General features: G+C 65.3%; 49 protein-coding genes (1 of these 49 running past the window's edge). 20 read left to right on the top strand and 29 right to left on the bottom strand.

The window, feature by feature from the left end; all coding sequences use genetic code 11:
• A protein-coding gene (locus tag Q5H94_RS20040; protein WP_304563036.1) for a DUF4136 domain-containing protein crosses the window boundary here: on the bottom strand, window positions 1-44 show its 5' portion. 586 nt of this gene lie to the left of the window's left edge; 44 of the gene's 630 nt are visible here — the first part of the coding sequence; it begins with the start codon at window positions 42-44; its stop codon lies off the left edge, out of view.
• A 187-nt stretch (window positions 45-231) separates the two neighbouring features.
• Between Q5H94_RS20040 and ykgO the strand changes: the two genes are divergently transcribed.
• Both ykgO and Q5H94_RS20030 read left to right on the top strand, forming a co-directional pair.
• A complete protein-coding gene (gene ykgO / locus Q5H94_RS20035) occupies window positions 232-357 on the top strand; it encodes a type B 50S ribosomal protein L36 (RefSeq protein ID WP_069205031.1) in 126 nt (41 codons plus the stop codon).
• 11 nt (window positions 358-368) lie between these two features.
• Window positions 369-974 carry an HAD family hydrolase gene (locus Q5H94_RS20030; RefSeq protein ID WP_304563035.1) on the top strand — a complete coding sequence of 202 codons (606 nt, stop codon included), beginning with the start codon at window positions 369-371 and terminating at the stop codon, window positions 972-974.
• Between the two features lie 40 nt (window positions 975-1014).
• On the opposite strand, the gene Q5H94_RS20025 is transcribed toward Q5H94_RS20030, so the two are convergent.
• The 5 genes from Q5H94_RS20025 to Q5H94_RS20005 all read right to left on the bottom strand — a co-directional run bounded on the left by Q5H94_RS20025 (window position 1015) and on the right by Q5H94_RS20005 (window position 6205).
• Window positions 1015-1470, bottom strand: a complete 456-nt coding sequence (locus Q5H94_RS20025) for a MarR family winged helix-turn-helix transcriptional regulator (protein ID WP_304563034.1) — start codon at window positions 1468-1470, stop codon at window positions 1015-1017.
• A 31-nt stretch (window positions 1471-1501) separates the two neighbouring features.
• Window positions 1502-2785, bottom strand: coding sequence for a homogentisate 1,2-dioxygenase (gene hmgA / locus Q5H94_RS20020; protein WP_304563033.1), 1284 nt, complete (start codon window positions 2783-2785; stop codon window positions 1502-1504).
• A 145-nt stretch (window positions 2786-2930) separates the two neighbouring features.
• Window positions 2931-3986, bottom strand: a complete 1056-nt coding sequence (gene hppD, locus Q5H94_RS20015) for a 4-hydroxyphenylpyruvate dioxygenase (protein WP_304563032.1) — start codon at window positions 3984-3986, stop codon at window positions 2931-2933.
• Between the two features lie 131 nt (window positions 3987-4117).
• Complete coding sequence (locus Q5H94_RS20010) at window positions 4118-5173, bottom strand: glycosyltransferase family 2 protein (RefSeq protein ID WP_304563031.1); 1056 nt, start codon at window positions 5171-5173, stop codon at window positions 4118-4120.
• A 57-nt stretch (window positions 5174-5230) separates the two neighbouring features.
• Window positions 5231-6205 carry a UDP-glucuronic acid decarboxylase family protein gene (locus Q5H94_RS20005; RefSeq protein ID WP_304563030.1) on the bottom strand — a complete coding sequence of 325 codons (975 nt, stop codon included), beginning with the start codon at window positions 6203-6205 and terminating at the stop codon, window positions 5231-5233.
• 388 nt (window positions 6206-6593) lie between these two features.
• Here Q5H94_RS20005 and Q5H94_RS20000 point away from each other — a divergent pair, with 388 nt between their 5' ends.
• Together Q5H94_RS20000 and Q5H94_RS19995 are read left to right on the top strand one after the other, a co-directional pair.
• Window positions 6594-7733 carry an acyltransferase family protein gene (locus Q5H94_RS20000; RefSeq protein WP_304563029.1) on the top strand — a complete coding sequence of 380 codons (1140 nt, stop codon included), beginning with the start codon at window positions 6594-6596 and terminating at the stop codon, window positions 7731-7733.
• Window positions 7734-8015: 282 nt separating this feature from the next.
• Window positions 8016-10856 carry a glycosyl hydrolase gene (locus Q5H94_RS19995; RefSeq protein WP_304563028.1) on the top strand — a complete coding sequence of 947 codons (2841 nt, stop codon included), beginning with the start codon at window positions 8016-8018 and terminating at the stop codon, window positions 10854-10856.
• Here the strand turns inward: Q5H94_RS19995 and Q5H94_RS19990 are convergent, their stop codons facing one another.
• The 7 genes from Q5H94_RS19990 to Q5H94_RS19960 all read right to left on the bottom strand — a co-directional run bounded on the left by Q5H94_RS19990 (window position 10857) and on the right by Q5H94_RS19960 (window position 18694).
• Window positions 10857-11090: a hypothetical protein gene (locus Q5H94_RS19990; RefSeq protein ID WP_304563027.1), complete on the bottom strand. Its 234-nt coding sequence runs from the start codon at window positions 11088-11090 to the stop codon at window positions 10857-10859.
• A 177-nt stretch (window positions 11091-11267) separates the two neighbouring features.
• Window positions 11268-11867 carry a sugar transferase gene (locus Q5H94_RS19985; protein ID WP_304563026.1) on the bottom strand — a complete coding sequence of 200 codons (600 nt, stop codon included), beginning with the start codon at window positions 11865-11867 and terminating at the stop codon, window positions 11268-11270.
• A gap of 202 nt (window positions 11868-12069) precedes the next feature.
• Window positions 12070-12321 carry a hypothetical protein gene (locus tag Q5H94_RS19980; protein WP_304563025.1) on the bottom strand — a complete coding sequence of 84 codons (252 nt, stop codon included), beginning with the start codon at window positions 12319-12321 and terminating at the stop codon, window positions 12070-12072.
• 80 nt (window positions 12322-12401) lie between these two features.
• A complete protein-coding gene (locus Q5H94_RS19975) occupies window positions 12402-13478 on the bottom strand; it encodes a cell wall hydrolase (RefSeq protein WP_304563024.1) in 1077 nt (358 codons plus the stop codon).
• 74 nt (window positions 13479-13552) lie between these two features.
• Window positions 13553-14932 (bottom strand): HlyD family type I secretion periplasmic adaptor subunit, encoded by a 1380-nt coding sequence (locus Q5H94_RS19970; protein WP_304563023.1) that lies wholly within the window; start codon window positions 14930-14932, stop codon window positions 13553-13555.
• Window positions 14932-16704: a type I secretion system permease/ATPase gene (locus Q5H94_RS19965; RefSeq protein ID WP_304563022.1), complete on the bottom strand. Its 1773-nt coding sequence runs from the start codon at window positions 16702-16704 to the stop codon at window positions 14932-14934. The genes Q5H94_RS19970 and Q5H94_RS19965 overlap by 1 nt, the downstream gene beginning before the upstream one ends.
• A gap of 109 nt (window positions 16705-16813) precedes the next feature.
• Window positions 16814-18694: a glycosyl hydrolase gene (locus Q5H94_RS19960; protein ID WP_304563021.1), complete on the bottom strand. Its 1881-nt coding sequence runs from the start codon at window positions 18692-18694 to the stop codon at window positions 16814-16816.
• A 300-nt stretch (window positions 18695-18994) separates the two neighbouring features.
• Here Q5H94_RS19960 and Q5H94_RS19955 point away from each other — a divergent pair, with 300 nt between their 5' ends.
• Both Q5H94_RS19955 and Q5H94_RS19950 read left to right on the top strand, forming a co-directional pair.
• The gene (locus Q5H94_RS19955) at window positions 18995-20251 is read left to right on the top strand and encodes a flippase (RefSeq protein ID WP_304563020.1); all 1257 of its coding nucleotides are present in this window, start codon (window positions 18995-18997) and stop codon (window positions 20249-20251) included.
• A gap of 92 nt (window positions 20252-20343) precedes the next feature.
• Entirely contained in the window at window positions 20344-21558 is a 1215-nt protein-coding gene (locus tag Q5H94_RS19950; protein WP_304563019.1) for an acyltransferase family protein, read from the top strand.
• Between the two features lies 1 nt (window position 21559).
• Here the strand turns inward: Q5H94_RS19950 and Q5H94_RS19945 are convergent, their stop codons facing one another.
• The 7 genes from Q5H94_RS19945 to Q5H94_RS19915 form a co-directional block, all read right to left on the bottom strand.
• The gene (locus Q5H94_RS19945) at window positions 21560-21778 is read right to left on the bottom strand and encodes a hypothetical protein (protein WP_304563018.1); all 219 of its coding nucleotides are present in this window, start codon (window positions 21776-21778) and stop codon (window positions 21560-21562) included.
• Between the two features lie 140 nt (window positions 21779-21918).
• Window positions 21919-23031 (bottom strand): acyltransferase family protein, encoded by a 1113-nt coding sequence (locus tag Q5H94_RS19940; protein WP_304563017.1) that lies wholly within the window; start codon window positions 23029-23031, stop codon window positions 21919-21921.
• Window positions 23032-23044: 13 nt separating this feature from the next.
• Window positions 23045-24526 (bottom strand): UbiA family prenyltransferase, encoded by a 1482-nt coding sequence (locus Q5H94_RS19935; protein ID WP_304563016.1) that lies wholly within the window; start codon window positions 24524-24526, stop codon window positions 23045-23047.
• The gene (locus tag Q5H94_RS19930) at window positions 24523-24945 is read right to left on the bottom strand and encodes an EamA family transporter (RefSeq protein WP_304563015.1); all 423 of its coding nucleotides are present in this window, start codon (window positions 24943-24945) and stop codon (window positions 24523-24525) included. The genes Q5H94_RS19935 and Q5H94_RS19930 overlap by 4 nt, the downstream gene beginning before the upstream one ends.
• On the bottom strand, window positions 24942-26069 hold the full coding sequence (locus tag Q5H94_RS19925; protein WP_304563014.1) for a hypothetical protein: 1128 nt from the start codon (window positions 26067-26069) through the stop codon (window positions 24942-24944). Before Q5H94_RS19925 ends, Q5H94_RS19930 begins: the two co-directional genes overlap by 4 nt.
• A 75-nt stretch (window positions 26070-26144) precedes the next feature.
• Complete coding sequence (locus Q5H94_RS19920; RefSeq protein WP_304563013.1) at window positions 26145-27257, bottom strand: glycosyltransferase family 4 protein; 1113 nt, start codon at window positions 27255-27257, stop codon at window positions 26145-26147.
• The gene (locus Q5H94_RS19915; RefSeq protein WP_304563012.1) at window positions 27258-28160 is read right to left on the bottom strand and encodes a glycosyltransferase family 2 protein; all 903 of its coding nucleotides are present in this window, start codon (window positions 28158-28160) and stop codon (window positions 27258-27260) included. It lies immediately after the preceding gene.
• Window positions 28161-28255: 95 nt separating this feature from the next.
• On the opposite strand from Q5H94_RS19915, the gene Q5H94_RS19910 reads away from it, so the two are divergent.
• Window positions 28256-29455 (top strand): glycosyltransferase family 4 protein, encoded by a 1200-nt coding sequence (locus Q5H94_RS19910; protein ID WP_304563011.1) that lies wholly within the window; start codon window positions 28256-28258, stop codon window positions 29453-29455.
• Here the strand turns inward: Q5H94_RS19910 and Q5H94_RS19905 are convergent.
• The 4 genes from Q5H94_RS19905 to Q5H94_RS19890 all read right to left on the bottom strand — a co-directional run bounded on the left by Q5H94_RS19905 (window position 29452) and on the right by Q5H94_RS19890 (window position 34195).
• Window positions 29452-30435: a glycoside hydrolase family 26 protein gene (locus tag Q5H94_RS19905; protein ID WP_304563010.1), complete on the bottom strand. Its 984-nt coding sequence runs from the start codon at window positions 30433-30435 to the stop codon at window positions 29452-29454. The genes Q5H94_RS19910 and Q5H94_RS19905 overlap by 4 nt on opposite strands.
• 67 nt (window positions 30436-30502) lie before the next feature.
• Window positions 30503-32179, bottom strand: coding sequence for an FAD-dependent oxidoreductase (locus Q5H94_RS19900; RefSeq protein WP_304563009.1), 1677 nt, complete (start codon window positions 32177-32179; stop codon window positions 30503-30505).
• A gap of 19 nt (window positions 32180-32198) precedes the next feature.
• Window positions 32199-33029 (bottom strand): aldo/keto reductase, encoded by an 831-nt coding sequence (locus Q5H94_RS19895; RefSeq protein WP_304563008.1) that lies wholly within the window; start codon window positions 33027-33029, stop codon window positions 32199-32201.
• A complete protein-coding gene (locus Q5H94_RS19890) occupies window positions 33029-34195 on the bottom strand; it encodes a glycosyltransferase family protein (RefSeq protein ID WP_304563007.1) in 1167 nt (388 codons plus the stop codon). The genes Q5H94_RS19895 and Q5H94_RS19890 overlap by 1 nt, the downstream gene beginning before the upstream one ends.
• 162 nt (window positions 34196-34357) lie before the next feature.
• Between Q5H94_RS19890 and Q5H94_RS19885 the strand changes: the two genes are divergently transcribed.
• The 11 genes from Q5H94_RS19885 (at window position 34358) to Q5H94_RS19835 (ending at window position 48644) form a co-directional block, all read left to right on the top strand.
• Complete coding sequence (locus Q5H94_RS19885) at window positions 34358-35722, top strand: hypothetical protein (protein ID WP_304563006.1); 1365 nt, start codon at window positions 34358-34360, stop codon at window positions 35720-35722.
• A 290-nt stretch (window positions 35723-36012) separates the two neighbouring features.
• Entirely contained in the window at window positions 36013-38568 is a 2556-nt protein-coding gene (locus Q5H94_RS19880) for a pre-peptidase C-terminal domain-containing protein (protein WP_304563005.1), read from the top strand.
• A gap of 93 nt (window positions 38569-38661) precedes the next feature.
• Complete coding sequence (locus Q5H94_RS19875; RefSeq protein WP_304563004.1) at window positions 38662-38925, top strand: spike base protein, RCAP_Rcc01079 family; 264 nt, start codon at window positions 38662-38664, stop codon at window positions 38923-38925.
• A 119-nt stretch (window positions 38926-39044) separates the two neighbouring features.
• Window positions 39045-40313, top strand: coding sequence for an SGNH/GDSL hydrolase family protein (locus Q5H94_RS19870; RefSeq protein ID WP_304563003.1), 1269 nt, complete (start codon window positions 39045-39047; stop codon window positions 40311-40313).
• Between the two features lie 201 nt (window positions 40314-40514).
• Window positions 40515-41162, top strand: a complete 648-nt coding sequence (locus Q5H94_RS19865; protein WP_304563002.1) for a transglutaminase-like cysteine peptidase — start codon at window positions 40515-40517, stop codon at window positions 41160-41162.
• An 86-nt stretch (window positions 41163-41248) separates the two neighbouring features.
• Window positions 41249-41836, top strand: coding sequence for a polysaccharide biosynthesis/export family protein (locus Q5H94_RS19860; RefSeq protein WP_304563001.1), 588 nt, complete (start codon window positions 41249-41251; stop codon window positions 41834-41836).
• A 152-nt stretch (window positions 41837-41988) separates the two neighbouring features.
• The gene (locus Q5H94_RS19855; protein WP_304563000.1) at window positions 41989-42366 is read left to right on the top strand and encodes a hypothetical protein; all 378 of its coding nucleotides are present in this window, start codon (window positions 41989-41991) and stop codon (window positions 42364-42366) included.
• A gap of 71 nt (window positions 42367-42437) precedes the next feature.
• Window positions 42438-43733 carry an outer membrane beta-barrel protein gene (locus Q5H94_RS19850; protein ID WP_304562999.1) on the top strand — a complete coding sequence of 432 codons (1296 nt, stop codon included), beginning with the start codon at window positions 42438-42440 and terminating at the stop codon, window positions 43731-43733.
• Between the two features lie 28 nt (window positions 43734-43761).
• Window positions 43762-45939, top strand: a complete 2178-nt coding sequence (locus tag Q5H94_RS19845; protein ID WP_304562998.1) for a GumC family protein — start codon at window positions 43762-43764, stop codon at window positions 45937-45939.
• 42 nt (window positions 45940-45981) lie between these two features.
• The gene (locus tag Q5H94_RS19840) at window positions 45982-47163 is read left to right on the top strand and encodes a glycosyltransferase family 4 protein (protein ID WP_304562997.1); all 1182 of its coding nucleotides are present in this window, start codon (window positions 45982-45984) and stop codon (window positions 47161-47163) included.
• 59 nt (window positions 47164-47222) lie between these two features.
• Entirely contained in the window at window positions 47223-48644 is a 1422-nt protein-coding gene (locus Q5H94_RS19835; protein WP_304562996.1) for an alkaline phosphatase family protein, read from the top strand.
• A 6-nt stretch (window positions 48645-48650) separates the two neighbouring features.
• Here the strand turns inward: Q5H94_RS19835 and Q5H94_RS19830 are convergent, their stop codons facing one another.
• Both Q5H94_RS19830 and Q5H94_RS19825 read right to left on the bottom strand, forming a co-directional pair.
• Entirely contained in the window at window positions 48651-49808 is a 1158-nt protein-coding gene (locus tag Q5H94_RS19830) for a glycosyltransferase (protein WP_304562995.1), read from the bottom strand.
• Window positions 49809-49875: 67 nt separating this feature from the next.
• Window positions 49876-50988 (bottom strand): glycosyltransferase, encoded by a 1113-nt coding sequence (locus tag Q5H94_RS19825; RefSeq protein WP_304562994.1) that lies wholly within the window; start codon window positions 50986-50988, stop codon window positions 49876-49878.
• Between the two features lie 205 nt (window positions 50989-51193).
• Between Q5H94_RS19825 and Q5H94_RS19820 the strand changes: the two genes are divergently transcribed.
• On the top strand, window positions 51194-52546 hold the full coding sequence (locus Q5H94_RS19820; RefSeq protein WP_304562993.1) for an O-antigen ligase family protein: 1353 nt from the start codon (window positions 51194-51196) through the stop codon (window positions 52544-52546).
• On the opposite strand, the gene Q5H94_RS19815 is transcribed toward Q5H94_RS19820, so the two are convergent.
• The 3 genes from Q5H94_RS19815 to Q5H94_RS19805 form a co-directional block, all read right to left on the bottom strand.
• A complete protein-coding gene (locus tag Q5H94_RS19815; RefSeq protein WP_304562992.1) occupies window positions 52521-53150 on the bottom strand; it encodes a hypothetical protein in 630 nt (209 codons plus the stop codon). The genes Q5H94_RS19820 and Q5H94_RS19815 overlap by 26 nt on opposite strands.
• Window positions 53147-53512 (bottom strand): hypothetical protein, encoded by a 366-nt coding sequence (locus tag Q5H94_RS19810; RefSeq protein ID WP_304562991.1) that lies wholly within the window; start codon window positions 53510-53512, stop codon window positions 53147-53149. The genes Q5H94_RS19815 and Q5H94_RS19810 overlap by 4 nt, the downstream gene beginning before the upstream one ends.
• A 108-nt stretch (window positions 53513-53620) precedes the next feature.
• Entirely contained in the window at window positions 53621-54463 is an 843-nt protein-coding gene (locus Q5H94_RS19805) for a methyltransferase domain-containing protein (protein WP_304562990.1), read from the bottom strand.
• A 581-nt stretch (window positions 54464-55044) separates the two neighbouring features.
• Here Q5H94_RS19805 and Q5H94_RS19800 point away from each other — a divergent pair.
• Window positions 55045-57671, top strand: a 2627-nt coding sequence (locus Q5H94_RS19800; protein ID WP_304562989.1) for an FG-GAP-like repeat-containing protein, incomplete at its 3' end; no start/stop codon positions are given.

The following is a 57671-nucleotide window of genomic DNA, read 5'->3' as shown; positions in this document are numbered from 1 at the left end:
CTCGCCGCCGTCAAACCCAGAGCGAGCGCATGGAGTGCCTTCATTGCCGTAATCCCTATATGCCGTAGCGACTGTTACCCTGCCGAAACGCTTGTCAGGCAAATGGGGTCCGTGTGTCGAGTGCGGCCCGTCGCACGCATTTTCCGCCTCGCCAGGTTGACTTCGGCGGCCCCCGACTATAGGCGGCAGCCTCTTTTTCCGAACCACCAGAAACGTAGAAGCGAATCGATCATGAAGATCCGCAATTCCCTGAAGTCGCTCAAGGACCGGCATCGCGACAACCGCGTGATCCGCCGCCGTGGACGCACGTACATCATCAACAAGACCAACCGCCGCTTCAAGGCCCGCCAGGGCTGAGCAGTCGCGCGGTGCCGAATGTCGTCATTTTCGACGTCGGCAACGTCCTGTATGATTGGAACCCCCGGTTCCTCTACGAGCGCCTGATCGCGGACGATCGGGCGCTCGATGCGTTCCTGCGCGACGTCGCGACGAAAGAATGGCATTTCCAGCACGACGCCGGGCGGCCGTTCGCGGAGACGTCGGCGGAGCTGGCCGCCTTGTATCCTCACTATGAGGATCTGATCGCCGTGTGGGGCCCGCGCTTCACGGAGCAGCTCGGCGACATGCTGCCGGGGATGCGCGAGATCGTCACCGAGCTCGATGCGCGCAGCGTGCCGCTCTACGCGATCACCAATTTCTCGGGCGAGTTCTGGGGGCCGTTCCGCGCCCGGGAGGCCGATATCTTCGACCGCTTCCGCGATGTCGTCGTCTCCGGCGACGAGAAGATCGCCAAGCCCGATCCCGCCATCTATCACCTCGCGCTCGCCCGCTTCGGCGTGGCGGCGGGGGATGCGGTGTTCATCGACGACCGCGCCGACAATGTCGAAGCGGCCGATGGCGTCGGCATCCGCGGCGTGCTGTTCGAGGATGCGGCGAAGCTGCGGGGCGTGTTGAGCGGGTACGGGCTGCTCTGACTCTAAAAGCCCCTCCCCTTCAGGGGAGGGGTTGTTGTGGTCACTTTTTCCCTTCGATCTCCAGCGCGACCTTGTCGATGCGGCGGAGCATCTTGAGGAAGCTGCGCACCTGATCCTGCTCGAAACCGCCGAAGATGCGCGCTTCCAGCTCCAGTGCTTTCGGCGCGACCTGGCGGTAGAGCTGCGCCCCCGTCTCGGTCAGGCGCAGCAGGTGCGAGCGACGGTCGCCGGTGTTGGGCACCCGATCGATCAGGCCGCGTCCGACCAGCGCGATGGCGGCGCGGCTGACCGTCACCTTGTCCATCCGCGTGCTCGCGCCGATTGCCTGCTGCGTGATGCCGTCGCCTTCCGCGATCACCGCGATCAGCCGCCATTCGGGGATCGTGAGGCCGAAAAGCGCCTGATACGCCCGCGCGATCCGGTCGCTGACGAGGTTCGACGTGTAGGACAGACGATAGGGAATGAAGTCGTCGAGTTTCAGCGCGGTCTTGGACATACCAATCGCCTAGATGTCATTTTCAGCCACATCAAGGATTTGGCAGTACCGCTTTCGGAAAGCCCGACCATGCCGCATCGTAATCTTGTTGCGCGTGCGTGAGTCCGAAGGCGGTCGGGCGATAGGGCCAGCAGCTTTCGACCATGAATGCCATCGTGTCCTCGATCTTGTGCGGGGCGAGTGCGGCATCGCTGGCCGCCTGCCAGCTCGCGACATCGGGGCCGTGCCCGGCCATCAGATTGTGCAGCGAGAGGCCGCCCGGCGCGAAGCCATCGGCCTTGGCGTCGTACGCGCCGGTGATGAGGCCCATCGCTTCCGACATGACGTTGCGGTGGAACCAGGGTGGGCGAAACGTGTCCTCCGCCACCATCCAGCGCGGCGGGAAGATCACGAAATCGGCATTGGCGCGGCCGGGCACGTCGCTGGGCGAAGTCAGGACGGTGAAGATCGACGGATCGGGATGATCGAAGCTGACCGTGCCGATCGTGTTGAAGCGCGCGAGATCGTAGCGCCACGGCGCGAGGTTGCCGTGCCAGGCGACGACATCGAGCGGCGAATGATCGAGCGTCGTCGTCCACAGGCTGCCGAGCGATTTCTGGACGAGTTCGAAGGGAGCGTCGATGTCCTCGAAGGCGGCAGCGGGCGTCTCGAAATCGCGGGGGGAGGCGAGGCTGTTCGATCCGATCGGGCCGAGATCGGGCAGGCGGAAAAGGGCGCCGTGATTCTCGGCGATATAGCCGCGCGCGGCGCCATCGGGGAGCAGCGCGCGGAAACGCACGCCGCGCGGGATCAGCGCGATCTGGCCGGGGGCGATATCGACACGGCCGAGTTCGGTGAGGAGGGTCAGGCGGCCCTGCTGTGGAATGAACAGCAACTCGCCATCGGCATCGACGAAGGCGCGGGCAGTCATGTCGGCATTGGCAGCGTAGAGGTGGACGGCGACGCCCTCGAGATCGGCCGGGTCGCGGTTGGCGAGCATCGTCGTGATGCCGTCGATCAGATCGGTGGGTGCGGTGGGGTCGGCAATCGGCGACCAGCGCAGGCGATTGGGGGCGAGGGGCGCCGTGTCGGTGCCGGGGGCGAACAGCTTTGCGCCCTCGTAGCGGGTGTAGGGCGGATGCTCGGCGCTCGGTCGCAGGCGGTAGAGCCAAGAACGCCGGTTTTCATGGCGCGGCGCGGTGAAGGCGGTGCCCGAGAGTTGTTCGGCGTAGAGGCCGAAGGCGGGGCGCTGCGGCGAGTTGCGGCCAACGGGGAGCGCGCCGGGTACGGCCTCTGTCGAGAAATGGTTGCCGAAGCCGGTCTGATATTGGGTCACGGCCGCGCCTTCCTCCCAACGTCACCCCGGACTTGTTCCGGGGTCCAAGGCTCCGCGAGCGCATCGCAAGAGCCTCTTGCCGGCACGTTTGCGGCACCATGGATCCCGGAACAAGTCCGGGATGACGGATTGAGGTGCAGCGCGGTCACTTCTCAACCGTCACCACACCCCGGCGAATCTGGTCCAGCTCGATCGACTCGTACAGCGCCTGGAAATTGCCGTTGCCGAAGCCCTCGTTGCCCTTGCGCTGGATGATTTCGAAGAAGATCGGGCCGAACATATTTTCGGTGAAGATCTGCAGCAGAATGCCTTCGCGCTCGACGTCGCCGTCGATGAGGATCTTGTTCTTCTTCAGCCGGTCGAGATCCTCGCCGTGGCCGGGCACGCGCGTGTCGACCAGTTCGTAATAGGTGTCGATCGTATCCTGCAGTTTCACGCCGCGTGACCGCAGCGTCTCGATCGTCGCGAAGATGTCGTCGGTGGTCAGCGCGAGGTGCTGGATGCCTTCGCCATTATATTCGCGGATGAATTCCTCGATCTGGCTCGTGTCGTCCTGGCTCTCGTTGAGCGGGATGCGGATGGCATGATCGGGCGCGATCATCGCCTGGCTGAACAGGCCGGTCGCCTGGCCCTTGATGTCGAAGAACTTCTGCTCCTCGAAACCGAACAACGTGCGGTAGAATTCGCTCCACACCCGCATCTGCCCGCGCCGGACGTTGTGGGTGAGGTGATCGAGCAGGTCGAGGCCGACGCTGTTCGCCGCCTCCCTCTCGCGCCATCCGGGAAACTCGGCCCAGTCGGCGTAGAGATCGATGCCGTCCTGAATGAAATAGAGGTAGGAGCCGCCGATCCCCTGAATGACGGTATCGTCCTCTTCCGTGGGCTTGGCGCCGTTGGCGAGCGCCCATTCCATCGCCTTGGCCGGGTCGGCGACGCGGAACGCCATAGCGGATGCCGAGGGGCCGTGCTCACCGCGGAAGGCGGCGACGCGGCCAGCCTCGTCGCGATTGATCATCATGTTGATGCGGCCCTGCTTGTAGCGGGTCACGTTCTTGGTCGGGTGGCGATGCGTCGCCGTAAAGCCGAGCTGTTCAAGCTGCTTCCCCATGCCCTCGGGATCGGGCGAGGTGAATTCGACGAACTCGAAGCCGTTGAGGCCGAGCGGGTTGGGGTTCGAAGCGGGCGCGGTATCCTGTTTCATATGATACTATGTAGGGATTTGGTGGAAGCGTGTCAAAGCCATACCGTCGCCCCGGCGGATGCCGGGTCCGCCGAGTTTTAGCCAATGGTTTGCCATAAACACAGCGGCCCCGGCCTCCGCCGGGGCGACGATCAAGCGACCCGCCGCACGGTATTGCGCATCCCCCCGACGATCCGCGACAGGATCAGCTCGTCGAAGCTCGCGTATCCCAGCCCGAGGTGATCGGGCCGCACACTTGCCGTCTCGATCAGCCCCAGCGCTCCCGTCCGCAACCCGATCCGCCCCACCCGCGCCCAGCGGCGGGCGGTTTCCCAGCGCAGCAGCTTGCGGCTGAGCGCATCGGGTCGGCGCGTCTCGATGAAATGCGTCTGCAGCTTCACCAGCGTCTCGCCGAGCCGTTGCAGCGTCGCGCGGTCGGGGATCGGCTGCTGGCGCATGATGTAGAGCGTGACGAGCTCAGCCATCTCGTCGGCCGCATCGCCGAAATCGGGGCGGTGCGCGTCGGCCAGCACGCGGATCGCGCAGGCGCGGACCTCGTCGGCACGGCTCTGGGACAGGCTGCCGCGCACGCGGCGATAGGTCATCAGCTCCTCGTCGAGCCGCGCGATCGTGCCGTGGCGGGCGATGCGGTGGTAGAGGTCGTAGTCCTCCGCGCAGATCAGCTCGGGCCGCATGAACACGCCCATCGCGCGGGCGGCATCGGCGCGCATCATCACCGAGGACCAGACGAGCGGATTCTCGATCTTGAGCAGCCATTCGATCACGCTCGGCGTGGTGACGGGCGCGAGCGTCGGCGGCAGGATCGCGCCGTCGTCGAGGATATCGGCGGCGGTGCCGAGCAGCACCGTCTCCGGGTTCGTGTCGAGATAGGCGACCTGCTTGGCGAAGCGCGTCGGCTTGCAGAGGTCGTCATGGTCGAGCGCGGCGATATAGCGCCCGCGTGCCTGCGCGAAGGCGGCGTTGCGGGCGAGGACGACGCCGCCATTCTCCGCCTGCCGGGTCACGCGGATGCGGGAGTCACCGATCGCTTCCACCACCGCGATGCTGTCGTCGGCGGAGCAATCGTCGACGACGATCAGCTCCCAGTCGGTGAAGGTCTGCGCCTGCAACGAAGCGATCGTCTCCGGCACGAGCGACGCGCCGTTGTAGATCGCCATCAGGACGCTGATCGTGGGGGGCGTTGCCATGCCGCGACTTATGCGGGCGCGGCGCCTAAAAAGGCGTTACGCGGGGAACGTCCCGGCTCAGACCGCGATGCGCTCGGTCAGCAGCCGGTCGAAATAGGCGATCGTCTTGCCGAGGCCCTCGCGGAGCTGGATCTTGGGCTCCCAGCCGAGATCCTCGCGGGCGCGCGTGATATCGGGCTGGCGCTGCTTGGGGTCGTCCTGCGGCAGCGGCTGATAGGTGAGCTTCGACTTGGAGCCGGTCAGCTCGATCGCCAGTTCCGCCAACTGCTTGATCGTGAACTCGTTCGGGTTGCCGATGTTGACGGGGCCGATCGTCTTGTCCTGATTCATCAGCGAGAGGAAGCCGTCGATCAGATCGTCGACATAGCAGAAGGAGCGCGTCTGCGAGCCGTCGCCGTAGATGCTGATATCCTCGCCCTTCAGCGCCTGGATGACGACGTTGGAGACGACGCGGCCGTCCTTCGGGTGCATGCGCGGGCCATAGGTGTTGAAGATGCGCACCACGCGGATGTCGACGCCGTGCTGGCGGTGATAGTCGAAGAACAAAGTCTCCGCCGCGCGCTTGCCCTCGTCGTAGCACGAACGGATGCCGATCGTGTTGACATGGCCCCAATAGCTTTCGGGCTGTGGGTGGACGAGCGGATCGCCGTAGACTTCGCTGGTCGAGGCCTGGAAGATTTTCGCCTTCACGCGCTTGGCAAGGCCGAGCATGTTGATCGAGCCGTGGACGCAGGTCTTGAGCGTCTGCACCGGATCGAACTGATAATGCACCGGCGAGGCGGGGCAGGCGAGGTTGTAGATCTCGTCCACCTCGACCACCAGCGGCGAGGTGATGTCGTGGCGCAGCGCCTCGAAGCGCGGATTGCCGAGCAGATGCTCGATATTGGAGCGGCGGCCGGTGTAGTAATTGTCGACGCACAGCACTTCCTGGCCCGCGTCGAGCAGCCGCTCGCACAGGTGCGAGCCGAGGAAGCCCGCGCCCCCGGTCACGAGAATACGCTTGCGGAAGAGATCCTTGTCGTCGCCAGACATGCGGGAATTATACCTTCTGTAAGCCGAGGACCGGCCGGGGCGAGCGCGGTTTGGGAGAGGACCGGAATAGTGTCAACGGCGCATATGGCCGGTGCGGGCCTGACGCGGCCTGGCGAGGTCCGGTGCCCCTATCGTCCCGCGCCGGCACAATGCGTACCATCTTGGCACAGCGCCCAATAGCTGGCAGCCTCCGCCGCGACCCTTCGGACTCGCGCATGAGACGATGCTGCGCGCAATACTTGAAGGGTGTGAACGCACGCAAAATCGTGAATCGGCGTTCCAACGACCAGGCGTCACCCATGCCGCCGCTTAGATAAGGGGATCAGCGATGAGTAGTCTCGCTAGCAGTAACGGAAAAACCGGATCCAAACAAATACTCGGCATAGATTTGCTGAGATTTTTCGCGGCGGCGTTCGTGGCGCTGTATCATCTTGCCTTCTACAATCGCGTCGGGCCGGAGATGCAGGCCAATCCGCTGATGGCGCATTTCAATGTCTATGAGGGCCTGACGCCGTTCTTCAACACCGGCTGGATCGGCGTGCAGATCTTCTTCGTGATCAGCGGCTTCGTGATCGCCTACACCGCCTTCGGCCGCACGCCCGGCGCGTTCCTGGAAAGCCGCGTCGCGCGGCTCGTGCCCGGTGTCGCGGTCTGCGCGACGGCGATCGTCCCCGTCATGCTGCTGAGCGGCGACGGCCTCGGCGAGACGATTCGTGCCTATCTGATGTCGCTCGCCTTCTGGCCCACCGGCCCGTGGGTGACGGAGACGTTCTGGACGCTGCCAATCGAGGTGATCTTCTACGCCACGATCTTCATGCTGATCCGCTTCCGCCGTATCGACAAGCTCGAATGGCTCGCGATCGGTATCGGCAGTGCCAGCGCGCTCGGTTGGGTCGCCTATTGGGTGACGATGGCGCCCGGCGTTCCCGGTGTGCTGCACCAGCTCGTGTCGCTCGGCCTGATCCGCGTCGGGCGGTTCCTGCTGCTCGAACATGGCTGCTTCTTTGCGCTCGGCGTGCTGATGTGGCTGATCGCGGTGCGCGGCGTTACGCGGCTCCGTGTCGTCATGGCGACGCTGATGTTCGCCGCCGGCACGCTGCAAGTGGTGGCCGAGGCCTATCGCGCCGCCGCCTGGGCCAATTACGAGGCCGCACCGCTCACGGCCGCCGCCATCTGGGTCGTGGCGATGGGGGCGCTGATCGTGTCGATCGCCGCCAACGGGCCGATCAACCGCGTGCTCGGTGCGCACGCGCGCACCATACGCACGCTCGGGCTCATCACCTTCCCGCTGTATCTGCTGCACCAGCCGTTCGGCACGCTGATCACGGGCACATTGCTCGCGAGCGGTGTGGCGCCCGGCATGGCGCTGGTGGCGGGGCTGGTGGCAGTGATGCTGCTTTCGTACCTGGTGGCCGAACATACCGAACCGCTCGCGCGTCGTGGCGTGATGCGTGGTATGACGGCGCTCGCCGCGGTGCCGATCCCGGCGATCTTCCAGCCTGCACGGACCCGCACCGCGCTGCGCTGACCGTCTGCGAACCGTCGATTCCGAAAAGGCCGGTCGTGTGCTTATGCGCGCGGCCGGTTTTTCGTTTCGTCTGCAATATAGTATTTATACGGAGGCTATTCGCACTCTATAGGTATTTTATCGAAGTATATATCCTGCAACATTGTAGTAAATGTGGTTTAACTTCATCGATTGAGGGTTTATAGTCGCAACAAAGATAAAAGTTCGATTGTCCGGGGGCGGATCGAACTGCGATAAAAGTGTTTCGATACACCCTTGCCTTTATATTGTGGGGCGAGAAACGTGAAAACATCTTTGTTTGTCGGCAACACAGTTGCCGAGCTTACCAACGCGCGAAGCTGGCTCGGAGAGGATCTCCGCAACATCACCGTGTTCGGCAACAACAGCAATTGGGATGCGCTGAAAAGCTCGCTCAACTACGTCTACAACGTCTTCAAGGGCCAGAATGTCGACCACATCTGGTCGGTGCCGCTGATCGTCCAGGGCGCGACGCTGAGCAACGCGGTCGCCGGCGATTACGACGCACAGTATCTTGCCATCGCCAAGCAATTCGCCGCGAACCTGACCACCGACGACCAGATCTACATCCGGCTCGGCTGGGAATTCAACGCCAGTTGGTTCCCTTGGTCGGCGATCGGCCAGCCCGAGACGTATGCGGCTGCTTTCCGCCACGTCGTCGACGTCTTTCGCTCGGTCTCCGACAAGTTCGTGTTCGAATGGAATCCGAACGCGGGCAATTTCGGCGTCAATCCCGAGCTCGCCTATCCGGGCGACAAGTATGTCGACGTGATCGGCATGGATTTCTACTACAACACCCAATATCAGGGCACCGATCCGGTCGCGGCGTTCCAGAAGTTCGTGACCATGAGCTACGGCCTGCAATGGCAGCAGGATTTCGCCGCGCTCCACCAGAAGCCGACCGCGATCTCCGAATGGGGCGTCAACACGCCCAACGCCGCGCCCTTCGTGGAACTCGCCGCCAAGTGGTTCGAGGATCACGGGATGTTGTTCCAGAATTACTGGAACTCGAACTCGGCCTATACCGGCATGCTCAGCGGCGGCCAGTATCCCGGTGTCGGCGATATGTTCAAATCGCTGTTCACCGGCCCCGACAACGACACGGCGATCGTCGTGCCCAAGGCCATTGCCGGCACGCCGGGAACGGTGATCGGCACCGACGGTGCCGACCGGCTCGATGGCGGTACGGCAAGCGACCATATGTACGGTGGGCGCGGCGACGATACCTATGTCGTCGACAGCGCAAACGACACCATCACCGAATATTTCAACTCCGGCACCGACACGGTCGAGGCGAGCGTGAGCTATACCCTGCCGTCGCTGGTCGAGGTGCTGCGGCTGACGGGCACCGGATCGCTCAACGGCACCGGCAACTCGATCGACAATGTCCTCTACGGCAACGGCGGCAACAACGTCCTGCGCGGCGAGGGCGGCAATGACGTGCTCGATGGCGGTGGCGGTCGCGACCTGCTGTACGGCGGCACTGGCGACGACACGTATCGCAACGTCGATGCGGGCGATACGATCGTCGAATATGCGGGCGAGGGGACCGATACGGTTGAATCGACCATCGACTACACGCTCGGCGCCAATCTCGAGAATCTGACGCTGATCGGCAAGGCGTTGAGTGGCCACGGCAACGCGCTCGACAATGTCATCACCGGCAACGCGCTGAACAACAACCTCGCGGGCGGGAGCGGTAACGACAAGCTCTACGGCATGGCCGGCAACGACCGCCTCGCTGGCGGGGACGGCAACGACATTCTCGACGGCGGCACCGGCATCGATCGGCTCGACGGCGGCAATGGCGACGACACCTATTATGTCGACAATGCCGCCGATCAGGTGATCGAATGGTATAATTTCGGCCTGGGTGGCACCGACACGGTGATCTCGACCGTGTCCTATGCACTGCCGATCAACGTCGAGAAGCTCGTGCTGGCAATGGGCGCTGGCGACATCAACGGCACCGGCAGCGCCGGCGACAACACGATCACCGGCAATGAGGGCAACAACGTCATCAATGGCGGCCAGGGCGCGGACACGATGCTCGGCGGCCTCGGCGACGACACCTACTATGTCGATAACGCCGGCGACGTGGTCACCGAATGGGCCAATGCCGGCAACGACAGCGTCATCTCCAGCATCAGCTACACGCTGACCAACAATCTCGAGAACCTGACGCTGACCGGAATTGCGAACATCAACGCGACGGGCAACGGCCTCAACAACCATATCGTCGGCAATGCCGGCAACAATGTGCTCGACGGCGGCTATGGTGCCGACATCCTCGAGGGCGGTGCCGGCAACGACACCTACATCCTCGATGCGACGGCCGACGTGGTGATCGAGCAGGCCAATGCCGGCATCGATACGGTGATGACCGGCCATGCCTACACGCTGGGTGCCAATGTCGAGAATCTGGTGCTCACCGGCACCTATTCGGTCAACGGCACCGGCAACGCGCTCGATAACGTCATCACCGGCAACAGCGGCGTCAACTGGCTGCAGGGCGGCGATGGCAACGACACGCTGTACGGCATGGACGGCAACGACACGCTGACCGCGGGCAACGGCAACGACATTCTCGATGGCGGCACCGGCGCCGACAAGATGGACGGCGGTGCGGGCGACGACACCTATTATGTCGACAATATCGGCGACGTCATCGTCGAGTGGAGCAACGCCGGTTACGACCGCGTCTACAGCTCGATCGATCTGACGCTGGGCAACAATTTCGAGGCGCTCACGCTGACCGGCAACGCCGTGCGCGCGACCGGCAATGGGCTCGACAACGTCATCGTCGGCAACGCGCTGGCCAATGTCATCGACGGATCGTGGGGCGCCGACACGTTGACCGGCGGCGGCGGGGCGGATCGCTTCGTGTTCGGTGCATCGAGCGGTCGCGACACGATCACCGATTTCGGCGTGGGCGGGGCGGATTCGCTCGATCTGTCCTATTGGCTCGCCGCCGGGCGCATGCCGGTGGTCAGCTACGACGGGCGCGACACGTTGATCCAGCTCGACGGATCGAACAGCATCAAGCTGCTCGGCGTGGACCCGTCACACCTGCAGGGCGACGTGACCGGATACCATTTCGGGTGATCAGGCGATCGCGACGATCAGTTCGACGATCAGCGACCACAGGATGAGGCTGACGATCGCCGAGAACGCCAGCGCCGGTAGGTTCAGGTCGGGGTGCGGGCGGACCATGTCGCCGGTCGCGGCGCCGCGCTGTTCGGCTGGTCCGCGTACGGGGGCGGGCGTTGCGGCGCGCTCCCGTGCCAGTTCGCGCAGCCGCGCCATGCTCGCCGCGCCGGATCTTGCATTGTGCTTCACCCGATCCTCTCCAGGCAGGGTCGTCCTTGCTCGCGCCCGCCCCGGCGGGGCCGCTTTACGAGAACTGAAGTAATGCGTGGCAACGGACGGATGTTCCCGTGTGACAGGAGGGAGGAAAGGCCGGTTTGCGTTGAAAGGAAAGGCAAATCGGGCGTGCCGGTACTCCGGCGCAGGCGATCAGTAGGAGCCGCGCGCCATCAGGACCGAGGGAACGGTCATCAGCAGGATCTTCACGTTGAGACCCAGCGACTGCGAGCGCGCATATGCGACATCGAGCGCGACGCGGCGGCGATAGCAGACGTTGTTGCGGCCGCTGACCTGCCACAGGCCGGTGATGCCGGGCCGCACGCTCGAATAATTGACGATGTAGCGGCCATAGCGAACCGCCTCGGCTTCGACGATCGGACGCGGGCCGACGATGCTCATGTCGCCGCGCAGGACGTTCCAGAGCTGCGGCAGCTCGTCGATGCTGCTCATCCGCAGGAAACGGCCGATCGGCGTGATGCGCGGATCGACCTTCAGCTTCTGGTCGAGCGCCCATTCGGCGCGCGCCTCCGGCGATTCCGCGAGGATCTTGGTGAGGCGTGCCTCGGCATCCATCACCATCGACCGGAACTTCAGGCAGCGGAACATCTTGCCGCCGCGGCCGATGCGGCGCTGGCCGAACAGGATCGGGCCGGGATCGGCGAAATAGACGATCGCCGCGGTCAGCATAAGCAATGGCGCAAGACAAAACAGCGCAACAGAACTGATGACAATGTCGAGCGCGCGGATCATCGCAGCAGAATCCGCGATCGCGCGGACCCAGTTCTTTCGCGGTGCGGGGGAGCGGACGGGCCCGGGTTGGGCGGCGACCTTCAGCTCACTGAAAGCGATCGACATTCGCACCCTTTTTGCTGTCCGCGTTGTTGCGTTGCAGCATTAATGCCACGTTAGGCTAAATTACTCAAGCGGCGCGGGCGGTGAAACGCCGCGTTATTCAGATGACTTGTATCAACATGACACCAATTGCGGCCCAGAGGAACGCCGAACCACCCACAATGAGGCCGACGCGCACCAGGATCGGATAATGGCCGACGTCCGGTTCGGGAAATTCGCCGGCTGCGAGTCGCGCTTGCAGGGCATGAACGGGCGAGTCGACCGGGGACATCGCCATGTCGGCAACGCGCAGCGCCGCGCGCTGATCGGCAGCGGAGGGCTGGAACATCTTGAACTTGCGCTGCGACGACACCGGCACTCTCCCGTAACGACATGACGGTGTAGGCGGAGCTTGCTTTCCGAAACGTAAAAATACCTGCGCGACCGGCCAGGTTATTCGAGAATCGGCAGGCGGCGGCGCGGCTCTGCGCGCGGGGCGGGAAAGGCGCGCGTCGGCGTTGGGGAAGGCGTCGGCTGCGGTGCCGCACCGGGGGCGGGGGTCTGTGTCGCGGATGGCATCGCGAAGCCGCCCGGCGGCGGTGCCGGCGGCAGGTCGATTTCGCTCGAGATCGCGGGCATCGCCGCATTGCCGACCGCCGGCGTGTTGGCCGCCGCCGCCAGCATCGCGTTCGCGCTCCACAGCAACGCCATCTGCGGCACGTCTGGCTCGATCTCCGCATAGGGATTGGCGAAGGCGGCGGTGGAGCTCCACCCGTCGGCACCGGTATAGAAGATATGCTGGCCGATCACCGCCAGCTTGACCAGCGTCGGCTGCCAATAGGGCGCGACGTAATTGGCATGATAATGCGTGGCGCGGCCGACCGTGACGTTGACGTGGCCGTACAGCGCCTGGCTCGCGATCTGGTGTACCGCCGCCCAGATCTTCGGCTCGGGCTTGCGGGCCATCGATCCGTCGCAGGTGAAGCTGAACTGGCAGCCGGTGGCGCGCTCCGACCCCTGGAACACCACGCCGCAGACCGTCTTGGGATAGGCGAAATGGCGGACGCGGTTGAGGATCACCTGCGCTACGCCGCGCTGGCCCTCGGCGGGCTCATACGCTGCCTCGTAGTAGATCCCCGCCGCGAGGCAGTCGGTCGCGCGCGCGATCGAGAGCGGATCGGCCTTGCCGAGCGCGAACGGCGCGGCCGGCGGCTTCGGCCCGAGCGAGACGGGAATCTTCGCGTTGTAGAGGATCGCCTGCTCGCGCGTCAGCGGCTGGAGCTTCAGCGGTTCGGCAAGCTCCTGCAATTCCTTGCTGAGATCCTCCAACTGCGGTGGCCGCGCCTCGCCGTTCGCCGGCCGCGCCTTGCTGTCGACGACGCCTTCGACGGCACGATAGGTCGGCGGAACCAGCATCCAATATCCGAGCGCGGCAACCCCGATCAGCAGCGCCAGCATGACAGCGACCAGCGCGAGCACTTCCGGGCGTGCGCGCACTTCGCTCCATTCGGGCATTTTCAACTTGGCCATCGGGCCACTTCCTAGTGCCTCCGTTCGCAAATGCAAAAGAAGCTGGGATGCCGGTCGGTTAGGCCGAACACCGCTTACTGCTCGTGCATCGCCCCGCGGAAGGTCTGGGTGATCGGTTCGATCAGATACTGCAGCGCGGTGCGCTCGTGCAGCGTCACCATCACCTGCGTCTCGTTGCCGGGGCGCAGCTTGCCGGCGGGGCCGGCGGCGTCGGACAGCCGCTTGAGCTCCTTCGTCGGCACCTTCACTTCCATCGTGTAGTAGAACTGGCCGGTGCGCTGGTCGTTGAAGCTGTCGGCGGAGACGCGCGTCACCTCGCCGTCGATCTCCGGGATGTTGCGGCCGTGCGTCGCCGCCAGGTGCAGGCGCGCCCGCTGGCCGGGGCGGATCTGGTTCGCGTCCTGCGGGCGGACGCGCGCCTCGACCACCAAGGCGTCGTCGCGCGGCACAACTTCCATCAGCGTTTCGCCGGGTGCTGCGACGCCGCCGACGGTGTGGACGGCAAGGCCGACCACGGTGCCGGTCGCGGGCGCGCGGATCTGCGTGCGGGCGAGCTGCGCGCGCGCGGCGGCCCATTGCGGCAATGCCGACTGCAGCTCCGTCTGCGCCTCGCGCAGGCGCTGGGCGATATTCTCGGCGCGCGTGTCGGCGGCCTGCACCATGCTCAGTTTGGTCTCGCCGATCGCGCCGCGCAGCCGCGCCTCCTCGGTGCCGATCGTGCCGGCGGTGCCGTCGAGTTCGGCGGCGTCGCGCTCCATCTGCAGCACGCGGTTCTTGGAGGCATAGCCCTTCGCGGCGAGGTTGCGCACCGCATCCAGCTCCTTCGCGAACAGTGCGCGCTGGCGCTCGGTCGCGCCGCTGCGCACCTGGAAGCCGTTGATCTGCTGGCCGATCTGCGCCGCGCGCGAGCGCAGCACCGCCTGTTCGGCTCCGGCCGCGCTGCGGCGCGCGCCGAGCTCTACGCGCTGGAGCGCCAGCGCCCGGTCGGCGAGCGCGCGGTCGGCGGCATCGAGCTTCGCGAAGTCGGCGGGCGCGTGTATCTCACCCTCGCCGAGCTGTTCGGCCTCGAGTCTGGCGATCTCCGCCTGCAGCCCGATCACGCGCGCGGCGAGCGAGCGTTCGTTGCCGCTCGCCTCCGCGGTCGACATCTGGACGAGGAGCTGCCCCGCGCGGACCTGCGAGCCTTCGTGTACGAAGAGGCCGGAGACCATGCCCTGCTGCATCGTCTGCACCTTCTGGCGCTCGCCCGAGACCTTGACCGTGCCGCTCGCCGATACCGCCGCGTCGAGCGGGGTGAACGCCGCCCAGCCGACGCCGAGCACGAAGAACCCGGCGATGAAGATGCCGCCGAGCATCAGCTCGCGGCGCGGATCGCCGGCGGTGCGCGCCTGCGGCAGTTGCGGCAGCCGCGGCATGCCCCAGAGGGGGGAGGGCTGAAGCACGGTATCACTCATCATGCGCTCTTGTGATTGGCGAGGACGGTCGCGAGGGGATTGTTCTTCTCGGTGACGACGGGGCCGAAGCGCACGACGCGCCCTTCGTTCAGGATCAGCACCTTGTCGACCGACGCGATCAGGTCGCCGGTGTGCGCGGCGACGATAACGGTGGTGCCCTGGCGCTTGAGCGTCAGCAGCAACTGGATCAGCCCGTATTGCGCATCGGCATCGAGATGCGCGTTGGGCTCGTCGAGGATCAGCACGCGCGGATCGCCGTAGAGCGCGCGGGCGAGCGCGACGCGCTGCGTCTGCCCGGCCGACAGCCCGGTGCCGCCGAGGCCGATGCGCGTCTCGTATCCCTGCGGCAGCCGCACGAAGCTGTCATGCGCGCCGATCAGCTGGGCCGCGCGGATCACCGCCGTATCGATGTGCGCCGGATCGGCACCGAGATCGCCCGCAAAGCGCGAGATGTTCTCCTTGAGCGTGCCGGGGAACAGCACGAATTCCTGCGGCATATAGCCGATGTGGCGCGCGATCTGCGCCTCGTCCCAATCCCAATAGGAAGCGCCGTCGTAGCGCACCCAGCCGCGCGCCGGCGCGACCGCGCCGGACAGCGCGCGCAGTAGCGTGCTCTTGCCCGAACCGCTGCTGCCGATCACGCCGATCAGCTCGCCCGGATTGACCGTGAAGGCGACGTTGGCGAGCGCGACGCGCTCGGTCTCGGCGGTCAGCACGGTGAGATGTTCGACATCGACGCGGCCTGTGGGGACGGGGAGGCTGGTCGACGGCGCATCGACCACCGTATCGAGGATCACGTCGATCTTGCGGCGCGCTTCCCACGCCTGGAGCAGCCCGCGCGAGGCGCCGACGATCTGTTCGATCGGCTGCACCGCCTTGCTCAGCAGCAGCGAGGCCGCGAACACCGCGCCGCCCGAGATCTCGCCCTTGACGGCGAGATAGCCGCCGACCGCCAGCGCGACCGATTGCAGCGCGAGGCGCACGAATTTGATGATGCCGACGTGATTGCCCGTCGACAGGCTGGCGCTGGTCTGGATCGCGTTGCTGCGGCCGCGTTCGCGCAGCTGGCGGGCGACCATCGCCTCGCGCATGCCGAGCGCACGCACTTCGGCGGCATAGGCGGTGATCTGCGACTGGTTGGCATAGGCGACCGATGCCGCCTCGTTGGCGGCGAGCACCGCCGAATGGGTAGACCGCTCGTTGCTCCAGGCGAGCAGCAGCAGGATCACGCTGGCGACGACGCACAGCGCGCCGAGCAGCGGATGGATGAGGAACGCGACGCCGGTATAGATCAGCGCCCAGGGGCCGTCGAACACCGCCAGAACGCCCGCGCTGCCCATGCCCTGGCGCAGCGTGTCGAACTGGCGCAGCGCGTCGGCGCGCTGGATGCGGCTGAAACCGGCCTGTGCGAACACCGCCGACATCACCCGCGATGCCAGCACGTCCTCCATCCGCGCGCTGACGCGGACGAGCAGGCGCGAGCGCAGCCAGTCGAGCGCGCCGAGCGTTGCCAGCGTCAGCAGGCAGACCGCGGTCAGCGCGACCAGCGTCGGCACGCTGCCCGATCCCAGCACCCGGTCGTACACCTGCATCATGAAGATGGTCGGCGCGAGATTGAGCAGATTGAGCAAGGCGCTGAACAGCGCGATGCCGATCAGGTGCGAACGGCAATGCGCGAGGGCGGCGCGAACCGCGCTATGCGCCGCACCGACCGGTTGGGCACCGCGCCTGCCGCCGCCGGCCGTGCGGGAAGGGGGACGGAAATGCTGCAACGAATATGCTCCTGGGAACGCCTCGATCGACGCCGCCAGGGCTATATGGCAAACTCGCTAACGCATGCTTAACCATGCGCCCGCTTCGGCCCGATTTAAGAACGCCTTATCAACGCGATACCAGCGGCGGCCGAGATTTGTACGGATGCCCCGCCGGAAGCAGGGATTCGAGCCCGAACTTGTAGGCCGCCCAGCCGAACAGCCGATTGACTTCGTCCTGCGACGGCACGCGGCTCAACACCACGATCGCCTGCACGTCGCCGCGCCAGAATTGCGTCGTGCCGATGCGCATACCGACATAGCCGCTCATCGCGCGCGTGTTCTGCGGGCCGGTCAGCCGCAGGTAATCGGGCGCGCCGCCGTTGAACCACAGCCGCGACCCCGGATTGCCGCCGCTGTCCAGGGCCCATAGCGCCATCGCGCTGTTCTGCCGCCACGACAGCGCGCCGGTATGATCGTTCCCCGCGCCGTAGAGCGTGCCGCGGATGGGGCCGTAGAAACTGCTGTTCAGCCCGCGCAATCCGCCCGCCACGGTGTCGCCGAACGAAAAGGCATAGGCATCGCCGTTGGCATCCTTGTCGAGAAACCCGACCGCGAGGATCGTCGAACCCGAACTGCCCGCGGGCAGGCCCGACGAGGGCGTGATCAGCCGGTCGTCGGTGCCGTCGAAGCGCAACGCCGCGCGGCCATTGCGTCCTAGCGGCAGGAATGTCGGTGCCTGTCCGGGGGCGGTATTGTTGGCCCATTTCTGCCAGCCCGACAGATCCTCCCACATCGCCGTCTCGCCCTGCGCGGTCAGCCGCGTGGCATCGGCGCGTGCCTTGGCGGACGTCGACGCATCGTACCAGCGCACCAGCGCACCGCCGATATTGGCGGGGGTCCAGCGCTTGAACTCGGTGATGAACTGCGCCGCGCCATTGGGGTATTGCCCGCCGGAAAGCTGGTCGGTCTTGCCGGAATTGCTGTCCCAATAGCAGGAATACAGGTAATTCTGATCGCGCAGCCACGCCGCGAACAGCCGGATGTACGTCGGCACGTCGGCATTCGCGCCCCATTCGTCGATTGCGTATTTCTTGCCGTGCGCCTTGGCGAAATCGACCTGCCACTGCATCCCGTAGCGCGCGTTCTTCTTGTAGTTGAACGCGGTGAGCTCGGTGTTCGAGCCCGAAAGGTCGAACTGCTTGTCCATGTAGACGTCCATGCCGACCACATCGACGACATCATCACCGGGATAGGAAAGCTCGGGATTCACGAGCTGGCCGGACACGTAGTAGGTATGATTGGGGCACCAGACGAACTGGAACTTGCCCGATACGGCGCGGAACAGGCTGACGACGTGGCGGAAGGCGTCGATATAATCCTGTTCGTGGCCGACCGACGACCACGCCTGCGACGCCCGGGTCAGGTTGAATTCCCAGCCGATGCGGATGAAGAAATAGGGTGCCGTCGGGTTGCCATCGACGATCGCCTGCGCGGCCTGGGTGAAATGGATGTCGCCCGCGCCGTCCGCCGTTGCGCGCAGCGAGCCGTTGCTCGGGCACAGCGGGATGCCGATATTATAGGTGCGCCCGCCATGCGCGGAGGAACTGCCCACGGCGCTCGCCGCCATTTGCTGATAGCTCGCGCGATTGAGAAAGGTCAGCACGATATCGAACGGCCCGCCGAACCAGCGCTCCGACGTGGTGAGCACGCCGCCGGGCGGATATACGCCGAGATAGCCGCTGCCCGTCGGGCCCGCCGGCAGCACCTGCGCCGCCGTTGCCAGCGCGCGAGCGGACGCCGTCGCGCTCTGCGAACCGGCTGCGTCCGGGGCATACGGCGCGTCGGCGGCACCCGGCTTTTCCGTGCCGCCGGGGACGAAGGTCAGGCCGGTGTCGCTGCTCTCACCGAGCAGACCCAGATAGCTCGCCGCGCTCGCCACCCCGATCGTCCCCGCGGCTGCCCCACCAAGCAATATGCTGCGGCGCGATACGCGTGATTCGCCGCTCACAGCGCATTTCCTGCACAGCAAGTCTCAAGAAAAAAGTGCGCACGTACCCCTTCAGTGACACTAATCATGCCGCTGTCTCCGTCCCTGTTGCCCGGATGTGCTTAAGGCTGATGTAAATCGTTTAGTTGAGTCGAGTTATGTCCATTTTGGACTGCATCCGTAACGTTCGTTTTATTTACGGGAGGCCGTGCCCATTTTGGGGTGGGCCGATCGGGCGACGGGGTGGACGGCCGCGCGGCAGGCGGGCTTGCGGCAATGCAGCATCGCCGGTAGGACGATCTGCACAGCCGGGGGCGAGTGGTGAAACTTTTCCGTAATATCATCCACTTGTTCATCTGGCAGGGCAGCACGTATCTGATCCCGCTGATCGTAACCCCGTATCTCACCCGGACGCTCGGCATCGGCGGCTATGGTGTTTTCGGCTTCTCGCTCGCGGTAACGACCTACGGGATGCTGCTCACCGACTGGGGTTTCAACCAGTCCGCCGCGCAAAAGGTCGCGCGCGCGGAAGACGATCCAGAACAGCTTCGGATTCTTTTCTGGAACACGATGGTCGCGCGTGTCGGCCTCGCCATACTGGCGATGATCCTGCTGATGATCGTCACGCTGACGGTGCCGATGCTCCGCGCGATCTGGCCGGTATTGCTGGCCGCGAGCCTGGTCATCGTCTCGACCGCTTTCAGTGCCAATTTCTTCCTGCAGGGCATGCAGAAGATGGGTGCTTTCGCGATCTCCGCGCTGATGGGGCGGCTGGCGATCATCCCGCTGATGCTTTTCTTCGTGCATACGCCGCAGGATGTGATGATGGCCGCGCTCATCCAGAACGGCACGCAGATCATCTCGGCGGTCACCTCGATCGTGATCGCCGCGCGGATCGTGCCGCTGTTCCCGATGCGCATCGACGTGCGCGGTGCCTTCGGGGAGATCGTTGACGGCTGGCACCTGTTCCTCAGCCAGTTCTCGGTCAGCCTCTACACGCAGGCGAATGCCGTCGTCGTCGGCTTCGTCGCGGGCACCAATCAGGCCGGTCTGCTCACCGCCAGCCAGAGGATTTCGCAAGCGTTTCAGCAGCTTGTGACGCCGATCAACATGGCCGTCTATCCGATGGTCAACCGGCTCAGCCATTCCGATCCGCCGGCGGCGGTGCGGCTGATGTTCCGCGTGCTCGCGGGGCAGGCGGCTTTCTCCGCGCTGCTCAGCCTCGGCATGTTCCTGGTGTCGCCCTATATCGTGCCGATCTTCCTCGGCCACAATTTCGCGGCGGCGACACCCGTGGTGCAGATGCTGTCGCTGTTACCGTTCTTCGCCGGCGTGTCGAACGTATTGGGCGGCAACATGCTGCTGCCGCTGGGCCTGCGCGGGCCGTTCATGTTCTCGCTGATGGCATCGGGCGCGGTCAATATCTGCCTGTTGTTCCTGCTGACTCCGACTTACGGAGCCTATGGCGGCGCGGTTTCGGCGGTGCTGACGGAGATATTCCTCTGCGTTGCGATGGGCGGTGGGCTGATTGCCAATCGCGCGGTATTCACCCGCATGCGCGCAGGCGAGCGTCCCTGAGCGACACAAGCGAAATTTAATCCGAAATTGACGTGATTTGATGTACTCCATAGGCGTATGCTGCGTCGCAGCAGCGGGTGTGGGGTTTTTCGATGGTCCGTGATCGTTTCGTCGTGCTGGACAGCTGGCGGGGCATCTGCGCGATCATCGTCGTCATCTTCCATTATCCCGGCCTCTCGCACCTGTTCGAAAGCGACTTCATCCGGCACGGCTGGCTGTTCGTCGATTTCTTCTTCGCGCTCAGCGGCTTCGTGATCGCCCACGCCTATCAGGACCGATTGCGCAGCAAGCGCGAAGTGGCGGCCTTCGCGGTCCGCCGGTTCGGGCGGGTCTGGCCGCTCCATATCGCCGTGCTGATTCCGTTCGTGATCCTGGAACTGGCGAAGCTCCACGCCGTCAGCGACGGCCTGTCCGCCGATCGGGCGCCGTTCACCGGGCTTACCTCGATCCCCGCGCTGCTCGCCAACCTCGTGCTGATCCACTCGATGGGGGTCATCAGCAGCCTGTCGTGGAACGGGCCGAGCTGGAGCATCAGCGTCGAATATTGGAGCTACCTCACCTTCGCGCTGGTGGCGCTCGGTTGCTCGACGCGCAGCGGGCTCGACCAGCGCCTCGCACGTCCCGCGCTCGCGCTGATCGCGACGATCAGCCTGGTGCTGCTCGTGTCTTTTCCGGGGACGCTGGAAACGGTGTCGCCGTTCGGCTTCTTCCGTTGCCTGCTTAGCTTCGTCGGCGGCTTCTTCGCCTATCAGATCGCGCGCCGCACGCCCGCCTTCCGTACCGTTGGCATCGCGACGGCGGCGGAGGTCGGCATCATGCTGACGGTATGGGCGTTCGTGACCTATCTCGCCTTCACGCGGGCGGTATTCGTCGCGCCGGTGGTGTTCGGCACCGCGCTGGTGGTTTTTGCGCAGGAGGGCGGGTTTGTGTCGCGCCTGCTGAAGACGCGGCCGTTCGTGACGATCGGCACCTTGTCCTTCTCGATCTACATGACGCACTGGCTGCTGCGAGACGTGTTCCGAAAGATCATCGCCGTCGTCGAACAGAAGCTGCACGTCGTGCTCAGCGTGCCGATGGATTTCCAGAACGCCACCGGCATGGGCTCCACGAAGGTGATCATCATGGGCGGCGTCTGGGGCGGCGATGTGATCCTCATCGCCTTCCTCGCCGGCAGCGTCGCGATCTCGGCGTTGACCTATCGCTACGTCGAACTCCCGGGCCAGCGCCTGTTCGGCAAGCTCGCCAAACGCATTCAGCACGGGCCTGCGGCGGCGGTGGCCGCGGCGCGCGATCCGGCGCCGCTTTAAGCTACCACAGGCTCTGTTCGATCGCGCACGCCGCGCAGACCTTGTCGTCCGACGCGGCCAGTTGCGCGTCGCAGACGGCACATTCGTTCTTCGCTGCGGCAACCGACACCGCGCTGCTCGCATTGCGCACCGCCGCCAGCAGCGCGCGCGGCGCCGCCGACAGCAAGCCAACAGGGCCAACGGCCCCGCCACGTCCCAGACGTACTTCGTTCGATCGCATGTCGTGAACTCCCCCTGTCTGAGGAGAGACACGAGTAGATCATGGCTGTGCAATCACAGCAATGTCCGTATCGGAGGTATTCGCACCCCCGGTCGCGACGCACACTCGCTTCGACGCAGCGGAGCGATTCGAGGCGATATCTATACGGCCGGTTTCGGGTCGATCTGAACGGGGGCCGGCGGGCGCTGCCTTGCGAGTCGAAGCAGCAGGCGCTGGCAGGGCTTCTCGATCAGTTCGAAACTGCCGATCGCGATCAGCACCGCCAGCGGCAGGGCAAGGATCACCGCGATCAACGGGGTGTGCCCGAGCTTGAGCCGGACACCCTGCAGCACCAGCGTCGCGACGGGCAGGTGGATCATGTAGAGCGAGTAGGACGCCTCACCCAGATAGGACAGGACGCGGCTGGTGAGCAGGCCGGTGCGCCCCTGGCGGCTCACCTCGGCCGCGGCGAGGATCAGCAGGGCGAGCAACAACAGCGTCGGGAACAGAAACCGGAAGGTTGCCAGCACGACGATCGCCAGCGTCAGCAGCGGCACGATCGCGCGCCCCTCGAGCCAGGCCATCGAACGCTCCCGCCCGAGCCGGTAGAGCGCGATGCCGAGCAGGAATTCCGGCATGATGCGGATATAGCCGAAGTTCGAATGGAGCGCGAAATAGCTGGCGCCGAGCACGAACGGCGCGATCAGCCAGACGATCACCAGCAGCGCCAGCGCGCCCGCGACGAGCCATTCGGCACGCACCCCGGCCATCCGCCGCACCAGGAACGGCGCCATGAAGGGGAACAGCAGATACGCGAACCATTCCGCGCTGATCGACCAGGAGGGGAAATTCCACGCGCCGGCATCGGTGATCTGCCAGGCGTGGATCAACAGCACGTTCAACACGAACTGCACGCCGCTGTAGCGTTCGGGATTAGGCAGCTTCATGTGCGCGAGCGTCAGCGCCGTCACCAGCGCGACGTAGAACAGCAGCGTCGCCAGATGCATCGGATAGATCTTGGCGAGGCGACGGATCAGGAACGGCTTCACCGCCAGGCTGCGCTCCTCGATCTGGCGCATGTGCGCGTGCGTCAGGATGAAGCCGCTGAGGATGAAGAAGAAATCGACGCCGAGCAGGCCGCTGCCGATGAACGGCAGATCGGGCCCGCGCGTGTTCGGCAGCCAGTCGACATAGTGATAGATCACGACCCAGAAGGCGGCGAAGAAGCGCAGCGACGTGAGCGGTACGATCGCCTTGGGATAGGGCCGGATCATCGCCGAAACTCCTTCATCGGATCGGCACGACGATGCCGATCGAGGTCTGCAATTTCACCGCCGCGATCATGATCACGCCGCACAAGGCGATGATCCACAGGCTCTTGCGATCCTTCACCGCGAAAACGAGCGGATCGTCATGCATCTTGCCGCGCTGCGCCAGCAGCATCATGCGCGACAGCCAATACAGCAGCAACGGCGCGATCAGCCACAGCAACGCCGGGTTGACGTAGAGCTTGGTCACTTCCGGCTGAGTCACGTACAGCGAAAAGACCATCACCGCGGAGAAGCTGCTCGCCGAACCGAGCGACTGCAGCACCGAGAGATCGTCGCCGTAGTAGCCGCGCCCGGCGACACGCGCGGTGCCGGTGTCGGGGCGATCGACCAGTTCGGCGCAGCGCTTCACGATGGCGAGCGCCAGGAACAGGAACATCGAGAAGGCGAGCAGCCAGAGCGACAGCGGCACGTGCGTGGCGACGCCGCCGCCGACCACGCGCACCGAATAAAGTCCCGCCAGGGTGAACACATCGACCAGCATCGCCCGCTTCAGCCGGATCGAATAAGCGGTCGTGACGACCATATAGCCGACCAGCACGATCAGGAAGCCGACGCCGAGCGCGGCGGCCATGCCCACCGCGAGCAACAGCAGCAGCCCCATCACCGCCAGCCCCGTCGGTATCGATGTCGCACCCGATGCGAAGGGCCGCTTGCGCTTGCGCTTGTGCGCCCGGTCCGCCGGGATATCGAGCATGTCGTTGAGCAGGTACGTGGCCGAGGCCGCGAACGAGAAGGACAGCATCGCCACGATCGCCGTGATCAGCAGCGCCGGGTTCATCCATTCGTGCGACGTGACGAGCGGCACGAACACCAGCATGTTCTTGAGCCACTGGTGCGGGCGCATCGCGCGGATGATCGCGGCGAGCGGGCGCGTCGGCTCCGGGAAGTCGCGGCTCGAAACCAGCGGCGCCTCGAGCGTGAGGCGGGTGCCGCGTCCGGCGCGCAGGACCGATCGCGCGCCGCGCCACACCGGCATGTCGGCGCGCGAGTCGCCGACGTAATCATAGCCGCCGGCGTGCATCGTGCGCAGCATGTCGGCCTTGGCGGGGCCTTTCAGATTGGTGGTTTCCGAGGCCTGCACCGCGTCGAACAGACCGAGGTGATCGGCAACCGCCTCCGCCCAGGCGCGCGGTGAGGCGGTGACGAGGTGGACCGGCCGCCCCGTCGCGCGCTGCTCGCGGATATAGTCGATCAGATCGGCACGGTACGGCAGCAGCGCCGGATCGAACGCGGCATGTTCGACCAGATACGCCTTCAGCGCCGCCCGCCCGCCGCGCAGCGCGGCCATCATGCCGATCAGCTTCGCGGGGGATGTCTTGAGCGCGGCGATCGCGGCCTCGTGCAGCAGGTCGCCGTGGACGAGCGTGCCGTCGAGATCGACGCACAGCGGAACGGTGTCGGGCGCGTCCGCCGGCACGGCCTTGGCATGTTCGCTCATCGCGCGGCCTCCGCGGTCTGGGGGACGATGACCGGCGCGGGGGCGGGCGGACGCGAGGAGATCGCCACCAGCACCACGCCGACCGCGACGCACAACGTGCCGCAGACCTGCAGCGGTACGACCTTCTCGCCGAGGAACAGCACCGACATCACCAGCACCGAGATGAAGCTCAGCCCGACGAAGGGGTAGGCGACCGACAGCGGCAGCCGCGACAGCACGTAAAGCCAGGTAATGGTCGCGACGCCGTACAGGCCGAGCGCGCCGATCAGCCGCCATTCGGTCGCGGCGATCAGCACCGAGTCGAGCGGACCCGTGCTCGCCTGCAACCGCGAGACGAGCGACAGCACGCCGAACTTGAGGCAGATCTGCGCCACCCCGGTCAGGCAGACGGTGAAAGCGAGGACGAACCAGACGATCATTGGGGAACTCCTGCCGCGACGGGCGCCGTCGGCTTGGTTGTCGCACTCTCGATCGCGAGCGCGAACAGCATCACCAGCGCCGGGAACAGCATGCTGAGGTTGCGCACCTCCCCGGGACCGCAGAACAGCACGAAAAGTGGAATGTTGACGAGCGCGGCAAGCGCGATGTGCCACCGCCGCGCGCGCGACAGCCGCGGCCAGGCGAGCACGGCCGCGCCGCCGATCGCCGCGAGCGCGATAAGGCTCATCGGGTGCGGCAACGGCACGCCATAGGTGATCTCCGCCTTGAAGAAATTCGCTGGGCTGGTGAAGAATCGGATCTGCAGCGGGATATGGCTTTCTGTGTTGACGCCCGGATTGGCGCCGAAGCGGTGCTTCTGGAACAGATAGACGAGCCCCGCCACGATCACGCTCGCCCCCACCGGGATCGCCGCGCGGATCGCCGCCGCGCGATTGTGCAGCACCGGCACCACGACCAGCGGCAAGGCGGTGAGGATGAAGAACAGATAGCTCTCCTTGTTCCAGCTCCCCAGCGCGGCAAGCGCCAGCATCGCCCACCACGACCGGCGCTGCGCGGCGATCAGGAACAGGCAGAACAGCGCGGTTTCGAGGAAATCGTAGAAATAGCCGCCGACCGATTGCAGCATCGGAAACACCAGCACGAACGCGGCGGCCCCGGCATAGGCGGCGGGCGGCCCCGCGCCGCTGTCGCGGCCGAGCCGGTAGGCGGCGGCCAGCAGCACGACCACCGTCGCGAGGGTCAGCGCGTACATCAGCAGATAGCGCAGCGTGTAGGCCGGCACCGCGACGATCGCCGGATCGAGCTTCACGCGCATCTCGCCCTTGTCGGTGCGGACGATCTTCTCCGCCATGCGCTCCGCCGATCCGGGCAACGCGCCCGCGACCGCCTGCACGGTATCGACCATCAGCCGGCGATAGGCGAAGGGCCGCTGCGCCGTGCCGTCGAGGTTTGCCTTCAGCGAGAAATCGGGGGATTCGTCGCGAAAGCCCCATTTGTCGAAAAAGCCGTTGAACGATGCCGCGCAGATCGCCAGCGACAGGAAGGCGAACGTGACGATCGGAAGCAGCCGTCGCAGGTGCAGGGCAGCTCGCGATCCTGTCATACGCCGGTCTCCCACCTTACGGCCCATGCCGGGCGGCGACCCCGAAGCCGCAAAGCCCAGCAGGCTCGCGATCCGTCATCGCGCCATTTCATAGAGGTTCAGCCGCTCCGCCGCAACACGCCGCCAGGACGAATTTGCCGCAGTTGCTAACGCATTGTTCCGCAATCGGACACGCAACGCCGGATCGCCGATCAGCCGCTCGATCGCGGCCTCCATCGCGGCATCGTCGGCGACGGGCACGACCAGGCCGTTGACCCCGTCCTCGACATCGGTGCGCGTGCCGCCATCGTCGCTTACCACGGGAATCAGCCCGCGCGCCATCGCTTCCAGCTTGACGATGCCGTATCCCTCGAACAGCGACGGCATCAACTGGACGGTGCCGCCGGCGAGCAGATCGGGCAGCGCGCCATTGGCGAAACGCGGCACGACGGCGATGCGATCGTGCAGATCGGGCGGGTAATCCGCATGGACTTTTGCCGCGTCGCACAACGTCCCCAGGAAGCGCAGCCGAACATCGGGATGACGTCGCATCACCGCCGTCATCGCCGCGGCGGTATGGGCGATGCCCTTGCGCGCGATGTAGCTGCCGATCTGCACGGCCTCGAACGGCGCGCCGGGATCGGGCTCGGCGAGCGGCGCGGCGACGATCGCATCGTCCACCGCCAGCCGCGCCACGCCGATCTTCGCGGGCGATATGCCGAGCTCGGCCTGCATGAACCCCGCCTCGGCCGCGTTGAGCGCCATCGCCAGGTCGGCGTTGCGGAACGATCGGCCCACCTCGGCCAGCCGCAGGCCATGCCGTCGCAGCCTTTTGTGGAGCGCGATCGTCCGGCCCTCGCGCGCGGCCTCCTCGCGTTCGGCGCGCGCGACGAGGTGCTCGATGCCGTGGCTGTGCGTCACGCGCAGCGGCATGCCCGCGCGGCGGGCCCCGCGATACGCCAGCCAGCCGTCGCCGCTGCTCGCGTCGATCACGTCCCACCGCCCGCGATTGCCCGCGATGTGGCGCGCGAAGAACAGCGGGAACACGCCCGGCTGCGCCTTCGCGGGCAGCCACGAGGGCAGATCGTCGAAGCTGAACGTATCCACCTCATGCCCCAGCGCGCGCATCTCGTCGCGCAGGCGGATGATGACGCGCGCCGCGCCCGCGTTCGGATCGAGCCGGTGGTGGAGCGACAGCAGGATGCGCATTCAGTCGACGCGCTTGTCGGTGAGCTTCGTGACGACCTTATAGACCTGCGGCCGGATGAAGCCGCGCCAGTAGAGGTACGAACCCGACATCAGCTTGGCGAGCGGCGCGGGATACCAGACGCCGGAGCGCTTGCGATAGGCGGCGTAATATTTGTCGATGAAGTAATTGTTGTAATGCACCGACCAGCGGAACTTGCGCCACTTGTCGATGCGCTGCCCGCCGGTGCGCACCTCCGAATAGGGCATGTGGATGCTGTGCGCGTCATTGGTCACGAGGATCGTGTAGCCGTTGACGTACAGGTTCATCTGGTAATCGCTCTCCTCGCGATAGCCGTTGCCCTTCGCATAGTGGCTGTCGAACGGAAACCGCTCCAGCAAAGCCTTGCGCGTCAGGATGTTGGCGACCGTGAAGGGCACCTCGATCACGCCGGTAAAGCGCGCGCCGTTGATGATCTGCAGCAGGAAATGTTCGAAATAGCGGCGCTTGCGCGTGCCGTTGCCGAAGCGGCGCACGGCCTGTTCGGGCTGCTCGCCGTCGCGCATGTAGACGCGGCGGCCCGATACCGCGCCGACCGTTTCGGGCGCCATCAGCTCCAGGCATTTGGCGGCGTAGCCGGCCTCGAGATATTCGTCGTCGTCGCAGAACAGGACGAAATCGTTGGCGGCGGCCTCGGCCCCGCGCTGGCGGCCATAGGATGCGCCGCGCCGTTCGGGATTGCGCAGATAGCGGCAGGTTACGGCGGGGAATTGCGGCGCCAGGCCCTGCAACAGCGCCTCGGTATCGTCCTCGCCGTCATCGTCGACCAGGATGATCTCGCTCACCTTGTCCTGCGCGAGATAGGTCGGCAAGACCTTGCGCAGCGTGTAGGCGCGGTTCCGTGTCGGCACCACCATCGTGATCATATCCACCCCGCCCCGGCACCGGCCTCTTGATCAATGCTGCGACGCCGCATACCAACCCGCTTGCGGATTTCCTAGCGATCATAAGGCTTGACGCGGTGCCAATTGAGGACGAGCCGATCGCCGACGCCCCGACATTGCTGATCGTCGCGCGCGGTGCCGAGAGCTACGGCGTGATGACCAAGCTGCTCAGCATCATCGGCGAACTGTCGCAGCGCGGCTGGCGGATCACGATTCGCGCCATCGGCGAGGGCGATTTCCTCGAACGCGCGCGCATCATCCCCGGCGTGGAGATCGTGCCGGATCCGACCGCGCCGCGCCGCTTCTTCGTGAACGGCGGCAAGCTGATCGGTTATATCCGGCTGATGGCGAGCAGCGTCGCCTTCGTGCGCGGGCTGCGCACCTTCCTGAAGGCGCGGCGCTTCTCGGCGGCGATCTTCTGCGAACATGGCCTGGTGCTGCCGGTTGCGGCGGCGGCGCGGGGGCGCGGCACGCCGTTCTTCTGGCTGATGCCCGATGTGGTGAGCGATGCGTATCCGCTCGATCTCAACCGCCGGCTCTACGGCGCGGGTTTCGGCTGGAGCGGGATGATCCCGGTCGCCAACAGCCGCTACACGCGCACGACGCTGGGGCGGGCGGGCAAGCGTGCCGAACAGATCGATCTCGGCGCGGACCCGGCGCGCTATGCGGATGCGGCGGTCGAGCCCGATCCGCTGGCGGGGGTCATCCCCGCGGGTGCCGTGCGCGTTGCCGTCGTCGCGCGGCTGGAAGCGGAGAAGGGCCAGCGCGCGCTGGTCGAGGCGATCGCCGGTGCGCCGGAGCTGGCAGATGTGCATCTCGTGATCTGCGGCGGGCCGGCCGGCAGCGCCTACGAACAGGCGATTCGCGATGCCGCGGCGGCGGGCGGGGTCGCGGGCCGCGTGCATCTGATGGGTCCGGTCGCCGCGCCGCTCGGCTATTACCAGTCGAGCGATCTCGTCGCGAGCGTGCGCAGCAACGTCGAACCGTTCGGCCTGTCGATCGTCGAGGCGATGCTGGTCGGCCGCCCGGTGCTCGCGCACGCGCTGGGCGGTCCCGCCGATATCGTCGTCGATGGCGAAACCGGCTGGCTGACGCAGGCGGCCTCGCCCGAGGCGCTGCGCGCCGGGCTGATCCGGGCACTCGCCGAGCGGCCGCGCTGGGCGGCAATGGGGGCGGCGGGGCAGGCCCGCGCGCTCGAACGCTATACGGTGGCGAGCATGACCGACCAGTTGCTCGCCGTGTTCGCGCGCCACGGCGTAAAGCCAGGCGGTTCCTAGCTTTTCCTGCGCTTGCCGAAGGCCTCGCGGAAAGCCTTGCCGGCCAGCGGATGCGCGCCGCGCGTCACGCTGTCGTCGTAGGAGCTTTCCGCGCTCTCCCAATAGCTGTGGTAGAGCACGTCGTTGGCGCGCATCCATTCCGCCATTTTCGTGATGAAATAGGGGTCGTCGCCCGCGCCGTGGCCGTCCTTGCGCGTGCCCGATCCCCATTCGGAAAAGGCGATCGGCTTGTGATGCTGCTTGCCGAAATCGCGCAGCCAGTTGAGCCCGTACGGCTGGTTGACGAACCACGCGAAGCGCACCTGCGTGTTGGCGAGCGCGGGCGTCCAATATTCGTTGTAGATGTCCATGCCGATGATATCGACCACGTCGTCGCCGGGATATCCCTGTTCGGCGGGCAGCGCGTTGCGGCCGATATTGGGCGTCCATTCGAACTTGAAATGCTGCCCCGGCACCGACCGCATCAGGCCGACCGCACGGCGATAATAGGCGATGAAATTGGCGGGATCCTTGTTGGCGGCCCAGGGTTGCCAGCCGCCGTTGAATTCCCAGCCGATGCGGATGACGACCTTGTCGTGGCCGTCCTTCACCAGCGTCTTCGCGCTGTGCAGGAAGATGTCGTCGAACTTGCCCTCCGCACCGTCCTTCAACGTGCCGGGCCCGCTCTGCGCGATCATCGGGATGGAGATGATGAGCTTGACGTCGGTGCCGCGCCAGCAGCCGGACAGCCAGTCGATGCTGGAGCGCAGCTTCGCCCAGTCGCGCTGGTCGAACGCATCGGTCGACCATTCGAGCTTGCGGCCGACGAACTTCTCGTAGCGCGGGATATCGGCTCGGCCGTTGCAGCCCGCGCCGACATGCGCGCCGAAGCCGGGTTCGCGGCCGACGGGGGGGCTTGCGGCAGCACAGCCGGGGAGAACGACTATCGTCGCCAGTGCGGCGATCGGCAGCCAGCGCGCGGGGAAGGTGGGTCGGATCATCGGCGAGGCCTTCCGTTTGTGCGCCGCACCATAACCGCGCGCGGCGGCGCTGCAAACCCGTTGAGCTTCAGCGTGTCGCGGTCGCGGCGAGATGATCGGCGAGGCGCAGCGACAGCGCGATGATCGTCAGCGTCGGGTTGGCGAAGCTGGACGTGGGGAAGGCGGCGGCACCGGCCACGAACAGGTCGCGCGTCTCGAACGTCTCGCAATTGCCGTCGATCACGCCATCCTGCGGGCTCGCCGCCATGCGCGCGGTGCCGATATGGTGGCCGCCGATGCGCGTGATCTCGGCGACCTGCTCGTCAAGTTCGTGCAGATCGAGCGTCGCGTTCGACGAGGTGGCGAACGCGGCCTGCAGCACGCGCATCCCGCGCGCCACGCGGTCGCGGTCGTCGCTCGTCATGCGCCAGTCGATCGACAGGCGCGGCACGCCGTGCGGATCGCGTTCGTTCGACAGGTACACGCGGCTGTCGCGATTGGGCGACTGCTCGGCGTTGATGTCGAGCGGATAGGCGTTGCGCGGATCGCGCAGCACCACCGAGGGCAGCTTGCGCGTCGCCAGCACGCGGCGGCGGCCCCAGTCGATCGAGAAACCGGCGAGCTTGAAGGGATGCCGCACGAGATTGCCGATGTGCGCGGCGATCAGCTTGCTGGTGCCGCCGCCGAACGCGGCCTTCACGCGGCGCTCGGTCGAGGTCAGCTTGCGGGCATATTCGGGGAGGATGAAGTCCTTCACCAGATACATCGCCGACAGCACCGGATCGCGGTGCGCCGGATCGACGATGCTGGCGTGGGCGGGGCGGGCGATCAGGCCGGAGAGATGCTCGCGCCGCTGCGCCTCGGGCGAGAGCCAGATGTAGCGGCGGCAGTAGATGCCCTCGGGCGAGCGCTGGTAATCGAGCCGCACGTCCTTTGCTGGCTTGTGGAAGGCGAGCGTGCCGATCTCGCCCTCGAGATGCGCCTGGTAGAAACGGCCGACCAGATCGCGCTCGTTGCCGAGACCGGCGGGGCGATCGGCGTTGGAGGCGAGCAGCAGGCGCGGCGTCTCCAGCCCGCCGGTGGCGACGATCGTGCGCCGCGCGCGCAGCGCAATGGTGCCCCCGGTCGCCGTGTGCAGGTCGGCGCCGGTACAGCGCGCACCGGCGTTTTCGGTCACGAGCGCGGTCGCGGTCGCGCCGGTGAGCAATGTCGCATTGGGGGCGGCGGCGAGCTTCTCGCGATACGCCTTGCCGAAATGCGTCGGCTCGCTGAAGCGTTCGAGCCGGTCGAGGATCACGTCCGCCGATGGCACGTCGTCGATCATGCCGCCGGGCGTATCCGGCAATGCCTCGGCGGCGGTGAAGGCGGCGGGGCCGGCGCGGCAGATGTCGAGCGCGCGCGGATAATAGGCCGCGATCTCCTCATGGGCGATCGGCCAGGCGGCGTTCGGGATCCACGCCCGATCCTCGAAATCGATCGGATCATAGGGGATGCAGCGCCCGCCCCACACCGCGCTGGTGCCGCCGAACGCGCGGCGGCGGTAGAGGTGGACGGGGCCGTGGCTCTCCGGCTCGATCAGCGATGCGCGGTAGAATTCCTGGCCCGCCTTGTCGAAATCCATGCCGCCCGCCTCGACCAGGACGAACGCGATGCCGTGATCGGCGAGCGCGAGCGCAAGCGCGATGCCCGCCGGGCCGCTGCCGAGGATGGCGACATCGGTGTCGAGCCGTTCGGGATGGCCGGGTTGCGCGCAGTCGATCAGCATGACGGTCCTGTTCTTCTGCTCAGCCGGCGGCTTCGATCAGGCCGCGCAGCCGCTCGGGCCGGCTCGCGCCGATGACGATGGTGTCGACGTCGTCGCGTTCTCCGGCGAGGCGAACCGCGTCGAGCGGGGCGAGCGCGGGCTGGAGGCGGATTACCTCGCGTGCGAGGATGACGACGCCGGCCGCGCGCGCCGCCGCCAGTCGCGCGTCGGCGGCGCGGGCCGCGATCAGGTCGATCGGCAGTTCGAGCATGGCGAGGCCGGGCAGATCGAGCGCCGCGTCGAGCGCATCGCCATCATCGCAGGAGATGCCGAAATAGCGCGCCTTGCCGGATGCGACGAGGGCGGCGAGCGCCTCCGCCACGCCGGGTGCGCGGATCGCGGCGGCGGGCGGGCTGTGCAGCAGCAGCGCATCGACCTGATCGAAGCGCAACCGCGCCAGCGAAGCGTCGAGCGCGGCGGCATAGCGCGCGGGCGAGAAATCGTGCGCGATATTGTCGCCGCGCTGCGCGGTGATCGTCTCGCCCTTGCCGGCGCGCGCGAGGAGCGGTTTCAGGATCGGCTTGAACGGCCGCAGCAGCCGCATCTTGGCGGAGAATTTCTTGCCGAGCTTGGTGACGAGGAAGATGTCGTCGCGCTGCCTGCCGAGGAGGCGGCCGAGCGTCCGCTCGCTGTCGCCCTGGCCGTAGACGTCGGCGGTGTCGAACAGGTTCACGCCGAGCTCCGCGGCGGTGCGGATGCAGGCCTCCTGCTCGGCGCGCGGCACCATGTTGTTGAACGAGCCGATACGCCCGCAGCCCAGCCCGAGGCGGGAGAGGGCGGCACCGGAGCGGGTGAGCGGCCTGCCGGACATCAGGCGGAGAGCCGGGCGACGAAATCGGCGAGGCGGCGGCCGGGTTCGCTGGGGGCGAAACGCGCTTCGGCAAAGGCGAAGGCGGCTTCCTGAACGGCGTTCAACGTATCGAGATCGTCGATCAGCACCGCCGCGCGCGCCGCCAGTTCGTCCAGCGTATCCACGGCGATGTAGTGGACCCCCTCTTCGAACTCCATGCCGTGCATCGCCTCGCGCAGCGCCAGCATCGGCACGCGCAGCGCAGCATAGGTCATCGCACGGATCTTGAAGCCGCCGCCGATATCGTCGGTCAACAGGCCCAGCCGCACCTTTCCGAGGCAAGCGACGATATCGTCGACGAAGCCGAGGAAGGCGATGTCGGGATAGCGCGCGGCGAAGCCGTCGAGGTCGCCGCCGCCCGCGACCTGCAGATGCAAGGCGCGCGGCAATCCGGCCGCGTCGAGCGCGGCGAGCGTGCGTTCGAGCACCATTACCTTGTGATGCGAATCGCGATTTCCCAGGATGATCGCGGCGCGGGGCGTATCCGCGCCGATCGTGCGCGTGGCGGCGGCCGGGCCGCCATAAGCGGGGGGCAGCGTGATCGACGGGGTCGCGGCGTCACGGGCGAAGGCATCGCGGTCCGCTACGGTGATGGCGGTGATGCCGTTCGCCGCGAGATTGGCACGTCGTTCCAGCCTGCCGGCCTTCCAGGCGTCGAGCGTGAGCGCCGCGCGCATCGCCGGCGAACGGGTGTTGCGGACCATCTGCAGGCGCACGGCATGTTCGTGATTATGCGTGACGACGATCAGCGGCGGCCGTTCAGCCCAATCGCGCATCGCCGCCTTTAGCGGCTCGACCAGCCAGGACATGGCGATGAAATCGACGAACACAGCTTCGGCCGACCGCGCGAGCTCCACCGCGCGGCGAAGGTAGGCGGTATCGACATTGCGCGCTGCAACATTGGGCAGCGGCGAGAGCAGGCTCTTGATCTTGCCCGGCATCGAACGCGGTAACGTCTCCCACGTTACGCCGTCGGCAGGCTGTTCGACGGGCTGTTCTGGCACGAAGGCGAGGCCCGTCACCGGGCCCTGCATCGCAAGGCTGGCGAGCAGCATCCTGCTGTAATCCAGGGCACCGCCGCGCAGGGGCGGATATGGCGGGAAGCGTGTGAGCCACAGAAACGACACGTCCCGCACTTTCCGCTATAGAGCCCCCGCGACGCCATCGATCGAACCGCGGCGAGCGCGTCCCGCGGCAAGACCGGGCGGCTGCGTGTCTAACTTTCCTTCGGAACGCTAGCAAGCTATGTTCGCGCCTGCACAACCCGAAAAGCGGGCGGAGACACTGTCTTGACCATCGCGATCCCCGCCGGCGCCACGGCGTCTTCCCAACTGCTGAAGCCCTGGCGTGACTATAAAGTTGATGAGGTCAAGGCAGCCATACTGAACGCCAACGAACGCGTCATCGTCGGCGCGGCGGCGATCGCGCTGGGCCTGCTGATCTTCACCGAGAAGCTGGCACTACAGCCGGCGAACATCGAATACGGCTTCTTCGCAGTGGCGGCGCTGTGCGTATTCCTGGTGTTGCGGGGATCGGCGTATTTCCTGCCGGTGCGGACGTTGGCGTATTGTGGCGTTGCGGCTTTGATGATCGTTATCACTTTCGCAAGCCCGATCCATGCGGCGTTTTCGATCCCGTCGCTGCTGTTCATGATCATCCTGCACATACCCTTCTGCATGCGGGTCGACCTCAGCCGGCTCGCGTATCTGCGCATCCTCTTGTGGTTCGAGATCTTCGCGCTGGTGATCGCATCGTTCGTCTATTTTCAGTGGCTTCAGCAGGCGGCGGGCATGCGCATGCTCAACATGGAGGATTACCTCCCGCAGTCGATGATGTTCGACAATTACAATTACGTCCAGAAAATCAATTACTTCTCGCACTGGTACAAGCCGAACGGCTTCTTCATGCTCGAGACATCCTATGCGTCGCAGGTGCTGGCGCTGGCGGGGCTGATCGAGCTGGCGCTGTTCCGGCGGCCGGTGCGGCTTGCCTATATCGTGCTGGCGCAGCTCTCGACCTACGGCGGCACGGGCATGATCGTGCTCGGGTGCGGCATGCTGGTCGCGGTATTCTACCTACGCTTCAAGGAGGTCGTCGCGCTGGCCGTGGCGGTGCCGCTGCTGTTCGGGCTGGCGATGACCACCGGCATCGCGGAGAATGCGATGGGCCGGACGATGGAATTCTCGCATTCGGGCACGAGCGGTAACGGTCGCTTCGTCGCTCCGTTCGAGATCGCGCGCGACACGGTGCTGTCGTCCAAGACGTTCGCGCTGACCGGCGTGGGGCCGGGCGTGGTGAGCCCCTATCACCGCCTGATCCAGGATACACTCAACCCGCTCACCAAGCTGGTGGTGGAATACGGCATTCCGGTCGCGGTGTTGTGGATGCTCTGGTATCACGCCTGCATGATCATGGCGCGCGTGCCGTTCATCGCGTTCTGGGCGTTCTTCATCCAATATGATGCGCTTGGCGGAGCGGCGATGGTGCCGCTTGTTACCTATTATTGTCTGCTCATCTCCTGCCTGTTCGTGCCTACCCGGTACATCGCACCCGCGATGCGCAGACCGACCATCCCGAATCGCCTGCGACCAAGCCCGCTGCGGCGGCTAGGCCCGGCATCGGCAACTGCTGCAACGCAACATGCGACGGTATAACCAAAACGGTGATATGTTTTTCATAAGCTTCTGATTCTACATCATTTAAAGTATGTAAAACCAGATATTAAGGGCGTGCGCACAGGCGCACTTAACCGTTAATACTCGGCGCACCTTAATAGGTGAACTGTACGTGCTGCACCCGTGATGCTCAAATGGGGTGCGGGTCGATGCTTTACGGATTTCATGTAGGGAACGATGCGAGTGCGGTGGGTCGTGCGTCTGCGTGGCTTGGTGCGGGTGTGGACATTGTTGCGGCGAACACGGGTCGGGCGAGCTGGTCGGACTGGGTGAGCAGCATCGGGTGGCAGATCGGCAACATGAAGTCGGTTGCGGCGACGTCTGCGTTGCGGTGGACGATCCCGATGTTTGCGAACGGGGGGACGCTGCAGGATGCGGCGGCGGGCAAGTACAACAGTTACTACGTGCAGGCGGCGCAGAAGCTGGTGGCGGCGTATGGGACGGGCAGCGACATCATCGTGCGGGTGGGCGAGGAGTTCAACGCGAGCTGGATGCCGTGGTCGGCGACCAGTGATCCGGCGAGCTATGCAGCGGCCTACCGGCAGTTCGTCGATGCGTTCCGCTCGGTATCGGGCAATTTCAAGTTCGAGTGGAACGTCAACGTGGGCGGGACGATGGACCCGGCGACGGCGTATCCGGGCGACAAGTACGTCGATTATATCGGCATGGATTTCTACTGGGACAGCAAGCAGAGCTGGAGCATCAAGGATCCGGTCCAGGCGTTCAACTATTACAAGAACACCAAATACGGCCTGCAGTGGCTGGAGACCTTCGCGGCGGCGCACGGCAAGCAGTCGGCGTACAGCGAGTGGGGGGTCAACTCCGAGAATGCGAGCGCGTTCGTCACCTTGGTGAAACAGTGGTTCGACAGCCACGACGTGGCGTACGAGCTGTACTGGGACGTCAACTCGGCATTCGCGGGTCAGCTCGACAACGGCCAGTACGGGGCGACCGGGGATACGTTCAAGGCGCTGTTCGGCGCGGCGGCGCTGAACGTGTCGAGTGCGGTCGATGCGGTGCTGTCGGCAAAGGCGCTGACGCTGACGCTGAGCGGGGCGGCGAACGCGCTGGGGACGGGCAACGATCTTGCCAACACGCTGACCGGCAATGCGGGCGACAACGTGCTCGACGGCAAGGGCGGCAACGATATCCTGATCGGCGGTGCGGGCAACGACACGCTGACCGGGGGTGCGGGCAACGACACGTTCGTGTTCGCGCGCGGCAGCGGCAAGGACGTGATCACCGACTTCGGCGCGAACGGCGACAAGGACGCGATCGACATATCGGAGTATCTGACCGCGGGCCTGAAGCCGACGCTGACCAATGTTGGCGACGACGTGCGGATCGGCTTTGCAAGCGGCGAGACGATCCTGGTGAAGGGTGCGCAGGCCGAAGGTCTGGTGGCGACGGCGACGGGCTATGCGCCGGGGCTTTCGTTCATCAACCAGTCGGGCGGCGACCAGGCGAGCCATGCGTTCCAGCTGTGGGGCCAGGCGGCGGACGTGGTCGGCAAGGCGGGCGACAAGGATTACTTCACGATCGACCTGGCCAAGGGTGCCGACACGCGGATCACGCTGAACGGGCTGGGCTCGGGGCAGGGGACGCTGGCGGACGGCAGGATCAGCATCTACGACGCCGCCGGCAATCTGGTGGCGAGCGACGACAACAGCGGCTCGGGCAACGATGCGCTGGTGCGGTTCACGGTGCCGGCGACGGGCACCTATTATGTGGTGGTGGAGGCTGCCGACGGCGGCACGGGCACGTACAAGCTCAACGCGACGAACTACAATGTGGTGGCCGACACCGGGACGCACGTGCTGACGGGCACGGCGGGCAACGACGTGCTGATCGGCGGTCGGTTCGACGACACGTTCACCGGCGGCAGCGGGGTGGACGTGTTCAAGGTGGGGCTGGGCGCGGGCCACGACACGATCACCGACTTCGGTGCGGGCGGTGAGGCCGACATCCTCGACATCGCCGCGTATCTCGACGCCGGATACAAACCCACGCTCACCAACACCGGCAACGACCTCCAGATCAGCTTCGCAACCGGCGATACCATCACCCTCAAAGGCATCTCCAACGATAACCTCAAGGCGGTCGGCGCGGGCTACAGCTTCCAGGCGTCGGCCCCGCTCGGTTTCCTCACCAGCTCGGGTAACGACCAGACCAGCAATTCGCTGGCGATGTGGGGCAGCGCCACCGACACGATCGGCAAAGCCGGCGACAAGGATTGGTTCAAGATCGACCTTGCCAAGGGCACCGACATGAAGATCGCGCTCGCGGCGGGCGGATCGGGCATCGGCACGCTCGCCGACGGCAAGATCAGCATCTACGACAGCGCGGGCAAGCTGGTCGTCAGCGACGATAACAGCGGATCGGGCAACGACGCGCTGGCGCGCTTCGTCGTGCCAGCGACCGGCAGCTATTACGTCGTGGTCGAGAGCGCGAACAACGGCACCGGCACCTACACGCTGAACGCCACATCGTACAACACGGTGGTGGACGACGGATCGCACCGTATCGTCGGATCGGCGGGCAATGACGTGATCTTCGGCAGCACGTTCAACGACACGATCACCGGCGGTGCCGGCGCCGATTCCTTCGCGATCGGCCTCGGCACCGGGCACGATGTCATCACCGATTTCGGCAACGGCAACGATCTGCTCAACCTGACCGCATTCCTGAAGGCCGGTTTCAAGCCGATGCTGACCGACCAGGGCAATGACACGATCATCAGCTTCGGCAACGGCGATTCGATCAAGCTGCTCGGCGTTCATGCGAACCAGCTGGTGAGCAATGCCTATGGGTTCGTTCACGCTTGACATAACTATCCTATATGGTACATATCGGCGACCCTTTCCATTGCGGAAAGGGTCGCATTTTTTATGGAACAAAACACGAACATAGGAGTCTTCATGGACGATTTCCGCGATTATTCGAGCGGCATCGGCTCGCCGGTGACGCGCGCGCTGGCGATCACGCCTTCCGATGCGGCGGCGCTCGACTTCCGCCCGCGCGCGCTGTTCGTCGGGAGCGGCGGCTCGCTGACGCTGCGCCTGCCCGACGATGCCGCCGACAGCGTGTGGAGCAACATTCCCGACGGCACGCTGCTGCCGGTGCGGCCGATCGCGGTGCGCGCGACGGGCACGACCGCGACCGGCATCCTGGCGCTCGGATGATGCTGCGCCTCGCGATCGACCTCGCGTCGCTGCCGGCACGAATCCGGTGCGTCCTGCTGCTCGCACAAAACGTCATGCTGGCGACCGAAGCCGGCGCCCTTCTCATCGCGGAGTAATCCATGCCCCAGATCCGAATTTCCGAACTTCCCCTGAGCCCGGCGTTGAGCGGAGCCGAGCGGCTGCCCGCGATCCGGAGCGGCGCCAATGCCGCGGTGACCGCCGGGCAGATCGCCGCGCTGTCGCGGCCGGCGGCGATCGCGCCTGTCGCGACGCGGTGCGCATTCGCGCGCGGCTATTCCGCCACACCCAAGCAGATGATGGCGCGCACGTATCACCGCGCGCTCGACGATATTTCCGCGCTGCAGATCGTCGAGGCGAACTGGTACAGCAACGCCGGCACCGAGACCGGCACCGGCGGGACGCTGAGCGTGACCGCCGCGATCGAATATCCGCTCAACACCTGCACGGCGGTGACATGGGGCGGGGCGGGCACCGGATCGGCGGCGACCAATACCAACCTGTTTTCGGATTTCGTCGCCGTCAGCATCCCGAAGGGGGCGCTGTTTGCGATCCGCCGTTACGTGACCAATGCGTCGGGCATCGTCTTTTCGACGATTTCGGACCAGACCGACCGTGGCTTCGGCATCGACGTGTTCGGTTACGCGGCATCGGGCATCGCCGACCAGACGCTGAGCGGCACGCAGGTTTCCACCGCGCAGGCGGCGGGGCTGTGCAGCTATCCGGCCGCGATCCTGGCGCGGACGCGGCGGCCGAGCTTCGGCATCGTCGGCGACAGCCGTTCGGCGGGCGCGATCACGACATCGAGCACGGCGAGCTTCGACGCATCGGGCAATGTCGGCGAGATCGCGCGTGGGCTGGCGACGGCGGGCTACGCGGCGCTCAACGGCGGCGTCTACGGCACGCAGGCCGCGCAGTTCGTGGCGAGCCATGCGCGGCAGGTCGAGATCCTGCGCTATTGCCCGTACATCGTACTCGAACATGCCATCAACGACGTGACCGCCGGGCGTACCGCCGCGCAGATTCAGGCCGATCTGACGGCGATCGCCGGCTATTTCCCCAATGCGCGGATCATCGTGTCGACCACGCCGCCGGTGACCAGTTCGACCGACGGCTGGGCGAGCCTCGCCAATCAGACGACACACGCCAACAATGCGGTGCGCGTCGCGGTCAATACGTGGAAGCGTGGCGTGCCGCAGCCGTTCTTCGATTGCTGGGATGTCGCCGATACGGTGGAGAGCGCCCGCAATTCCGGGCTGTGGAAGCCGAACTTCACGCTCGACGGCACGCATGAAAGCGATGTCGCCTATGCCGCAATCCAGGCGGATGCCGGCTGGGCGATGAGAACAGCGACCATTTCCGCCGCCTGATATCGGCTTTGCACTATCCGCGCATGAGGCCGTACTCCGGTGCGTCCTTGTGCGCGGGATGGTTGGCGTTCGATTAACCAGCCCTCTTCGCGGGACTTACATCTGTCCCGGTTACTGCCGCCTTCATTGATCTGGAGGCGTGCGATGTTGTGCGGCGCGATGGCTTGCTTACTAACCCAAACGGTAATGCCGGCGGCATTCATGCCGTTCGATCCGGCACTGTCCGAACAGCCGTCGCTGCGGCCGGCGGTCGTGCTGCGTCCGGTCGTGCCGGTGCCGATCGCGAACCCGATCGACGACTATGCGACCCCGCGCGGCTTCACCGAAATGTGCAGCTCCGATCCGAGCCTCTGTCAGGAAATGGCGGGGCAGGGTGAATCGCAACTGGCATTGTCCGATGCCGACCGCGTCAAGCTGATCCGCAAGGTCAACAGCCGCGTCAACCGCCATGTCCGCCAGCGCAGCGATTACGAGACGACCGGCCGTGCCGAAGTCTGGCGCCGGACCGGCATGGGCAAGGATGCTGCGGGCGATTGCGAAGACCTTGCGATCGAGAAGCGCATCCGGCTGGTCGAGGCGGGCTTTCCGGCCGAGGATCTGTATTTCGCGGTCGGCTATCGCAGCGATATCGGCCTGCACGCGGTGCTGGTCGCGCATACCGAGCGCCGCGAGATCGTGCTCGACAGCCGCTTCGCCCAGCTCGAGAGCTGGCAGAAATCGCCCTATACCTGGGTGAGCCGCCAGTCGCGCGCCGACTGGAACGTATGGACAAGCGCCGTGCCGATGACCGCCGCTGCGGCACCGATGCAGACCGCCGCGATGCGGGTGCGCACGCCGACTTCCGATTGACCGCCGCACGCTATCCCGGCAAGACTAGGTTAAGGTGCACTGCAATATCGGGTACGCCGGATAGTCAGAGTGAAAGCGGAATCGGCATGGCGCGTATTTGGTTGATCCTGTTTTTTGCTGTTTTGTTCGCCCCGGCCGGCGCGTTTGCGCAGAAGGCGGCCGAGGCTCCGCCCGCTCCCTCCGCCGCGGTGCAGGCGGCGGCCGACAACGGCAGCCCTGATTACGTGCTCGGCGTGGCCGATCGCGTGCGCATCACAGTTTATAACGAGACGCAGCTGACCGGCGAATTTCCGGTCAATAGCAATGGCTTCATTTCCTTTCCGCTGATCGGCGACGTGCGCGCCCAGGGCCTGACCGCGACCGAGCTCGCCCGCGGGCTCGAGAAAAAGCTCGGCGACGGGTATCTGATCGATCCGCGCATATCGATCGACGTGCTTACATTCCGCCCTTTCTACATCCTCGGCGAGGTCAGCAAGTCTGGCGAATACCCCTATTCCTCAGGGCTTACGGTCGTGAATGCGATCGCCAAGGCAGAAGGCTTCACGTACCGCGCCAACAAGAAATACGTGTTTCTGAAACGTGCAGGAACGACCGAGGAGCAGCGCATTCGACTCACCTCCCATCTGCTCGTTCAGCCGGGCGATACCATCCGCATCGGCGAACGATTGTTCTGATCCTGATCAAGTGGGGACGTTAAGGGGCGCAGTAAACGTCCCGAATGTTCCGATACGGATCGTACGGCGCTAGGATGTCGCGTTATTTAGTAGAAAATCTGTAACGCTTGTGTATTGTGTTTTGCTGCACTGCAAGACGACGGAGACGTGAAATGGCCAGCCCCGTGTTGTTTTTGGGCGCAATGCTATTGTTCGGGCAAGGCGCCAACGATCCCAATCAAGCGCAGGTCGATGCGCTTGCAAATCAGATTACGGTCGTCGCACAGCGGCTGCCGGACGGAACGCCGACGAATATGTATCAGGCGCAGTTCGCTGCGCTGCTCGATCAATCGCCGTATAACTGCACGATCCAGCAGCAGGCGCTTGCGCGGGTCGGTGGCCTGAGTCCTGCGGCCAAGGCCGCGGCGAAGCGGCTGGCCGACACGCTGACGCACTGCGGTTCGGGCACCGCGGCGCTTGCGTCGGGTGGTCCGGTGGGATCCGGCTTGCCGTCGTTCAGCGTCGGCGGTTCGGCCGATTACACGCCCTAATCGACTGCGCCGCCAATCGCGGTTAATTGCGTGATGCAGTTAACGAAAATCCACGATCGGGGGATCCTAAAGTGAAAAAAGCCGCTGCCTTCATAACGTTCTCGGTGGCCGCATTCGGCGCGACCGGTGCGCAGGCGCAAACGGTCGGCAACGGCTTCCTCGATTCCGAGATCCCGTTCGAGGTGGTGCGCGGCGACAACGTCAGTGTTCGCGACCGACCGCGCCCGGACTACGAGGCGGCCGGCATCCGCGGCGGCAGCATGGTCTACTATCCGTCGATCACGCTAGGCGCGGGTTACTCGGACAACGTCTACGGTTTCACGAACAATCCGGTCAGCGACGGGTTCTTCACGATCGATCCGTCGATCACCGCGCAGTCGGACTGGTCACGGCATTCGATCTCCGTCGACGCCGGTGCCAGCCTGCGCCGCTTCGCGACCGCAGACAACAAGAACGAGGACGGTTACCGCTTCGGCGTCGCCGGCAAGCTCAACATCGGCGACAGCTACATTGCCGCACGGGGCCGCGTGCGGCGCGCTTATGAGTCGCAGATTTCAGGGTCGTTCACAGCAAATACCGCCGCGTCGGTTCCGTACGTGATCAAGACCGGCGAACTGCGCGGCGCGTATCAGGGCGCGCGCATGCGGCTGGTCGGCTTTGCCGATTACAACAAGATTGATTTCGTCAACACGCCGTCGATCATCGGCGGCATCGTCGATCAGAAAACCCGCGACCGTGCGACCGAGCGCGGCGCGATCCGGCTGGAATATGCGGCGACGCCGGGCACCTCGGCTTTTGTCCAGGCATCGATTTTCGGCACGCAATATGACACCGGCCGCGCGCTCGGCGGCGCACAGAACCGTGATTCGACGGGCTTTCGCCTGCTCGGCGGCGCTACGTTCGATCTGACCGCAGTGGTGCGCGGCTGGTTTGGTCTCGGCTACACCAAGCAGGTCTATGATTCGCCGGTCTATCCGACGATCGAGGGCGTTGCCGGCGATATTCGCATCGAATATTTCATGACACAGCTGACGACCGTGACCTTCACCGGCCGCCGCACGATCGAGGACGCGGTCACGCCGGGTTCGGGCGGCTATTTCGCGACGTCCGGGCGTGTCCGTATCGACCATGAGCTTCTGCGCAATGTTTTGCTCAACGTCGATGGCGGCGTCGAATGGGACGATTTCAGCGGGATCACGCGGCGCGACAAATTGTGGACCATTTCGGGCGGCGGCAACTATCTCCTCAACCATCAGATGGGTATCTCCGCCGGGATCTCGCACATCGCTCGTGATTCGAAAGGGGCGCCGCTCGGTCAGATTTTCGATGAGACCCGCGGCACCGTCGGTTTCACCTTTCAGCTCTGATATGGCCGGTTCCGGCCAAGGACAGTAAATGAACGTTCAAGCGACATCTGACCGCGCTCTCTCCGCAGCCGAACTCTCCGGTGTCCCGCAGACGTCGGCGGGGCTCGACTTCGCGGCGCTCATCGCGCTGGTTCGGAGGCGCTGGCCGCTCGTCGTCATCATCACAGTCATAGTCGCGATGGCGGCGGTCGCGGTGTCGCTGCTGATTACGCCGCAATTCGATGCGGTCGCGCGGCTGCGCATCAGCCCGCGCAACATGACCACGATCGAAAACAACAACGCGACCAACACGCAGCCCGAGAACGGCATCATCGACAGCGAAATCTCGATCATGCGCTCGCGCGACATCGCCGAGGCGGTCGCGAAGCGGCTTAATCTGGCGCGCGATCCGGAATTCAACCCGATGCTTGCCAAGGGTGAAGCGGCGCCGGCGGCCAATGCGCCGGTGCCTGACGGTGTCGTCGCGGGCGTGCAGGGTCGGATGAGCGTCCTGCGCGAGCCCGACACCTATATCGCGCAGATGATATTCCGGTCCGAATCGGCGGAAAAAGCGGCAGCGATCGCGAATGTCTATGCCGAGGAGTATCTGCAGAGCAGCGTCGATCGTCGCACCGGCACGGCCGGCCGCCAGGCGAAATGGCTCGAGGAGCGGCTGCGCACGCTCGGCGCCGAGGTGCAGGCCGCCGACGCGCGGGTCGCGCAATACCGTTCGCAGGCCGGCATTGTGCAGGGCGGTACTCAGGGCACGATCACCGACCAGCAGGTCGCGCCTTTGTCGAACCAGCTCGCCACGGCCGAGGCCGCGGCTGCCGCCGCGCGCGCGAACGTGGCGGCGGCGCGCGCCCAGATGGCGCGTGGCGGGACCGAGGCGATCTCGCAGGTGCTCGGATCGACGGTGATCGCCGATCTGCGCCGCCAGCGCGCCGAACTTGCCCGCGACGGTGCGCAGATCAGCGCACGCTACGGCCCCAAGCATCCCGAATCGATCCGCATCGCCGAGCAGCTTTCCGGCGTGGACCGTCAGATCGACGCCGAAGCCCGCCGCATCATCGGTGGCCTCGAGGCGGATGCACGCGCTTCCGAAGCCGGTGCCAGCAGCCTGCGGTCGCAGCTCGCACGGCTGAAGTCCGAGCAGGCCGGCGACACGCGCGCAGCCGTCACCGCCGACAGCCTTGCGCGTGAGGCTGAAGCGAAGCGGACTATCTACAACCAGCTTGCCGCGACCGCCCAGCAGACCAACCAGGAAACGCGCAGCTCCGAGCCGCAGGGAACGATCGTCGAGCGCGCCGCCGTTCCGGCGCGGGCAACCTGGCCGAACCGGATTCTGTTCGGCCTGTTCGGCGTCCTGCTCGGCGCGATACTCGGCGTGCTTGCGGCGCTTGTGCTCGAACTGATGTCGACCGGCATCCGCACCGTCGACGATGTCGAGCGCACGCTGGGCATCCCGCTGCTGACGTCGCTGCCCCTGCTGACCAAGCGGCGCCTGGGCGGCGAGGGCGGCGCTGCCATGACGCCGGCCGACTATGTCGTCGCGCGTCCGATGTCGACCTATGCCGAATCGCTGCGCACGATCCGTAATGAGGCGATGTTCCACGTCGACAAGCCGAAGCGGGTGATCTCGATCGTCTCGTCGGTGCCCGGCGAGGGCAAGACCACCACGTCGGCGGCGCTCGGCCGGATCATGGCGATGAGCGGCGACAAGGTCGTCCTGGTCGATTGCGACCTGCGGCGCGGTTCGCTTGGCAAGACGCTCAACCAGCAGCAGGATGCCGGCCTGATCGAGGTATTGAACGGCACCGCCTCGCTGGAGCAGGCGCTGGTGCGTACCGACGACGACAGCCCCGACGTTCTGCCGGTCAACGAGCCTTCGTTCACCCCGCGCGATCTGTTCAGCGGCCCCGCAATGCAGAAGCTGCTCGATGCGCTGCAGGCGCGGTACGACGTGATCCTGCTCGATACGCCGCCGCTGCTCGCAGTCGCTGAGGCACGCACGCTGGCCGGGCTTTCCGACGCGGTGGTGATGGTGATCCGTTGGGAAGACACGCCGCGCGGCGCGGTGCGCAACGCGGTCAACATGCTGCTCAAGGATCGCGTCCCGTTGCTCGGCGCCGTGCTTTCGATGATGAGCGTGAAAGCGGCGCAGGGCTCGGGCAGCGACAATCCGGCCTATTATTACAAATACTATCAGAACTACCGTCAGGAGTGAGGCGGCAGCCGGGCTTCGGACGCGGCGCTGGCTGAGACGCCCATGAGCGGTGAGGGCGGCAGTTCGTCGATGGCAGGCGCCGGTCGCCCGATCCGCGCGTTGCTGGTCGATTCGTCTTTCTTCACGCAACCGTACGACACGGCGCTCCACAATGGACTCGTCGCGGCGGGTGTGGAGGCGCACTGGCTGACGCGGCGGCTGCGCGCGGGCGAAGGCATACAACTGCCTTCCGATGCGCAGACCGCGCTCTTCTATCCGGTGAGCGAGCGCGGTGGCCCGCGTAGCGAACGCCCGCTGTCGCGACTGTTGAAGGCGGCCGAGCATCCGCTTGGCCTCGCGCGCATGGTACACCTCGCGCGGCGCTACGACGTCGTGCATGTGCAATGGGCGATGGTGCCGGCGATCGACGCATTTGCGCTGGGGCAAATCCGCACGCGCCGTCCGGTGGTGTTCACCGTCCACGATACCCAGCCTTTCAACGGCAAGGCGATGAATGCCTGGCGCACACGCGGTTTCGAACGGCTGTTCGATGTTGCCGATGCGCTGATCGTCCATACGGAAAGCGGCCGCGCGAGCCTGATCGGTGCGGGCGCACCGGCTGAGCGCATCCACGTCATCCCGCACGGCCCGCTGCCGTTGGCCGGCGCGGCGGAACCGCAGGCGCGTGGTGCGCGCTGGCGGATCGTGCTGTTCGGGCGGCTTCAACATTACAAGGGCGCCGACCTGCTGGTCGAGGCGCTGGGCAGGCTCGATCCGGCACAGCGGGCCCGCATCGAGGTGATGATCGCCGGAGAGCCGATGATCGATCTTGCTCCGTTGCGGGCGCGGGCGGCGGAGCTTGGGATCGATGGTAAGACACTGCGATTCGAGCCGCGCGTCTTTTCCGATGCGGATATGGCGGCGTTGTTGGCGGGCGCGGACAGTTTCGTGCTGCCCTACCGCGCGATCGACGCGAGCGGGGTGCTGTTCCTGATCCTCGGGCTCGGCAAATGGATCGTCGCCAGTGACATCGGCGCCTTTGCCGAGACGCTGCGCGACGGCGAGACCGGGCGGCTGATCCCGCCCGGCGACATCGATACGCTGGCGGCGGCGCTGGCCGATGCGGTCGGGCGGAAGGTCGCGCCGGGCGCACTCGCGGCGACCGGCTGGGACGCTATCGGCATCCGTACCGCCGAGCTGTATCGAAATCTTATCACTGCGCGCGGTAAGGCCGTATCTCGGTGATATCGCAGCGCAGCATGATCGTGTATGGCTGACACCAAGAGGCTTTTCGGTAGGCGCGCATGAGCAACGTCATCCTTCTCGAGTTCAACGAACTGACACCCGCGGTGATGGATCGCTTCATCGCGCAGGGGCATCTGCCCGCGTTCAAGCGGTTGCGCGACGAAAGCGTTGCCGCCGTCACCGACGCGGGCGAGGATCCGCCGTATCTGGAGCCGTGGATCCAGTGGGTCACGGTGCATACCGGCCTCAGCTATGCTGACCACAAGGTGTTCGATCTCGGCGACGGGCCAAAGCTCGAGGCGCCGCGCATCTGGGACATGATCTCAGACGCCGGACGGGCGGTCTGGGTGTGCGGCAGCATGAACGCCGCAGTGCGCGGCAACGCCATCCGCGGCCACGTCCTGCCCGATCCTTGGTCGACCGGCCTACGCCCGATCCCGGAAACCGAATTTGCCGCCTTCTTCGATTTCGTGCGCACCTATGTGCAGGAATATACGCGCGACAAGCCGCCGCTCGCCAAGTCGGACTATCTGCGTTTCGTGCGCTTCATGGTGTCGCACGGCCTGTCGCTGCGCACCGTCACCGATGCCATCCGCCAGCTCGCTGGCGAACGTAGTGGCTTGGGCAAATGGCGCCGTGCGGCGGTGCTCGACGATCTGATGTTCGACGTGTTCCGCCACGATTATCAGCGGCTGCGCCCGGCGCTGGCGACCTTCTTCCTCAACAGCACCGCGCATTATCAGCATTATTACTGGCGGAATTACGATCCCGCCGCTTTCGCGCTCGCCCCCGATGACGGCGCGCAGCAGGAATATGGCGATGCGATGCTGTTCGGCTATCAGAAAATGGACGCGCTGCTCGATCGTACGTTGCAGATGGCGGGGCCGGATACCACGGTCATCCTCTGCACTGCGCTCGGCCAGCAGCCGCTGACCGGCTATGACGAGGATGGCGGCAAGATGCTGTTCAAGCCGCTCGACACCGCCGCGCTGCTACGCTTCGCGGGCGTTGCCGAACCCTATACGATCGCGCCGGTTATGGCGGAGGAATTCCGCCTCTACTTCCCCGATGCGGCCGCTGCCGAAGCTGCCGAGGCGCAACTCGCGACGCTGACGATCGACGGCAAGCCGGTGCTCAAGGTGCGGCGGACGGAAGCCGAGCTCTATGCCGGCTGTGACGTCATCGCGCCGCCTGCGGCCGATGCCCTGATCGTGGCGGGCGGCAGCAATGAGCCGCGCCGCTTCGCCGATCTGTTCTACCCTATCGACAGCGGCGTGAAGAGCGGCATGCACCACCGCGACGGCATCCTGTGGATCCGTACGCCGGGCGTCGCACCGAGCGTGATCGAGCGATCCGTTTCGCTGCAGGAGATCGCGCCGACGGTGCTCGCGCTGTGCGGCGTCGATGCGCCCGTGGCGTTCGCGATGCCGCCGATGCCGGAAGTTGTCGTCCCGGCCACCGCGCAACTGCGCGCGGCCTGACGCGCCTCAGTCCGCGGTCTGGCGGATCGAGGCGGCGGGCGCCCATACGGTGTAGGTGTGGCGCGAGAAGGTCGCTTCGAGAACGCCGGCCGCGACGCCCGCCAAGCTGGTGATCGCGCTGAGGGCGATCGTAACAGGCTTCAGGCGCAGCAACACGCCGATCGCGAACAGGGCCGACAGCACGAGCAGGACGACGAGGCTGTTCCCCCAGCCGAAGCGCGTGACCATTGCCGCCGCAAAGGCGATGCCCGACAGCGCTAGCAGGAACGGCGACAGCCACTTGATCAGCCGGTGCGACACATAGGCATAGCGCATCATCGGCGGCATCTTCCGCAGGACAGGCCACAAGGTGCGGTGGACGTTCCAGGCCTGACAAGCGATACGGCGCTTGCGGCGATATTCCTCGCGCCAATAGACCGCGCTGCGCTCACGCACGATCACTTCCTCCGCGGTGACGACACGGTGGCCGGCGGCGAGGATCATGAGCGAGACGTAAAGATCGTCGATCAGATGCGACGGCGCCGGCTGGTACAGCGCGCGGCGAACCATGAAGAATGCCCCGTCGACGCCCATCACGCCCACGGTCGCACTCTCGACGCGCTTCAGCGCTTCCTCGAGCCGCCAGTAGAGCGAGCCCGCCGCGCTGGTCGGCGATTCGTCCTCGTTGGTGTAGACCAGCTTGGCGGTGACGCAGCCGACGCTCTTGTCGAGGAAATGGGCCGCCAGATCGACCAGCCCGGTCGCGGGCGTGATGACGTTGCCGTCGGTAAAGGCGATCAGTTCGCTTTCGCAACGCGGGACCAGCACATTGAGCCCGGCGGTCTTGCCCTTGCGCTCGTTCGAGACGACCAGATCGATCCGGTCGGCGTAAGCGCGCAGCAGCTCAGGCGTATCGTCGGTCGCGCCATCGACATAGACGTGGATCGTGGCCGGGCCGTAGCGTTCGGCCATGACCAGCATGTTCTCGATCTTGGTGACGATAACGCGGGATTCGTTGAACACCGACATGCACAGTGCCAGCGTCGGCCGGAATGTAGGATCGGAGGCTGCGACGGGGCGGTTCTTCGTGCCGATGAAGAACAACGATAGCGGATAGGTGAAAAACGGATGCGCCGCGAATGCGAAGAGTATCAGCGATACGAGCAGCGTCCCCAACCAAACCAACGCCTCGACCCCTTACTACACGCAGCCAGCGAAATGGCTTTTGTCCTTCCGAGGCAAGTACGGAACACTACCTAGTCTGGACAGGCTGCCAGGTCTGATACCGTTTCCCGCGCCACGCGTCCATAACGCCGAGCATGGTTGCCCAGATGGCTCGTCCCATTTCGGACATTTTGGACAGAGGGCCGAAGCCGCCATAGATCAGCAATCCCGCTGCTCCGACGCCGAGAATCGCAAGTGCCGTAGCCCAGATCGGGCCTGCGAGTTGCAGCGTCGCCAGAACGAGAAACAGCCCGCTGAGCGCCGCCAGCGCAGCCCCGTACCAACGTATCAGCCGGTGGCTGACATATTTGTAGCCGTTGATCGGTGCCATGCGCAGCAACTGCGGCTTGAGGTGCCGGTGACTCGAATAGGCGCGGCAGGCGATGCGGCGTTTGCGGCGGAATTCATCGGAGCTTTTCTCGGCCAGTTTCTCATACGCCAATACGTCAGGCGCGCTGACCAAACGCAAGCCGGCAAAGACGATCGACATGGATACGATGAAATCGTCGAGCAGATGAGCGGGCACTTCTGGATAATACGCGCGGCGCGTCGCGAAGATCGATCCGTCGGCACCCATCGTCGATCCCGAACGCGCCTCGTTCTTCTTGATATATTCCTCTAGCCGCCAATAGAGTGAGTTGACCTCGGCGGTCGCGCTCTCGCCCGGGTTGACGTAGACCAGAGTGCCGCACACTCCGCCCACCGCCGGATCGGAGAAATAGCGCAACAGGTTCGGCACGGTCGCGGGGTCGAGAATCACGTTGGCGTCGGTGAAGATCATCACCTCCGTATCCGAATGTGCGACCAGCCGGCGCATTCCCAGCGCCTTGCCGGTGCGCTCAGGTGCGGCGTGTACGTCGATCAGATCGCTGTTGGCCTGCAGCAGCTCCAGCGTGCGGTCCGTGCTGAGATCGACATAGGCCTTGAACTGGATGTTCGGCACAACCTCGCGGATGGCGCGCAGGTTGGCGATCTTCTCCGGCATGCTCGCTTCCTCGTTGAACGCGGAAAAGACGAGCGTCGCCGTCGGCAGGTCGTTCCGATCACCGAACCGGATAGGTACGGAACGGAACAAACGCAGCGACAGGGGATACGTCACGTAAGGATGCAGGAACAGCAATACGCTGATCAAACCCAGCATCAAGAAAACCACGGCACATCCCCATTGCCTTGCTGCAACGCAGCTAGCATTTGGCGCGCGCGTTGGCGACCTAATATCGTCACGCCCGCCACTTAGCCATCGATCATCGCATTCTCTACATTGTGCGGAAGCGAGATTGCTTGCTCAACCATCATGGCGTGTGCTGAATCGGGACGCCGCGCAGATGCGTGCAGGGGATGAGACGATGGCGAGGCAATTTGGCGGCAGCCCGCTATACGACTATGAAATTCGCCGCCGCCGCTTGCCGCTTGCCGGTTCCGCGGCGGTGCTGATCGCGGTGGCGCTGCTATATGCGCAGATGCTCGCGCTCGGTGGAGATTCGGCGGCGCTCGCCGCGTGCGCCGCCGCCGCCGCCGCCGTGCTGGCACCGGTCGTGCTGCTGCTGATGCGACCTGCCGAATCGATCCTGGTGCGGGCGCTGCCCTGCGTCGGCCTTTTGCTGCTGGCGATGCTGTGGGCGGCTCTCCCCGCGACCGGGCTGGCGGGGTCGGCGGTTCCGCGTCCGGCGCCGGACCTGCTGCCGCTCGAGCTTGCGAAATTCGTTGGGTTCGTCGCCTGCGTCGTGATCGGCGTCGCGATCGGGTCAGGTGTCGGCGCGACGCGGCGCTTCTGCGATCTGTTCGTCGTGTTCGGGCTTGCCTACGTGCTGTTGTCGCTGTGGATGCTGCAGGAAAATCCAGGCGCGGTATGGGGCATTGCGCGGGCGGACTGGCGGCCGCGCTTCAGCGGCACGATGTTTAACGCGAACGTCGCAGCCTGCGTTTTCGCCGTGATCGCCATCGTCGCATGGGGGCGGCTACGTGTCTTGCTGAAGCCGCGGTCACGCGCGCGAACGACGCTGCACATCAGCTATACCGTCGTCGTCGCGTTCGCGGCGGCGATGGCGACGGCGGCCTGCGCGATGACGGGATCGCGCTTCGTGCTGGTCGTGTTGATGGCGGCGACGTTGATCAGCCTGGCAGGTGCGGCGCGCGATCTGTTGCGGTCGCATAACCGCAATCCCTTGATACCGATGCTGGCGTTGGGCGTGGCGGTTGTGGCGCTACTGCTGATCTTCGGCGAGCCGGTGTTCACGCGCTTTCGCACCGCGTCGACCGATCTCGATCTGCGGATGTTCGCGATTCCGCATTTCGCCGGTTTGGCGACGACGTCGCCGTGGTTCGGCTACGGACTGGGTGCGTTCGAGGCGGCGCATCTCGCATCGCTCGATCCGCAGAGCGCACCCGTCGTGTGGAGCTTCGGCGCGGCGCACAATGCGCTGGTCGAGGCGGCGATCGAGGGTGGTTGGCCCTATGTTGCGCTGATCTCGCTTGCGGTGGCGTACGTCCTGTGGCGTGTCGCCCGCGCTGCCCGGCGCGGGCCGGGCGATGCCATCACCACCAGCTTCGTAACCGCGCTCGCCGCGATCCTGCTGTGCGCGATGATCGATATCGCGCTGAGCTTTCCGGCTGTTGCCGCCATGTCCGCGACGATGTTGGGGCTGGTGCTCGGTCGCGCGGAGCGGACGCTGCTTACGGTTCGGGATCAGCCGGCATGAGCCGCTGGAAGCGCGCGGCGGCGGCGCTGTCGCCCAATATCTTCTCCACCGCCCGGCGGTCGGCATGCTCGATCGTGCCATACCAGACTGCCTCGCGCAGCACTGCCTCGCGCACGGCGGGATCGAGCGCCGCCCAGTCGCGCGCTGCGTAACCGATCCGCCACAACGCGGATCGACGCAGATAGGGCTGAACGTAGCTGTCCGCGAGCGCGCGCCGTGCCTCGCCCGCATCTCCGGCGGTATCGGCGAGATAGGCGCGCAACACCTCCGCCTCGCCCCAGGCGGGCCGCGCGGCGATCGCCCGGCGTGCGTGGATCAACCCGGCCTTCGCCATCCGCATCTGCGTATCGCCGTCGGCAAGCGCCGCATAGCCGCGCGCGATCGCCAGCTCGTAGCGCGCAGAACATGGCGACGAACAGGCATCCGCACCCGCCAGCGTCGCGCCGAGGGCGTCGGGATTGGGAACGCCGTTCTTGTCCGGCACCGATGCGCGCATCAGCGCGGCGAGCGCGATCTCGTTCCTCGCCACGATCCCGCAACCGAGCGCGGCGAGCGACAACAGGATGACGGACAGCGGCAGGACGATGCGGCGCGGCCTGGTCAATTCCTGACATACTCGAACATGAGGAGCTTGATCGACAGCTGCCGCGCGCGGTGATCCGCGAGCTTCCAGCCGAACAGCGCCAGCGCGGCGATCGCCACGAACAGAATCGGGGGTGCCGGCATCAATGTCATAATGGCGGCGATGACGGCGGAAACGCCCATCGCGCCCGAAAATATCGGAAAGCCGCGCACCAGCCGTTTGCGACCGTTGCGGCGACGCGCCGGCAGGGCGGCAAGAACGATGATGCCAAGCGCCGCCGCAAGCGGCACGATCGCCGCTGGCGGGCTTACGGGCCAGACCAGAACCGTGACCGCGACACTGGCGAGGCCCATCAACGCCGCATAGAATCTGGCGAACTTCATTGCGCGCGTCCCAGAATCATCGCCCGGCCCTTCGTTCGCCGAACACGAATACAGGCGCTAACATGATCTTGTGCGGTGCGGCAATCACTGTTCGGGCGGCCCCGAGTGTCAGATCGGCTGAAGCAGGAAGTGCGCGCCGAGTACGCGGAGCGTGTCGCTGCCATAATGCGCGAAATCCTGGTGGACGGATACGCGATCGAACTCCTGAGCGTCGCCGGTCCATTCGTCGCATGCTACGATCCGAAAGCTGTTCTTTTCGAACAGCCGGATGAAATCGGGCGTGCGCAGCCGGTTCTGGTAATGGATGCCTGGGTTGAGGAGGGTCCAGGTGCGCCTACCGAAGCGGACGTAATTGTACGACGTGATTGACGGGTCGGCGTGCGCGTAGTGATCCGAATAGTCGATCGTGTGGCGCATCATGCCGTCTGGCGCGATCACCCTGCGGCATTCGGCGAAGATAGCGTCGCAGATCGGCTCCGGCACATGCTCGAACACGCTCGTTGTGGTGACGACGTCCACCGATCCTGCCGTGAGCCCGGTCGCCCGGCCGTCGAACGGCGCAAGGTAGCGGATGCCGTAGAGGCGTTCCAGATCGGCATCGAGAGTAGTGTCGCTGACTGGCGCTTCCGGCACGCGAATACAGCCGGGGGGCGGATCTTTCTGCAGATGCGCGATCACCGCGTTGATCGTTTCCGCGCGCGCCCAGCGGCGCACGTCGATCGCGATCTGGTGATTGAGGCCGTAGCAATAATAGACCATGTTCGCGTAGAGATCCCACCCCGCGCCGAATTCCAGCAGAGTCAGCGTTCCCACGTCGCTGCGCGTGGCGACGATCGTCTGCGCGTGGCTGATCTGGACTTCCGCGCTCTCGATCGTGGGAGAGAGCGGGCGCGGATAGGATTTGGTGACGTAGCGCTGGAAAAGGTAATAGACCTTTTGGCCTGCCGGCATTTTATCGAAAAGATTGAAAGCGACCGCCTTGGCGATCCAGTTCACCCTGGCTTTGCGTACTGCGACCACTTCAGCCCCCGGATGTTGCGCGCGGCCCGTAAAGACGCCGTAAGCCGGGCACGTTGTGCGTATGCGAAAGGCGTCGCCGCCGCAATCGCTCGTCGGCGAAATTTCACGCCGAAAGCGGGACGATGACGTTGCCACCGAAATGCACCGCGCTTACTATCGGGATTTATATGCGTTGTTTGAATAATGATTTCATTAATCACGTTAAATCATGTCGATATTTCAGATAAACTTTGATTATTTCGACATTGAAATGATAGTTATACTGTCTCAAGAGTATGTAAAACGATACATTAACTACCATGAGTACATGCTAATTAACTATTAACACTGAACACACTTTAAGACCTGCTGCGTAGATACGCTCTCGATAAGACGATCGAGGTGGGTCAGTGACGCTTTACGGATTTCATGTAGGGAACGATGCGAGTGCGGTGGGTCGTGCGTCTGCGTGGCTTGGTGCGGGTGTGGACATTGTTGCGGCGAACACGGGTCGGGCGAGCTGGTCGGACTGGGTGAGCAGCATCGGGTGGCAGATCGGCAACATGAAGTCGGTTGCGGCGACGTCTGCGTTGCGGTGGACGATCCCGATGTTTGCGAACGGGGGGACGCTGCAGGATGCGGCGGCGGGCAAGTACAACAGTTACTACGTGCAGGCGGCGCAGAAGCTGGTGGCGGCGTATGGGACGGGCAGCGACATCATCGTGCGGGTGGGCGAGGAGTTCAACGCGAGCTGGATGCCGTGGTCGGCGACCAGTGATCCGGCGAGCTATGCAGCGGCCTACCGGCAGTTCGTCGATGCGTTCCGCTCGGTATCGGGCAATTTCAAGTTCGAGTGGAACGTCAACGTGGGCGGGACGATGGACCCGGCGACGGCGTATCCGGGCGACAAGTACGTCGATTATATCGGCATGGATTTCTACTGGGACAGCAAGCAGAGCTGGAGCATCAAGGATCCGGTCCAGGCGTTCAACTATTACAAGAACACCAAATACGGCCTGCAGTGGCTGGAGACCTTCGCGGCGGCGCACGGCAAGCAGTCGGCGTACAGCGAGTGGGGGGTCAACTCCGAGAATGCGAGCGCGTTCGTCACCTTGGTGAAACAGTGGTTCGACAGCCACGACGTGGCGTACGAGCTGTACTGGGACGTCAACTCGGCATTCGCGGGTCAGCTCGACAACGGCCAGTACGGGGCGACCGGGGATACGTTCAAGGCGCTGTTCGGCGCGGCGGCGCTGAACGTGTCGAGTGCGGTCGATGCGGTGCTGTCGGCAAAGGCGCTGACGCTGACGCTGAGCGGGGCGGCGAACGCGCTGGGGACGGGCAACGATCTTGCCAACACGCTGACCGGCAATGCGGGCGACAACGTGCTCGACGGCAAGGGCGGCAACGATATCCTGATCGGCGGTGCGGGCAACGACACGCTGACCGGGGGTGCGGGCAACGACACGTTCGTGTTCGCGCGCGGCAGCGGCAAGGACGTGATCACCGACTTCGGCGCGAACGGCGACAAGGACGCGATCGACATATCGGAGTATCTGACCGCGGGCCTGAAGCCGACGCTGACCAATGTTGGCGACGACGTGCGGATCGGCTTTGCAAGCGGCGAGACGATCCTGGTGAAGGGTGCGCAGGCCGAAGGTCTGGTGGCGACGGCGACGGGCTATGCGCCGGGGCTTTCGTTCATCAACCAGTCGGGCGGCGACCAGGCGAGCCATGCGTTCCAGCTGTGGGGCCAGGCGGCGGACGTGGTCGGCAAGGCGGGCGACAAGGATTACTTCACGATCGACCTGGCCAAGGGTGCCGACACGCGGATCACGCTGAACGGGCTGGGCTCGGGGCAGGGGACGCTGGCGGACGGCAGGATCAGCATCTACGACGCCGCCGGCAATCTGGTGGCGAGCGACGACAACAGCGGCTCGGGCAACGATGCGCTGGTGCGGTTCACGGTGCCGGCGACGGGCACCTATTATGTGGTGGTGGAGGCTGCCGACGGCGGCACGGGCACGTACAAGCTCAACGCGACGAACTACAATGTGGTGGCCGACACCGGGACGCACGTGCTGACGGGCACGGCGGGCAACGACGTGCTGATCGGCGGTCGGTTCGACGACACGTTCACCGGCGGCAGCGGGGTGGACGTGTTCAAGGTGGGGCTGGGCGCGGGCCACGACACGATCACCGACTTCGGTGCGGGCGGTGAGGCCGACATCCTCGACATCGCCGCGTATCTCGACGCCGGATACAAACCCACGCTCACCAACACCGGCAACGACCTCCAGATCAGCTTCGCAACCGGCGATACCATCACCCTCAAAGGCATCTCCAACGATAACCTCAAGGTCACGACCGACGGCTATACCTTCACGGCTAGCGTCCCGTCGCAATCGTCGGCGGTGACTGGCAAGGTCGCGGCCGATCAGGGCAAGGTTGGCATACCCACGTCTGCGATGCCGTACGATTTCAACGGCGACGGCCGCGCCGATGTCCTGATGCGCAACGCCAATGGCGACGTGAGCATGCTGCTCTCCAACGGGACGTCGCTGGCCGCCTCCACGTATCTGCGCAACGTCACGAGTGACTTCAGCATCATCGGCTCGGGTGATTTCAACGGTGATGGCAAAGCCGATATCCTGTGGCGGCAGCAGTCCGGGCAGATCAGCGACTGGCTATCGACCGGCACCGGCTTTGCCGAGAATCCCGCCTCGATCCGTTCGCTTTCGACCGATTGGAAAGTGGCCGGCATCGCCGACTTCAACGGCGATGGCAGGGACGATATCCTCTGGCGCAACGCGAACGGTCAGGTGATCGACTGGCTGTCGAACGGCACCGGCTTCTCCGACAATTCCGCATTCTCGCGGCAAATCGGCAACGACTGGCAGATCGTCGGGACGGGCGATTTCAACGGCGACGGCAAGGCCGATATCATCTGGCGCAACAGCGGCGGCACGGTCGCCACCTGGATGTCGAACGGGACTGCGTTCACCGACAACAGCGTCATGCGGCCGATGGGCACCAGTTGGTCGGTCGCCGGGACGGGCGATTTCAATGGTGATGGCAAGACGGACATTCTCTGGCGCAATGCCGATGGCGCGGTGACGACCTGGCTCTCGGCCGGCATGTCGTTCGTTGATGGCGGCGT

It is taken from the genome of Sphingomonas immobilis (assembly GCF_030580995.1).
Lineage (GTDB): Bacteria > Pseudomonadota > Alphaproteobacteria > Sphingomonadales > Sphingomonadaceae > Sphingomonas > Sphingomonas immobilis.
The sequence above is the reverse complement of the archived record's forward strand: the minus strand, read 5'-3'. Positions and strand labels throughout refer to the sequence as shown.

Bases quoted from the DNA above. Each gene is read 5' to 3' on its own strand.
- ykgO (WP_069205031.1), top strand. From the start codon at position 232: ATGAAGATCCGCAATTCCCTGAAGTCGCTCAAGGACCGGCATCGCGAC.
- Q5H94_RS20025 (WP_304563034.1), bottom strand. From the start codon at position 1,470: ATGTCCAAGACCGCGCTGAAACTCGACGACTTCATTCCCTATCGTCTG.
- hppD (WP_304563032.1), bottom strand. From the start codon at position 3,986: ATGAAACAGGATACCGCGCCCGCTTCGAACCCCAACCCGCTCGGCCTC.
- Q5H94_RS20010 (WP_304563031.1), bottom strand. From the start codon at position 5,173: ATGGCAACGCCCCCCACGATCAGCGTCCTGATGGCGATCTACAACGGC.
- Q5H94_RS20005 (WP_304563030.1), bottom strand. From the start codon at position 6,205: ATGTCTGGCGACGACAAGGATCTCTTCCGCAAGCGTATTCTCGTGACC.
- Q5H94_RS19985 (WP_304563026.1), bottom strand. From the start codon at position 11,867: ATGATCCGCGCGCTCGACATTGTCATCAGTTCTGTTGCGCTGTTTTGT.
- Q5H94_RS19975 (WP_304563024.1), bottom strand. From the start codon at position 13,478: ATGGCCAAGTTGAAAATGCCCGAATGGAGCGAAGTGCGCGCACGCCCG.
- Q5H94_RS19970 (WP_304563023.1), bottom strand. From the start codon at position 14,932: ATGAGTGATACCGTGCTTCAGCCCTCCCCCCTCTGGGGCATGCCGCGG.
- Q5H94_RS19950 (WP_304563019.1), top strand. From the start codon at position 20,344: ATGGTCCGTGATCGTTTCGTCGTGCTGGACAGCTGGCGGGGCATCTGC.
- Q5H94_RS19945 (WP_304563018.1), bottom strand. From the start codon at position 21,778: ATGCGATCGAACGAAGTACGTCTGGGACGTGGCGGGGCCGTTGGCCCT.
- Q5H94_RS19940 (WP_304563017.1), bottom strand. From the start codon at position 23,031: ATGATCCGGCCCTATCCCAAGGCGATCGTACCGCTCACGTCGCTGCGC.
- Q5H94_RS19935 (WP_304563016.1), bottom strand. From the start codon at position 24,526: ATGAGCGAACATGCCAAGGCCGTGCCGGCGGACGCGCCCGACACCGTT.
- Q5H94_RS19930 (WP_304563015.1), bottom strand. From the start codon at position 24,945: ATGATCGTCTGGTTCGTCCTCGCTTTCACCGTCTGCCTGACCGGGGTG.
- Q5H94_RS19925 (WP_304563014.1), bottom strand. From the start codon at position 26,069: ATGACAGGATCGCGAGCTGCCCTGCACCTGCGACGGCTGCTTCCGATC.
- Q5H94_RS19920 (WP_304563013.1), bottom strand. From the start codon at position 27,257: ATGCGCATCCTGCTGTCGCTCCACCACCGGCTCGATCCGAACGCGGGC.
- Q5H94_RS19915 (WP_304563012.1), bottom strand. From the start codon at position 28,160: ATGATCACGATGGTGGTGCCGACACGGAACCGCGCCTACACGCTGCGC.
- Q5H94_RS19905 (WP_304563010.1), bottom strand. From the start codon at position 30,435: ATGATCCGACCCACCTTCCCCGCGCGCTGGCTGCCGATCGCCGCACTG.
- Q5H94_RS19900 (WP_304563009.1), bottom strand. From the start codon at position 32,179: ATGCTGATCGACTGCGCGCAACCCGGCCATCCCGAACGGCTCGACACC.
- Q5H94_RS19895 (WP_304563008.1), bottom strand. From the start codon at position 33,029: ATGTCCGGCAGGCCGCTCACCCGCTCCGGTGCCGCCCTCTCCCGCCTC.
- Q5H94_RS19875 (WP_304563004.1), top strand. From the start codon at position 38,662: ATGGACGATTTCCGCGATTATTCGAGCGGCATCGGCTCGCCGGTGACG.
- Q5H94_RS19870 (WP_304563003.1), top strand. From the start codon at position 39,045: ATGCCCCAGATCCGAATTTCCGAACTTCCCCTGAGCCCGGCGTTGAGC.
- Q5H94_RS19865 (WP_304563002.1), top strand. From the start codon at position 40,515: ATGCCGTTCGATCCGGCACTGTCCGAACAGCCGTCGCTGCGGCCGGCG.
- Q5H94_RS19860 (WP_304563001.1), top strand. From the start codon at position 41,249: ATGGCGCGTATTTGGTTGATCCTGTTTTTTGCTGTTTTGTTCGCCCCG.
- Q5H94_RS19855 (WP_304563000.1), top strand. From the start codon at position 41,989: ATGGCCAGCCCCGTGTTGTTTTTGGGCGCAATGCTATTGTTCGGGCAA.
- Q5H94_RS19845 (WP_304562998.1), top strand. From the start codon at position 43,762: ATGAACGTTCAAGCGACATCTGACCGCGCTCTCTCCGCAGCCGAACTC.
- Q5H94_RS19840 (WP_304562997.1), top strand. From the start codon at position 45,982: ATGAGCGGTGAGGGCGGCAGTTCGTCGATGGCAGGCGCCGGTCGCCCG.
- Q5H94_RS19835 (WP_304562996.1), top strand. From the start codon at position 47,223: ATGAGCAACGTCATCCTTCTCGAGTTCAACGAACTGACACCCGCGGTG.
- Q5H94_RS19825 (WP_304562994.1), bottom strand. From the start codon at position 50,988: ATGCTGGGTTTGATCAGCGTATTGCTGTTCCTGCATCCTTACGTGACG.
- Q5H94_RS19820 (WP_304562993.1), top strand. From the start codon at position 51,194: ATGGCGAGGCAATTTGGCGGCAGCCCGCTATACGACTATGAAATTCGC.
- Q5H94_RS19810 (WP_304562991.1), bottom strand. From the start codon at position 53,512: ATGAAGTTCGCCAGATTCTATGCGGCGTTGATGGGCCTCGCCAGTGTC.
- Q5H94_RS19805 (WP_304562990.1), bottom strand. From the start codon at position 54,463: ATGCCGGCAGGCCAAAAGGTCTATTACCTTTTCCAGCGCTACGTCACC.